This is a genomic window from Streptomyces arenae (genome assembly GCF_022343545.1).
GTDB classification, from domain to species: Bacteria; Actinomycetota; Actinomycetes; order Streptomycetales; family Streptomycetaceae; genus Streptomyces; species Streptomyces humi.
In genome coordinates this window covers 1-57,671 of sequence record NZ_JAKQYH010000047.1, presented here as the reverse complement: position 1 = coordinate 57,671, position 57,671 = coordinate 1, and the positions used below count along the sequence as shown (strand labels likewise).

Here is a 57,671-nt window from a genome sequence, read left to right as displayed (position 1 = left end):
GATCGAGCTGTTGGAGGAGGCGGAGGCGCCGGAGAACGCTGCTGCCCTGGCGGTCTGAGGCCGCGAGGAGCGCCGAGGCCCACGCGTGCGGTTGACGAGGAAGGCCGGGCAGGACGGCTGACGTGTCCTGCCCGGCCTTTCCTGCGCGCTCGCGTGTCCTCGGAGACTCAGGCGCTCAGGCGGCGACCGTGTCGGTGACGCCGTACCCCGCCTCGACGATCGCGGCGCGGAGCCGGCTGTCGTCGAGGTCCGTTCCGTGCACGGTGACGGACTTGGCGGCGACGTCGACCACGACCTCGCTCACGCCTGGCACCTCGGAAACCTTTTCCCTGATGCTCGCCGCGCAGTGCTCGCAGCTCATGCCGGTGACGTTGTACTGCTTCTGTGCCATGGCGCAACTCCTGGATGCCAACGGGGGTCGGTGGGCTTACGGGTGTACGGGGGCGGTTGTCGAGTCCGTTCCCGTCTCCACAACAGTCGGCTGGACGGGGCCGGAAGTTCCGGGGCGTGTGCTGGGTTCCATCGCAGGAGCGCCTGCCACTCCCATGACTCGCGAAGTGGCGCGCGTCACGTTTGGCTGCGGGAACTCGGTGCTCCGGCGAGCCGACTACTGGAGCGGTACGGCTTCGACGGCCGTTCCTCGAATGGCGGTTCGATGCGACCAGGAAGGTCGGGCATGGCCGAGTTCCGACAACCGTTCCTCCCCGCCGGTGCGCCGGCCCGGGGACCGTCGCCGCCCCTGGCGCTCTGCGGCTTCCTGTTGCTGCTCGTGCTCGTGTTCTCGGTGTCGTACGCCGTCGGGTCGGCCGCCGGACCGGTGGCCCCCGGCATGCACGGGACCGGAAGCGCCGGAAGCGGAGGGAACGGAGGAGTCGGCGCGGGCGACGGGGGCGATGGGCGCGATCCGGGAAGGCGGCTGTGCTGTGAAGTGGATGCCCAGGGCGCTGGGGGACCGGCGGCGGCGGAGCGGGCAGCCCGGCGCGCATGACCGTCACCGAAGGGCGCGTCCTGCTGCCGTCCGCCGGGGTCGCGGAGACGGCTGCGTTCTTTCACATGGCCAACCGGGGCGGCTCGGCCGACAGCCTGATACGGGTGACCTCGCGCGACGTCCCGGGCGGCATCACGCTCGCCCGGGACCGCATGAACGACGGGAACGGGGCCTACCGTGCCGACGTCGACGCCGTCGGGATACCGGCGGGCGGCAGCCTCGCGATGTCGCCGCGGGGAGTGGACCTGACGCTGTCCGCTCCTACCGGGAAGCGGAGTTGGAGTCCGGGCGATCTGGTGCCCTTCACCCTGGTTCCGGCGCAGTGGACGGGTGAGGGTGCTTGCCGTGGTGGCGCGTCCTGGGAGCTTCTCGTTCCAGTAGTCGTGCCGGCCGGCCCCCGAGTTCCCGGCCATGGTGTGTGATGTGCGTCACCGTGTGGCCGGTGAGTCGGAGGGCGGGTGCCCGCACGTACCCCCTGACGACGAGCGGACACCGGGTGCGAGGATGGGCGGGCCATGACTGTCCGAGGGTGGTGCCGTGCACTGCGGGCCGGTGTGTTCGCCGCCGTCTGCGTGCTGCTCGCCGCCCTCGGCCACGTGATCATGTCGGGTACCTCCGTGCCCTGGTGGGCCATGGCGGCCGGCGCGGCCGGAACCGGTACGGCCGGCTGGCTGCTGGCCGGACGTGAGCGCGGACGCACGCTGATCGTCACGGTCGTGACAGCGGCACAGGCGGTGCTCCACGAGGCGTTCTCCCTTGCGCAGACGCTCACCACCGCGGGCACTCCGGGACAGGGCCCCTCGGCCCGCGCCCAGGACTCCATGGACATGAGCGGCATGCACATGGGCTCCATGCACATGGGCTTCACGCACATGGGCTCCGCGCACATGGACCCGATGGACATGGGCTCCATGACGCATGCGATGACCGGTGTCCAGCACGCACACACGCACGGCATGGCCGGTATGGGCGGGAGCGCCTCGTACGGCATGTTCGCCGCGCACCTCCTGGCCGCCATCCTCTGCGGGCTCTGGCTCGCGTACGGCGAGCGTGCGTTCTTCAGCGTCCTGCGGGCCGCCGCCACCCGGCTGGTGGCCCCGCTGCGGATGCTGCTGGCCGGGCCCGCGCCGCTCCCTCGCCCGCTCGCGGGCAGGCGCCGCGCCACCGACGTGCCGGCTCCGGTACGGCTTCTGCTCTGCTGCTCCCTCACCTCTCGGGCCCCGCCCACGGGTGCCGCTGTCGCCTGAGACAGCCGGAACCACCGGGGCCCCACGTCTGGCCTTCCGTCCTGCCGCGTTCGCGCGCAGTTCCCTCCTGTTGCGGCGCTTCACCCCGGCACCTCCGCGTGCCGCCGTGCGCTTCACCTCCGACGGGCCCCGGACACGGCCGTACCCACCGCGTACGGCCGCACCCCAAGTCCCGGTGCGCCGCCGCTCTCAGCGGCCGGCCCCGGACGACCCGAGAGGGACATCACGTGACTGTTTCCGTCCTGCCCGCTCCCCGGACGACACGGCCGACGCGGACGACGCGGACGACGCGCGCCTCGGCTGACGCGGCGGCGACCGCCTGGGCGCTGGCCGCCCGTGGCGGCGACACCCGCGCGGCCGAGCACTTCGTCCGCGCGCTCCACCACGACGTGCTGTGCTACGTCGTCCACCTCAGCGGTGATCCCCAGACCGCCCACGACCTCACCCAGGACACCTTCGCGCGAGCTTTCGGCAGCCTGCACGGCTTCGAGGGCAGGGCCTCGGCCCGTACCTGGCTGCTGTCCATCGCCCGTCGCGCGGTGGCCGACAGTTTCCGGTACGCCGCCACCCGCCCGCGGCTCACCGACACCCCTGACTGGCAGACGACCGTCGAGCGCACCCAGCCGCGTGACGTGCCGGGCTTCGACGAAGGCGTGGCCCTGCTCGACCTGCTGGCCGCGCTGCCCGCCGAACGCCGTGAGGCGTTCGTCCTCACCCAGGTCGTCGGCCTGTCCTACGAGGAGGCGGCCGCCTTCACCGGCTGCCCCGTCGGAACCGTCCGCTCCCGGGTGTCGCGCGCCCGCGCGGCTCTGGAACGGCAGCTCCGGGACGCCGAGACACGGCCCGCCCTGGCTGCCTGACGCGAGCGGTTGGTGCTCCCCGACGGGGAGCACCAACTCCGCTGCCCCCGGGAGGGCGGCAACTCCTTTGGTGGGTTGGGCAATTGCCGGAGAACAGCGGGAACTCACGGTCGTCGCGCCCCGACTACTGCACCAGAACCACGCAGAAGACCGGCAGCACACCCCGCACGCAGAGGAGCCCGCATGTCGATCAACCTGGGCAGTGTCGCGGGCGCCCAGTGGGACCAGGTCCCCACGGTCGCCGCGGTGGTGCTCGTCACGACCGCGCTCCTCGCCCTCTTCGGCCGGCGCCTCAACGTGCTGCTGGCGGGCGACGAGTCCGCCACCGCCCTCGGCGTCGACGTCAACCGGCTGCGGGCCGTCCTGCTGGTCCTCAGCGCGCTGCTCACCGGCACTGTCATCGCCGTCGCCGGCCGCATCGGCTTCGTCGGCCTGATGATCCCGCACCTGGTGCGCCTCACCACCGGCGCCGACCACCGCCGCCTGCTGCCCCTGACCGCCCTGCTGGGCCGCGACGGAGCCGAGGACCACGCGGCCGTGTCGGACGCCGTCGACCGCTGCGGCGTACGGCCCTTCGCGGACCGCGACTACGCCTCCCTGTCCGGCGGCGAACGCCAACGCGTCCTGCTGGCCCGCGCGTTGGCCCAGGACCCGCAACTGCTCGTCCTGGACGAACTCACCAACCACCTCGACATCCGGGCGCGGTTCGAACTCCTCGACCTCATCCGTGCCACCGGCGTCACCACCCTCGCCGTCCTGCACGACCTCGACCTCGCCGCCCGCCTCTGCGACCACCTGGTCGTCCTGCACGAGGGAACCGTGGTGGCGGCGGGACCGGTTCTGGAGGTCCTCACCCCGGGGGCCCTCGCCGCCGTCTTCGGCGTCCGGGCCCGCACCGAACGGCACGCCGACGGCGTCGTCCGGATCACGTACGAGGCGCAGCCGCTCGCACGGTGTCACCAGCGGAATCGATCCGGCGCTGTGGCTGATCAACGTGCGTGTCGCGAGTGAACGCCGGGACGTTCCCCTCCGTATGAGGCAACAAGCCCAATCGTGACAGGAGTTGCCCGTGACCCCGACGTCGGTCGCAGCGCGGGGCGTTGGCCTGCGCCCGCTGCGGGCGGGCGTCTTCGCCGCCGTCTGCGTGGTGACGACGGCCCTCGGTCACGCCCTGATGTCAGGCGACCTGCTGCCCTGGTGGGCCCTGGGGGCGGCGTTCACCGGTACGGGAACGGCTGCCTGGTGGCTGACCGCCCGTGAACGCGGTGCCCTCACGGTGGTCGGGGCGACGACGGCCGTACAGGCTCTGCTGCACCTCTGGTTCGACCTGGCCCACATGGTCGTCCGGATGCCGTCCAACGCGTCCGGTGTGTCCGGTCGGGCGGCCGTCTCCGGCATGGACCATGCGATGGCGTTCTCCGGTTCCGGAATGGTCATGCGCATGGGCGGCCATGCGGACATGGCGATGGCGCCCATGGGTACGGCGGGTGCCGCGTCCGCCCTGTCGGCGCGGTCTGCGCTGACGCACCACGGTTCCACCGGGATGTTCCTGGCGCATCTGCTGGCCGCCGTGGTGTGCGGCCTGTGGCTGTGGCGCGGCGAGACGGCGGTCCACCGGCTGGCCCGGGCCCTCGCCGTCACGCTGCTGGCGCCCCTCCGACGCGTCCGCCGTATGCTCGCGGGCCGGGTGCCGGCTCGGCGCTCCGGCGTCGCCCGCCCGGTCGCGGCCACCACGCAGGCGCCTCCCGTCGCCTTCGCGGTACTGCGGCACGCCGTCATCCGCAGGGGCCCGCCACGGGCCGGTTCGGCAGTTCTCCGTCCGTCGACGACCGGCCCGCTCTCCGCCGTACGCCTCTGAAGTCCCGTGTGACCTGACGGGGTTGGGCGACGGGCCGGTGCGTTCCCGGGTCAGGTGCGTGCTTTCGCGCGCTCCGGCCCCTTCACCCGGCCCGGTATGCGCCCGCCCGCCTGTGTGGGCGACGGCGCATGCCCTCCTGCCCATCGATCGGGAGTTCCATGTACTACCGCACGTCTGTCAGTCCCTCCCCGTCCGGCACCCTGCCGGCGTCCGGACCTCTTCGCCGCACGCCCCGGCTCGCCCTCGGCACCGCTCTCGTGACCGCCGTGGCAGCCCTGCTCGCCGGCTGCGGAGATGGATCGTCCGACCACGCCGCCGGAAAGCCGAAAGCGACCGCCTCCGCGCACAACATGGACGACATGTCCGGCATGGCGATGGGGGACCCGTCGGCCACGCCCGCCTACAAGCTGCCCAACGCCGCAGTGGTGGAAGGCACGTTCAAGCTGCTGGACACCCGGCCACCCGGCCTCGACCACGTGAAGGGCACGGCCTGGCTCGCCCAGGGGGCGAAGGGCACGACCGTCACCGTGAAGTTGACCGGTCTGGAGCCGGGCGCCTCCTACATGGCGCATCTGCACGCCCAGCACTGCTCGGCCGGCAACGGTGGCGAGCACTTCCAGTTCGTCAAGGGTGGCCCCGCCGAGCCGCCCAACGAGGTGCACCTCATGTTCCGGGCCGACCCGAAGGGCATGGGGCTGACCACGGTGAACAACACCCGCAAGACCGGCAAGGGAGCGGTCGCCGTCGTGGTCCACCCGAGCGACGCCCTCGACAACCGCATCGCATGCGCGGACTTCGACTTCTGAGGGCACCGGCCGTGCTCTGCGCGGCCGCGTGCGCGCTGCTGTCGGCCGCCGGTACGCCGGCCCACGCCCACACCGCCCTCCAGGAGGCGTCACCGGCCCCCGGGGCCAAGGTCGGTACCGGTACCCGGGTCATCGCGCTGACGTTCGGCGGTCTGCTGAAGGGAACCGTGCCCAAGGTCTCCGTGGCCGGCCCGGACGGCAAACCGGTGCCCGTCGGTGAACCCGTCGTGGTCCCGGGCTCCACCGTGTGCGCGACCGTGCGCGGCTTGCCGGCCGGCGTCGACTCCGTCACCTACACGGTGCTGGCGGTGGACGGCGACGCTCAGACCAACCGCTTCCTGTTCCGGGTGGCGGAGGGCGCGAAGGCGGCGCCGGTGCCCGCGGCGTGCCGGGGCCGACGGCTGCCGAGCCCGCCGGTGGAGCAGGCGAGCGGCTTCCTGGGGCGACAGGGAACCGCTGTCGTCGGCGCCTCGGCCGCAACTGCCGTAATGGCAGTGGCCGTCGGAGTACTTGTCGTACGCAGGAAGCGACGAGGTGGTACGGCTGCGGGAGGCGGTGCAGGTTCCCCGCCGGTGCGCACTGGATGAGCCCCGGTCGGCCAGGCGTCGAGGGTGTCCAAGGGGTCGGTTCGGCCGGGCCTGGCAATTCCCTCCTCCCGCTGATGTAATAGACCCATGGCCACTTCATCACTTACATGCGCGTCTGTCGTGGAGGACTGGGTCTCCGGCTGGGTGGTGTCGCGCGGTGCGTCCGACCCCGTGGCGCGGCCATGGGGCTGGACCATCGACGTCGGACAGCCGGCCCAGGTGGCGCGACATGTGGTCGTCGACGCGGACGAGGCGCGTGTGCGCGAGGCCGCCGCGCAGGCACGGGGTGAGGGGTGGTGGCTCAAGGTCTTCCTGCCCGAGCCGTGCGAGGCGCCGGAAGCGCAGGTCCGCGCATGGCTCGGACCGGAGTGGGCGTCCGACGAGGCGGCGTTCCTCATGTCCGTCGAGCTGGCGCCGGTCACGCCTGGAACGCTCCCGCCCGGCTACGTGCTGCGCACCTGGACCCGGGGTGACGTCGTCCGCGTGCTGATCGCGGCTCCCGACGGATCGCTCGCCGCGCGCGGGCAGATGGGCGTGGCAGGGGAGGTGGCGGTGGCGGACCAGATCCTCACCACCCCGGCTCACCGGCGGCGCGGCCTCGGCTCCGTCGTCATGCGCGCGCTCCAGCAGCAGGCTCTGGCCTCGGGAGCCGCCCGTGCCGTCCTCGGTGCGACGACCCAGGGTCGCGCCCTGTACGAGTCGCTCGGCTGGCGCACCCACACGGCCTTCCTCAGCCTCTGCCGCACCACAGGGCCGACGGGGTCCCGCTAGAAGGTGCGCGGACCGGGGGCGTGGACGGCTCCGCCACCTCTGCCGGTGACCCACCGGACGCCTGCGTGCCGGTCGATGAGTCGGTCCACCTCGCGGTCGAACATGCTTCCGCCCTCAGCGTCTCCTCGTGTTGGGCGTCCTGATGCCCTGCTCGGTGAGCAGCCGTACTCCCGTGGAGTCCGGCCGCAGGCCGGTCAGCCCCGCGCCCGCCCCTTATTGAGGTACGCCGCTCGCGTCGCCGCTCCTCTCGCGACTCTGCCGTAACGGTGACGAACACTTCTTGCTGATAGCATGCAGTTGCACACTGATCGCAATTAGTCGGAGGACGCTGGACATGCCGGTGTACACGCTCCCGGAACTTCCGTACGACTACTCGGCGCTGGCCCCGGTCATCAGCCCCGAGATCATCGAGCTGCACCACGACAAGCACCACGCGGCCTACGTCAAGGGCGCCAACGACACGCTGGAGCAACTGGCCGAGGCGCGCGACAAGGAGACCTGGGGCTCCATCAACGGCCTGGAGAAGAATCTCGCCTTCCACCTCTCCGGCCACATCCTGCACAGCATCTACTGGCAGAACATGACCGGCCCGAAGGACGGCGGCGGCGAGCCGCTGGCGGCGGACGGGGTGGGCGACCTGGCCGACGCGATCACCGAGTCCTTCGGTTCCTTCGCGGGCTTCAAGGCCCAGCTCACCAAGGCCGCCGCCACCACCCAGGGCTCCGGCTGGGGCGTCCTCGCCCACGAGCCGGTCAGCGGCCGGCTGATCGTCGAGCAGGTCTACGACCACCAGGGCAACGTCGGCCAGGGCGCCACCCCGGTCCTGGTCTTCGACGCCTGGGAGCACGCCTTCTACCTCCAGTACAAGAACCAGAAGGTCGACTTCATCGACGCCATGTGGGCCGTCGTCAACTGGCAGGACGTGGCCAAGCGCTACGCCGCCGCCAAGGAGCGGGGCGACAGCCTCCTGCTCAGGCCGTGACGCCGTAGCGGCGCCACGCAGACGTCCTGCTCGTGATCGTCTTCTCACCCTTCACGTGGCAGGCGGTACAACGGAAGGCTCCCGCAGGCCCGATGCCCGCGGGAGCCTTCCCATGTCCGGACCGGCGACCTCGTCCCGGTACAGGACGCGGTCGCGCCAGCGGCGCAGCAGGGCGTGGTCGTGGCCCACGGCGAGGAGACCGGCACCCGTGGCGGCGCGGTAGTCCTCGACCGCCGCCACCAGTGCGGCCGTGGTGGACGAGTCCAGCGGAGTTGAAGCCGAGGGTCAGTGGTCGCCGGAGAAGATCTCGCGGACCTCCCGGACCGCGTAGTACACGAGGACGTATCCGGCGACGGGGTCGGCCCACCACCAGCCCAGGGCGGCGTTCAGCGCGAGGCCGAGGAGGACGGCGGCGGCCAGCAGTCCGTCGATCAGTGTCACCCGGCCCTCGGTGCGCAGCACCGGGTTGTCGAGCGCCGCGCCGGTGCGGGCCTTGCCCGCGGCGAGCGCGAACATCGTGGCGGCGGTGACCGCGGTCCACACGATGCCCAGAGGCGAGTGTCCCGCGCGATGTCCGGTGGCCAGGACCACGGTGGACTGCACGAACAGATAGCCGGCCAGGGCCGCGAAGGCGAAGCCGATCAGCCGCAGGCCCCGGCGCTGACGCTCCGCACCGCTGCCGGACAGCTCCCACACGACGACGGTCGACGCGCCGATCTCGATCAGGGAGTCCAGGCCGAACCCGGCCAGCGCGACCGACCGGGCCCGGAGGGCGGCGACGGCGAGGACGACGATGCCGACCACGTTCCAGCCGAGAGTGGCGTATTCCAGGGCGAGGCCCCGCCGGAGCAAGGTGGTGCGTGCACTGTCATCCGAAACGGTCACCGTCCCCGGCGGGAGTACGGGACGTCGTGAGTGGGAGGGCACGCCTCCATTGTGGCGGCCGCAGATACGGTGCGGGTCATCATGCGCGAGCCCACGCCCGGAGCGATCGGAGTGGGCTCGCCAGTGAGCCGGCTGTCGTAGCCCACTCTGCCCTGAGCAGGCCCCACAGGTTGTCGGTCGTGACACTCGTTTGACGCTCTGCCTCTTGTGCGCGAGAGCCGCGATCCGTCCCGCAGCATCCGCTCGACGGGCTGTCGACCCGATTCAACGCGACGGTACACGCACAGTGGACACCCCCGAAGCGTCGATCTGGGCCCGCGACCGCAGTACGTCGATCAGTGACTGCTCGGGTGAACGGCCCGCCGCGATGAGGGCGAAGAATGCCTTGACGTCCTCGAAGAACGGTGACGGACTACCGAGCTTCGTGCCCTCGCCGGCGGCGGTGATCGTTACCGGACCGATCGGCTGGTCGGTGATCTCCTTGCCCCACATGGCACGGTTGGCGTTGCGCTGAAGGGCGGACGCCAGATCGTGGTCGGCCTCGCTGAAGCCCGGCACGCCCTGCTCGATGGCCAGCGCGTCCCCGTGGTTGGGGTTGCCCGTGCGGGAGGTCTGCCCGGCCGGGGAGTTGGCGGCCGACTGGTGGATGTGGTGGCCGCCGAGCTGCTTGTACGGGGCGATCTGCGGGCCCGCCGTCGAGCCCCCGGACGTCGATCCGTTGGCGCCGTTGCCGCCGGTCGCGGCCCCCGCGGCTTCGGAGGCGGCGGCGGGACTCGGTTCGGGCTGCGCACCCGTACCCGTCGTCGATGAACTGTTCGGTTCGGGCGGCGGCTTGGCGGACTCGTTCGGCTCCTTCGACTGCCCGCCGGGCTCGCCCGATCCGCCCGACGTCCCGCCACCTCCACCGCCGCCCGTGATCGCGCTGACCACGGGAGCCGCGGTGGCCATGAGCGCGGGCGCGATGGCCTCGGTGTTGGCGACGATGTTCGGCAGGCTGAACCCGAAGTCGACGCTCGGCCGGGTCAGCGCCGCGGTCCCGTTGGCGCCGACCGAGACATCGGCCGCGATGCTCGGCGCCGCGCCTCCTCCGCCGCCCCCGAAGGAGATGCCCCGCATACCGAAGATGGTCGCCACCGCCTCGACGGGCAGTGCCCCGAGCTTGCGGGAACGCTCCTGGTCGCTGAGCACCCTGCCGGTCACCGTCCGGCCCGTCGCCACCTCGTTGGCCGTGTTCACGGTCCCCGCGACACCGAAAGCGGTGCCGGTCGCCACCACCCCGGTGACGACCGTGGCCTCGCTCACCCCGAGCGAAGTCGCCGTCGCCGCGAGCAGCGGAGCCGCCGCCGTGCCCGCGCTCGCCACGACCACCGCCACCACGGCGACCGTCCCCACGGCGACTGCCGCGCCGATGGCGACGTCCTTCCAACTGATGTCCCAGGCCCCGTTGTCGTCCAGCCGGTTCACCGGATCGCAGGCCGCGTACGCGTACCGGCTCGTCGGACCGCGCTGGCCTGCCGGATCGCACGACAGCCAACGCCCCAGCCAGGGAACGTAGTAACGGGCGCCGACGGCGCAGAAGCCCGTCTCGTCGTCACGCTGCTTGCCGAGGAACCCGCGCCGGGCTGGGGCGTCCGTCTGCCCGCGCGTGGCCCGCCAGACGGTGGAGCCGTACGGCGAGTAGCCTTCGGCAGCCAGCAGCCGCCCTTCGTCGTCGAACTCCAGCGTCACCGACCTGAGATGATCGGTGAGCTGGTGGCGCACACGGCGCCGCGGCGACCCGTCGTCCACGTCGTTGCGGGTCTCGACCCGCGCGAACACCCCGACCCCGTCGCCCACATCCAGGCCGGTGCGGATGAGACCCGCGTGGCGGCCGGTGAACGACCGGACGAACTCCAGCCCGGAGAGGAACAGTTCGTCGCGCACCGGCACGCCACTGGAACGCTGAGTCGCCTTCCGGGTGCGGACGCCGGTCGCGTCATGGACGTTGTACGTCCCGTCGACGACGACTGAACCCTCCTCACCGTCCTCGTCGACCACCTGCCGACAGGTCGACCTCAGCTGGTCCCGGTGGTCCCATTCCATCCTGGCCAGATGCGGCATCGCCACCGTGTTGCCGTGTGCGTCGTAGGCGTACGTCTCGCGCGGACCGTCGGCGAAGGACGTGGCCAGCAGCCGGTTGCCCGGTGCGTACTCGAACTCCCTCGTCCAGCCCGGGTGGTGCGGGTCGTTCCCCCGATGGGCGATCTCCAGCAGGTTTCCCACAAGGTCGTACGCATACCGCTCCACATACCGCCCGACAGCGATCCCGTCCTCCGCATGCGCCACCGGACGGTGACGCCCGCCCGCGTCGACGAGCCCGAGCTGCTCGCGCCCCGTCGCCTCGACGAGCCGGTACAGGGCGTCGTAGCGGTAGGCGGACTCGCCCGTGACGCGCTGGTTGCGGAAGAAGACCGGAGGTACGGCGTCGTCCCGCACCAGCACCAGATTGCCCGCGGCGTCATACGTGTAGTGCTGGTCCTGTACGCACCGGGACCCCAGGGCGGAGCGCACCCGGACCAGCCGGAACGTCAGCGGGTCGTAGGCGAAGTCGGTGACGAGCCCGTTCCCGCGCTCGATCCGGGTGCGCTGACCGCGGGCGTTGCAGCGGACGGCGGTGACGACGTCCGTCCACACCGGCTGCCCGTCGGAGTCCAGCTCGCCCTCGATCTGCACCTGGAGCGCACGCAGTTGGGTGGAGCGGCCGTACCGGTAGCGGGTGACGCTCGCCGGTGCGTCGAGCGCGGGCGACGTCAGCACGATCGGGCGGTTCATCGCGTCCAGGCGGGTGGACGCGTTGAGGCGTGCGGGCTCCAAGACGTCGGACGGCTGCTCCAGACTCCAGTCCAGTACGCGGTCGTAGGCCACCGCCACGCGCCGCGTCGACGAACTCGGGCTCCCCTTGAAGTCGTAGCCGTTGCACACCGACAACCCTGCCTGGTCGTACCGCACATGGATACGCCCGCGCAGATTGCGCTCCTCGGCGTCCGCGAGGGACTCCCCGTGGACGACCCGCTCCACCGTCACCTCGGCCTCGGGCCGGTCGGGATCGGCTCCCGTCACGAGGAGGGCCACGGGGCGGCGGCCGGCGTCGTAGCGGGTGCGGGAGACGTGCCCCCGGGAGTCCCAGGCGCGCAGTTCCTGGTCGAGGACGTCGGCGAGCCGCCACCGGGTCCCCGAGTCGAGCGCCCAGTGCCGTACGACCCGGCCGAGCAGGTCGTGGTCGGCGCGGCTGGCCGCACGCCCACGCGGATCACCGCCGGGCATCGCGTCGTGCACGGCGAGCACCTCCCCGGTGATCGCCAGCACCACCCGGTTCTCCACCGCGTGCCGCCCGTCCGTGCGCCGGACCAGCACGGCCCGGCCCAGGGCGTCGAACCACTCCAGGTCCGGGGTATTCGCGTGGGCTGCGCTGGCCCGGGCGGCCTGCTGCTCGGCGTCGCCGCGCTCGCCGTCGACGCGCTGCTCGTACCACGGCCGCCACCCGGCGGGGAGGAGGCCGGACAGGCCGCGGGTGGCCACGGCGATGTCGGGGTCGTGGCGCGGATCGGCGAGCACGGTGTCCGCCCGGTCCCAGGTGCCCGACCACCAGGCGCCGAACACCCGCTTGCTGTACGTCCCGTCGGGGAACACGGTCGCGACCAGCCGCTGTGTGGCGTCGTAGCAGCGCACCGTCGACACACCTTCGCGCCGGCCCGGTTCGTAGCCGGGGGTGGAGGTGAAGTACGGCTCGTGGAACAGGACGACGTTCGCCTTGGCGTTGTAGACCTTCCAGCCGCTGGAGATCCAGCCGCCCGGCTCGTCGCTCTGGCTCTTGACCTGGATCTCCCGCCCGGACCCGTCGACGTACACGAACCTCTGCCGAAGGGGGGAGGATTCGCCCGGCGCGAGGTCGCTCAGGTGCCGCTCGCGCAGGATGGTCCGCACCGACAGCGGCTGCACCACCGAGTCGGACGCCGTACGACGGACCGCCTCCAGGTCGTAGCAGATGCGGCGGGTCGCACCCAGGAGGAGCTGTCCGGCGTCATCGCCGGCAGCCGCGTCCATGAAGGTGTCGTCGAACCCCTCGAGCGAGTCGCCGAGTTGTTCCCCCCGCTTGCCCATGGCCGCCGTCGCCACGACGAGCCCGAGGGTGTCCAGCGCCACGGCGGAGCGGTTGCCGTTGGAGTCCGTCACCAGCACCGGCTTCATCAGCCGGTAGTCCACGCCGGACTCCTCGCGCACCCCGTCCGGCCCGCGCTCGCCGATCGTGCTCCGGTTGCCGAGGCTGTCCACCGTGTCGACCGGCAGCAGGTCGTACGGGTCGTAGCGCACCTCGCGGTCGGGACTGGTGATGCCGTCCTGGAAGGGATCGCGGTAGCGGCGTGCCCGGAAGAAGTGCGCCCGGGCGTAGGCGAATTCGTCCGTCGCCCCCTCGCCGGGGAAGGCACCTGCAGGCCCGAGGAACGTCCGCCCCGACGGCGCCCACCACTCGCCCGGGACGTCACCGGGCACATAGCCGCCCTCGCGCAGCACCGCGTCGAGGTCCTCGGCCGGGAACAGCGGCCGGGCCAGGATCTGCTGCGTGAACGCCAGGGTCAGCCCGACCCCCTGGATGCCCCGCCGCCCCACGCGGCCCAACGGCAGCAGGGCCAGCGGGTCGGCGCCGCCGAGGTCGTCGGGGCGGTACAGGGTGCGGGTGCGCCGCAGCAGCCGGTGCGGCCGCGCGAACGGCGCGCCGGGCCCCGTCCAGTCCTGGAAGCGCAGCCAGCCGCCCTCGGGTGGGACGACGTCCCGCACCTCGATCGTGCTCTGCTGCGCCGGGAGCGGCAGCCGGTAGTGGCCAGGATCGTCCAGCAGCGGCTCGCTGTGCTCGTACCGGACGGCCGTCACCAGCGTCCGCGCCTGCTCCTCCCGGTCCACCGCCGCCGTCAGCCGAGGGTCGGCGGGCAATCGCCCGTAGGCGACGGCCACTTCCTCCAGCGCCTGGCCGAACTCGTTGACCCGCAAAGTGATCGCGTGCGTGACCCGAGGATCGTCACGGTCGCGTTCGTAACGGACCGTCAACTGCTCCCGGGGATGCGCGAGGAACACCGCGTGCCGGTTGCGGCCCATCGGCTGGAGCAACCGTACGGTGAAGTTCCGCTCCAGCACCGTGTAGGGCACGGACTCGCGCTCCGACCCGTCGAGCCCGTACACCTCCTGCCGCAGCAGCATGCCCTTCAGCGCGCGGCACGCCTCGCGCTCCTCCTGCGCGGTGAGCCCCTCCGGGAGCACGCTGTCAGGCAGGCCGTCGCGGCCACACCCCTCGTCGTACTCGTGCGCCAGCAGCCGACTCACTCCGCCCAGTCGGACACCGGTGTGGAACCAGCTCCTGGTGTGGACGGGCGCCACCGGGAGGGAGTTCTCCCACTCCCGCTCCCCGTCTCCGTCCCCGTCCCCGTCCCCGGGAGCGTCGAAGTCCTCGGTGTCCCACTGGTCGACGACCGCGAACCCGCGCAACTCCCGTTCCACGGGGTCGAAATACTGGTCGTGGTAGGCGTAGCGCGTGGTCAGCCGGTGCCGGGCCACCAGGTCGATCGACTCGACCCGCTCCACCACCTGCACCGGGAACGGCGCCCGCGTACGCCACGGCCGGCCCGCCGCCTCGTCCTCCAGGTAGAAGGAGGTCGAGGAGCGGTAGTGGATCCGGGTCTCGGCGCCGAGGTTGTTGGTCGTCCGGGTCAGCAGATGCGGCTTGACGCCCATCAGATCCACGTAGCGCACGGACCGGCCCGCGTTCCCCGGCAAGGGAGAGGTCCATACGAGGCAGGCCGTGCCGTTGCCGAACAGGTCGACGACGTCGCAGTCGTCCACGGCCGTGGCCGGGGGCAGCCCGCGCAGCCGGACCTCGCGGCTCAGGCCGTTGCCGGACTGGTTGAAGTACAGGCGCGGCCCGTCCGGGTGGAGGTACACGAGGTCGCTGGTGCCGGTCCCGTCGATGTCGGCCAGCCGCACCCGGTCCGGGGAGAAGCGGTCGTCGCTGTCGAAGCGCGGGCAGTTCTCCAGCAGGTGACGCGCGCCGAAGCGGCCGTACCCGAGATTGGGCCAGTAGCACACCTGCGCGCAGCCGACCCGGACGAGGTCCCGCAGCCCGTCCCCGGTCATGTCCGCCAGCAGCAGTGCCCCCGAGGCGTCGTTGAACACCACGCGCGTGCCCCGCCACTGCGCCGGATCGACCAGCACCCGGTGCTCGCGGCCGAAGCCCGACGTGCCGAGCCCCTCGTGCCAGCCCAGCTCGTCCGGCGCCAGGCTCAGCACGTCGACGAGCCCGTCCCCGGTGACGTCGACCAGCCGCAGCTCCGCGCGCGGGTCATTGACGAGCGGCCCGGTGAAGGGGCGGAAGGGCCGCCAGCCGGCGTGCTCGTCCTGCTCGTACACCCCGGCCTGCGGCCCCGTCAGGTCTACGACGTCCAGGCGGCCGTCCCCGCTGAGATCGAGCAGCTCCGCACCCGAGGCGAGGGTCCGGTTCGGCACCCGGGGTACCGGCTCCAGCTCGCCGAAGTGCGGTGCGTCCGTGAGCGCGCTGAGGTTGCGCAGGTAGTACCAGGCGCCGGGATGCTCGGTCAGCACGCCCGGGATTCCCTCGCCGTGCAGGTCGACCCAGCGCAGCCGGCCCGGGCTGTGGGGGAGCCGGGCCAGCTCACGCGGCTCCACGACCCGCACCTCGTGCTGCACGGCGACCTGGCTGTAGGCCAGCTCCACCGGCGGAAACGCCTTGCGCCGGTACCCGACGTCGGGCCTGCGCCGGAAACGGGCGTGGGTGACGGCTGTCAGCTCCGCGTAGACCGGGCGGGTGGCCTCCTCCGGCGCGGGAGTCGGGGCGTACGACAACTCGGTCGCGGCGACGAGACAGTCCTCACCGACACCGGGTTCCTCGGGGAACGAGTGGAACATCAGCAGCCGGCGGCACAGCCGCTCGGTGCGCAGCTCGAACCCGCCGCGGCGCGAGGAGAACGGATCCGGGCGGGGCGTCCAGCGCCGGTCCGGGTCCGGGCCCGGCCGCTCCTCGTCGTGGCCGCCGTAGTCGAGGACGAGCGTGAAGTGCCAGTGCAGGGCGCGCAGTTCGGCCGTGGACACGGAGGCCGGGCGCTCCCCGGCGTCGTTCAGGAGGGGGACCGCGTTGCCGTAGCGGACGCACCGCAGATAGCGCTGCGCCTGGTCGCTCACGCCGTCGCCGCGGTCGTACTCGTAGGCGATCACATTGCCGCGGTCGTCCCGAGTCTGGCTGATCAGCCAGGAGAAGACGCGCTCGGGCGCCTCGGGGTCGCTGATCCGGGCGTCGGCGTCGGCGCCGTAGACCGTCAGGACGTTGTCCGCGGACCAGGAGCGCCAGTGCACATCGGCGGGGTCGTCGACGCTCGTCCAGCGTTCGATCCGCGCGAAGCTCGCCTCCACCCGGGGGCGATAGCCGCGCACCAGGTGCCTGCCCCGGCGCCGGTCCTGCGTGGTGGGGACGAGGTCCTCGGCGCTGGACAGTACGAACACGTCGGACTCGTGCGCGTCGTCGTAGCGGGGCAGGCCCTTGTCGGTGCGGCGGGTGACGGACGGCAGCCGCAGCGAACAGCCGAACCCGAACGGCCCGTTGCCCTGCCCGCTGTCGTAGCCCAGTGACATCTGCGGCCCGAAGCCGTCCCGGCCGGTGGTCAGCAGAACGGGAACGGCGAACGAGCCCGTGCCGGTCACCGCGTCCGTGCCGAACTTCTCCCCGATCCCGCGCACCGCCCCGCCGGCCGAGGGCAGTTCCGCCCCCGGCAGCGGATCCGGACGGGGCCGGACGGGGCCGGGCTCGGTGTCGTCGCGCTCGGCGCCCGGGAAGGCGGGCGCACCCTGGTCCAGTTCGGTCATCGCCGGTCCCGGTCACCGTCGTCGGCCTCGTAACTGCACAGCAACCATAGCCGCGACACCTCACCGAACTGCGGCGGCACCGTCACACTGCCCAGGTCGGCCTCCCGGCCGCCGTGCACGAGCGTCGGACCGCCCTCCGCACCGAGGTCGGGCAGCACACCGTGGAACAGCTCCGGCCAGTCACGTGAGGCCACGCACTCGACGACCTCGTACTCCTCGGCCCCCCGGCGTCCCGGCGGCCGGAACCGCACGGGGTGGTGCACCGACGGGCGGGCGCACCCGGCCTCGAAGAAGAATTCGACCCGGCCGATGCGCAGTCCCCGGTTGCCCGGCAGGAACGGGAACATCGCACGGGACAGCCGCAGCGGCAGCCGCCGCTCCTCGTCCTCGGCGCCACGGGCGAAGGCGGACCACATCTGCGGCAGGTCCTGCTCGACGTCGAACACGCGGAGTCCGTCGCCGGGCAGCCGCTTGCGCGTCTCCCGCCGGGCCGCGTCCGCCAGGGCTGTGCCGCCCTCCCGCGCGGTGTAGTTCAGATGCAGTACGACGTCGGTCACGCTCGAGAGGTCGAACTGGTTGTCCTCCTGCGGGAGTTCGAGCAGCCATCGGCTGGCCGCGCCCTGGTACTCGAAGTGCAGGTAGCGCTCGTCCTGGAACCGGACCTCGAACATGCCGCTGTCGTTCTGCCCGGTGGAGGTGGCGACCGCCTCCCGGGCCGTGTAGCGGCGTACGGCACGCGGGTCCTCGGGGAGCAGGGCGTAACCTCCGTGGCCGCAACTGTCGTCACAGAAACCGCAGGTGGCCATCCCCGAACAGCAGGGCGCCACCGGAGGCGTCAGCACCGGACTCACCCGTGTCGTACTCGCCAGCAGCGTCAGCCGCGCATGAACGCCCGTGTAGGGCCCGGCCACACACGGCACCGTCAGCGCGACGCTCTTGATCCGGCGCAGGTAGTGTCCCGGATAGTCCCGGTCGAACAGCCACTCCGGCAGCTCGATCTCACACCGCCCCGTGGCCTGTAGCCGCAGGAACTCCACCGGCGCGTGCAGCCGCAGCGAGATGTGCTTGGTCAACTCGTACTCACGCGCGTTGAGATCGAGGTACGCCTGCTCCATCCGCCGCATTCCCAGCCCGAGCCGCTCACCGGCGAGCAGCCCCTCGTGCAATCGGTCCCAGCGTGTCTCGGCGAGAAAGTCCCCTGCGGGAAGGGCGCGTTCCAGCTCGAACGCGTGCCGCGCCTGCACCGCCGCACGCGCGGCCAGCTCGTACGTCTGCCGGTACAGCGCGGCCGTCTCCTGCTGTAGCCACAGGAACAGGGCGTGACCGGTGAGCTTGTCCCGGACGATCTCCTCGGTGATCCGGGCCTGCTCCCAGCGCAGTTGCTGCTCGTCCAGCTCGTGCAGCGCGGCGTCCCGGCGGCGCTCGGCCGCGAGGATCTGCCGCTCGATCTGCTCGATCTCGATGTCGTGGATCTCCACCTGATGCCGCCACTCGGCCGCACGCCGGTCCCAACCGGCCTCGGTCAGCCGCTCCGAGGCGGTGATTCCCGCGATCGACCCGAAGATCCCCGCGATGCGCGAGGCCGCTGAGAAGACCCCGGCGAGCTTGGTGCCGAGCGGGAGCTGGTTGGCGTTCAGCGGGCCCATGCCGGCCACACCGAGCCAGATGTCGGGGATGAAGCCGAGCGCCTGCCCCGTCGCCTCCAGCGGGATCGCCGTACCGTGACTGCCCACGGACTGCTCGGTCAGTGACAGATAGTCGTTCTCGCCCTGGATCAGCCCCTTCTCCACGAGGTCGGCGTAGTAACGGCGATGGGTGAGGGCGATCTGCTTGGTCTTGTGCAGTGCCTGCACCTGCCAGTCCGCGTCCCGCCACTGCAATCGGCGGGTCTGCACCGACAGCGCGTGCAATTGGCGCTCCTGGTCCGCCCGCACCGCCGCGAGGAACTCCGCGTCCCCGCGTTCGAACGCGCCCTGCAGCGCGGTGCCGAGGCCATGCACCTCAGTGGCGAGATCGCGGGCCCGGCTGACCAGGAAGGCGAAACGGTACGGACTCTCCGGCACGCACACGTCGTCGCAGGCGAGTCGCCCGGTGTTCCCGGGGAACGGCCCGTCCGGCGGCCAGAGGGCGGGCAGCCGCTGCGCGTCCAGGCAGGCGCGGATCAGAGACAGTCGGTCCTCGACGCTGTCGTACAGTCCGATCAGCCGCGGGTTGGGCGGCGCCGGATGCGGGACGAGCGCGTCGATCGTCGGCGCCTCGCCGGGTGGCGTCGTGTCCGCGTCGAGCAGCAGCCGCGGCCTGCGGCCCAGGAGCGTCTTCAGCCCGTCGAAGACCACGCGCGCCTGGTTGAGATCCTCCGGACTCCCTCCGGCCCGCAGCAGCGCGTCGCCCCACTCCAGCAGCGTCTCGGCATGGTGCAGCACGATGCTGCGCCGCCGCACGTCCTCCGTCGACGCACGCGTGCTGTCCGTACAGCACCCGCGATGCCCCTGGCTCTCCTCCCGCCCCCGGCAGTGCGTCCAGGAGGCGTCGCCATGCGCCACATCCGCGGCGAGCCGGTACCAGCCGAGCGCCGCACCGGGCTGACAGTGCGCACGCAGCGCCGCCGCCACGGCCGTCGCCGCGGCATACGGCGAGGACGGCACCAGCGGTGCCCCGGGGCTGTGGAACACGAAGTAGGGGTAGGCGGCCAACTGGCCCGGATGCGCGGGACCGGACGGCGGCTTCGGCGCCGGCGGGGGTGCCACGACCTGCGGCAGTACGACGACGTCGTCCGCGGCGATGTCATAGCGGAACCCGGGTGACTGAGCCGAGTGCCCGGGCGGTGCGACGCCGCCGGTGACGACGAGGCGGACCGAGTCTTCCGTCCGCCCGGCGAACCGGAGCGTCGGGCCGGCCGTGCAGCGCAGCGCCTCGCTGCTGTAGCGGACGGGACTGAACTCCCCGTGCCGCACCCGGCACCACGCCAGCCGCAACGCCCGCTTCTCCGGCCACGCCAGCAGGCCGGGCAGCTGGTCGGACTCGTGCCAGAGCCAGCCGGGGTCCTGGTCGACGCGGTCGTGGAGCCGGACGTCGACCAGCCAGAAGTAGTACTCGTCGACGAGCGAGCCGTGCTCGCAGCCGCAGGTCGCACAGCACGACGACGCGGCCGGGGCAGGCAGCAGGCCGATCGTCCCGGGCCCGGCGGTGACCGCGGGGTCCCCGGCGGCGGCGACCCGCAGGAAGCGGGTGCCCAGCCGCACGGGCGCCTCGATCCACCAGGGCAGTTCCACGGCTTCCGCGGGGGGCGCACCGGTCTCGTCGCCGGGCTCACCGCGCTCGTCGCGCGGGACCGCCCCCAGCTCGATCGGACCGTCGTGCGGCGGCTCCCGGTCATCGTCGTCTCCACCCTCAGGCGGTACGTCGCCCCCGTCCCCGGACTGCGCGTGCACCGCCGCCAGCCACGACGGCCGCGCATGCCGCTGAGGCGTGCCCAGCAGATCGAACCCGTGCCGGGCGGGGTCCACCTCGTGCAGCGTGGCAGGGTCGCGCACCTGGAGCAGCGCCAGCCCGGGGTGCTCCGGCGCGGGCGGCTGCGCCCACACATCCAGCCCGCCCGGCTCCGGCCTGGTCAGCGTGGCCCGCCGCAACTGGGCCTCGAAGAACGTGAACGCCTCACTGCGCCGGGCGAGCGCCAACTCGTCGACGTCCACCCAGTTCTCGCGGTAGAACCGCCGCCGCGCGCAGGCCTCCCACACCTGGTAGCGAGCGAACTGCGCATCCCACAGCGCGAGGAACCCGGTAGACGGCGCCCAGCCGGGCTCCCGCCCCAGCCGCGCCCGGCTGACCAGCGTCTGTACAGCGCTGATGGCGTCGTCGACCCGGCTGACCCGTTCGCCCGGTCCGGCCTGGACATCCTGGAGCAGCAGGTCGCCGACATGGCGGACCTCGCGCACCGGGGCGCCGCCGACACCGGTGACCCGGTCGAAGCGGGTGAGGTAGGCGAGCAGGGCGGCGCGGCCGCGCTCGCGCAGACCGTCGTCGAGGGCGCGCAGATCGCCGTGCCGGCGGGGCGGCCCGGCGGACAGGTAGCCGTCGGCGACGAAGGCGGTGAGGTTGGCGTTCCCGCCGGCCGCCGGGTCGTCGGCGGCCCACAGGTCCGGCCGCGCGGTCCGTACGTCCGCGACCAGGAAGCGGCGCAGCACCTTGCGCAGCAGCAGGTCGGCGTGCCAGACACGGATCGGCCAGCGCTCGTCCACGAGATCGTCGCTGACCAGCGCGGGCCCGCCGTCGAACCGGGTGACGAGCGGGGTGCGCAGCAGGTCTACGCCGACATGGCGCAGCAGATCCGCGGGCAGGTCGGGATGGGCCTCGGCGGACTCGTGGAACAACAGCCACAGGGGCCGCTCCGGGGAGCCCGTTGTCTCGGCCCGCGTGGCCGTGTAGTCGAACAGGCGCTCCCAGATGTCGGTCAGTGCCTGCTGGCGGGGGACCGACGGCGCCACCCGCTGGTCCACGGCCGGATCCGGGGGCAGGTAGGGGTCGGCGACCGGGAACAGGTTGGGGTCGAAACCGGCCAGGTGCACCGCGTAGGCGGCACCCTCGTCGCGGTGGGCGGCCCCGGAGAACCGGTCCGGGTGCGTGAGCAGATACCCGATCTCGGACTGTCCGTCGTCCGCCACGGGGGCGGCGGCGATGCCGAGCCGGTGAGCGAGCAGCAGTGCCTTGAACGCCCGCTGGTAGGTGCGCCGCACGTCCCGCAGCGAGCCGGTGTACCGCTCCCGCAGGGCGCGCCGCTCGGCGTCGGTGAGGTCCTTCAGGTCCCGGTCCAGGGGGCCCTGGTCCTGGGTGCGGCGGTAGAGCCGGTGCTGGGGGAGGGCGATCGGGCGGTCATCGGAGTCCGGGCCGCTGTAGGCGAGTTCGAATCCGGTCGTGGCCGGGCGTACGTCGTCGGCCTCGGCGAACTCCGGTGCGGGCTGGAGGAACTCGATCTCCACGTCGTAGGCACCGCGGCGCAGTTCCAGCTCGGACGCGCACTCGGGTGCGCCCGTCTCACCCGGCCAGTGCCGGGCCAGCACCACCCAGACACGCTGTCCCCGGCGCAGCACCACACGCCAGCGCCGGGCCCGCGCGGCCTCAGGGTCGGGGATCTCGCCGTCCTGCCCGGGGACGCCGGCGTAGAAGGTGTACGCGCCACCCGTCTCGACGAGCAGGCTGCCGGTCCACCGGACGGCGAAGCCCTCCGCGGCGCCGAGCGGCTCACCGGTGAGGTCGCTCAGCGCGAACCCGTTGCGGACGCCGGCGAACCGGGCCTGCCCCGCCGTCAGCGTGGCGTCCAGCCCAGGCACCAGGCCGGGCACGGCGACGGCGACCTCGTCGCGGCCGGGACCGAACAGCCGCAGCGCGGAGCTGGGCTGCCGCCACACCAGCGGGCCCCGGCCGGAGGTGGTGACCCGGCGGTACTCGCCCAGCAGGCCGGTGCCGGTGACCGACAGCAGGGCCGCCAGTGCCGCCCCGTTCACACCGTCCCAGGTCACGGCGGGCGCCGTGCCCGCGTCGTTCTCCCACGGGGCGCGCCCCTCGTTCTCGTCGCCGCGCAGCGCCAGCAGCAGCGCCTTGGCGAGCGCTTCGGTCCCGTCGCGGTGCTGCCCCGTCGCGGCCTCGACATGCGCGGCGAGGTGGCCCGCGACGACCCCCGCGCGAGCCACGGCCCCGCGCACCGAGTGGGCGAAGAACGCGAACCGCTCCCGCTCGTCCTCCTCGTGCGTGAGCAGACGCAGCGCGGCCTCGGGGTCCTCGAAGAGGAACGCGAACGGCGACAGGTCGGCCCGTGGTCCGGCCAGCAACTCCCGTACCGCGTGCCGCTCCTCGGGCCGCAGCTGACGGATGCGGGCCAGCTTCGCGGCCACCGCCTCGTCACGCAGCGGCAGCCTCGCGGCCAGCAGGTCGCCGGCGTAGCGGAACGGGCCGTCGGGCGGGGTGTTCCACATCGCCGGCGGCGACCCGGCCAGCGGCGCGCTCCAGCACCGGTCCTCGACCGGTACGACGACGCCGTCGTCCTCCAGCAGAGAGGGGAAGAAGCGCGCCCCGAGCCGGTACAGCGGGTCCGAGCCGGGAGCGCTCGTATAGCCGAACTCGGTGCGCAGAGCAGCGTCGACCCGCGTCCACGACCAGACCTCGTCGGGCTCCTCCGCGGCGAGGAGCCGCTCCCGCAGCCGCCACAGCGAGTCAGCCGTGTCGTCGTCCGGCAGCGACAGCGGATCGTCCCGCGTTTCGTTGGGCGACGGCAGACTGAACGGGTCGTCGCCCTGGGCGTGTTCCTGGACGGTGAACAGGAAAAGCAGCTCGCCCACACCGAGATCACTGGCGTACAGCTTGGCCAGCACCTCGGCGAAGCGCAGCGTGTTGCCCGGCCGCGAGTGCCAACTCGCCTGCGAACCATCACCGGGGTCGAACCCGGCGAGCACCGACAGCGGGTCGAGGTTCTCGGCGAGAATCTCCAGGAACCTCGCCGGACGGGTCCGACAGCGGAAGCGGCGCACCGCGTGCTCGCCGGAGTGCTTGAGCAGCGCGTCGACCGCCCAGTCCCAGTGCGGGTCGCCCGGCCCGGCCCACAGCGCGAGCAGCGGGCTGCGCCCGGTTCCCGGCGGCGTCTCGGGCGAGGGCACGTGGTCGTGCGGCGCGAGGCGCAGGCCGAAGTGGCAGCGCAGGAGCTGCAGCGCGGCCAGCTGCCTGACGAAGTCGGGGTTCGGGGAGCCGTCCGCGGCGAACAGCGTCAACACGGCAGCCACATCGGCCAGTTGGGCGAAGCTGAAAGCAGGCGAGCAGGTGCGGCGCAGGATCCGCCACAGCCGTACGACAACCGCCAGCCGGCGCAGGTCCTTCACGGAGAGGTCGAGCACGTACTCGTCGAGTCGACACGGCTCGCAGTCGGGGAAAGCGGGCTCCTCCTGGGCGCCCTCCCCACCCTGGCGTCCGAACGGCACGACCCCACTGCGCCACAGGTCGAGGAACTCGCACCAGTCCAGCCCGGTCGCGTCGAGGAATCGCGGCAACCGGACCACGAGGTCCGTCCAGGAGCCGCCGTTCTCCACTTTGTCGGCGAACCCGTAGTACTCCCAGACGGGAGTGCCCTTCCTCGCGTTGGTGGTCGGACCAGGCGAGAACAGCAGGGCGTTTTCCTCAGGGCTCAGCCCCAGGAACTCCAGGGCGATGGGCAGCCGCAGCGGATAGCGCCACTGGGCGCGGCGGAACTCGGCGGGCTCGGCGCCGGGGTCGATGACGAACTCGGTGATGTCGCGCTGGAAGGCCCGCATGACCTCGTACCGGCAGGTGCCGAGCGCGTCGAGGTGGCTGCGCCCGATGTCCAGCGGCTGGTGGTAGGGGAGGAGCGGGTGGCTGACGTCGGTGGCGAGGGGCGTGTACGTGGCGCCGGCCGGCAGCGGCACCGCAGGGGTGGAATGCTCGGGCCGGGCCGCGAGGTCCTCGTCGGTGAGGTCGGCCGAGGTGTCGTGGACGGCGCCCTTGCCCGACGCCGGGTCGCCCGCGAGGGCCTCCAGGGACTCGTCGACCAGGTCGACGACCGGGATCGCGGTGCCGAGGTTCGCCGCGGTGGCGCGCAGTTGACCGACGGGCCCTCGGCGGGCCGCGACCAGGTCGCCGAGGGTGGGCGGCGTCGCGTCGCCGTGCGGGGTGCCGTCCGGGTGGTGGCAGTCGGCGTCCAGCGGGAGGGCGAGCAGGGCCTTGAGGTAGGCGACGGGGCCGAGGGCGGACAGATGGTCCGGGGGCCGGCAGTCGACCAGGCATCCGTCGGGGTTGACCGGAACCGGCGTCCGGCCGTCGCCGCCCGGCTCCGGGTCGGGGGCGGGACCACCGGCCTTGTCGCCGAGGGCGTCGGCGAAGTCGACGGCGACGGTGCCGAGCAGGGCGTCCCGCAGGCCCTGCCGGGTCTGGGCGGCCACCTGGCCGGAGCTGGTGAAGCCGCGGGCGTACAGGGCCTCGACGATCGAGAAGCGCACCGGCGCGGGGACGGCGGAGTTGGCCAGCCGCATCAGATCGTCGATCGTCGTGACGGCGGCCGCCAGCCACTCCCGCCCGCGCGGGTCCGCCGCGAACAGGGTGTTCCCGACGTCGTTCAGCGCATCCCGGACGTGCCCGGGATCATTGTTGCTGCCGCCGAAGACGAATTCGGCCCCCGCGCGGGCCTGGTAGGCGGTGACGAAGCGGTTGACCGGATCGCCGTCGGGCACGCGCAACAGCGGCGGCGCGTCCGGGGCGTTGTCGGGGACGTCCTGCACCGCCGAGGCGAGGACGAAGAACTTGCGCACCTCCTGGATGAACGCCTGCAGCCGTTCGTCCAGGGAGCCGGGCCGGGTGAAGTCGGGCAGAGTGGCGGGCCAGGACGCGTCACCGTGGAAGAACTCCTGCCAAGTGGCCGCCGTGATCCGGGAGAGCGCGGGCGCGTCCGCGGGGGCGAGCGTGGCGCGGATCTTCGCCCGCAGCGGGGTGCTGCCGGGCTGGACGACGTACCCACGCGTCAGCGCGGTGAGCACGAGGTCGAGGTGACCGCTCGCGTGCGTCGTGACGATGGCGTCCCAGAAGGCGGTGTCGATGTCCGCCTGCGTCACCGCGAGCCAGCCGGTCACCAGCGCCAGCACATCCCCGGTCGCGGCGATCTCCGGCGGCTTGCCGGAGGTGTCCCCGAGGGCGCGAAGCCGTCGTACGGCCTGGGCGATGGTGACGGCGGGGGCGTCGGCGACGGGCGGCTGTCCGGCGGGGAGCGGCGGCGGGGAGGTCGGCGGCTGCTCCTCGATCACCCCGCTGTCCTTGGCGGCCCTCAGCATCACACGCAGCCGCTCGGTGTCCGCGAGAAGAGCGGACCGGTAGCGCTGCTCGGCGTCGTAGCTGACGGGCAGGCCCGCGCCGAGCGCGTAGAAGTAGCGGGCGGGCACGGCGAACCGGGCGTTCGCGGGCAGGTTCGTCACCAGCGCCCGCGCGGTCGTGTACCGCTCGCCGGTGCCGGTCTGCCCCGGCAGCACGGGGAATGTGAGGGCCGCCCGGGTGGCCTTCGTCGTCCGGTCCTCCGCGTCGACCGCGGTGGTGAGCGCGTAGACGTACGTCGTCAGCCGCTCGGCGTCTGCGTCGCCCTGCGCGTAGTACGACGTCAACTTGGCCTCGAACCGGCCGCGTTCGGCGTCGTCAGCGGTGCTGACCGGGGTGGTGTAGAGCCTGCCCAGGTCGGTCGTGGCGGGTGTCGGCATCGGCCGGAACTTCTGGTTCCAGATGATCTCGCGGGCCACGTGCCGGGCCTGCGGCACGCTGAGACCCGTCAGGGAGACCGGTGCCCCGGGGTCGTGTCCCAGCACCCGGGCCACGGCGTTGAGCAGCCCGTCGTACGCCGGCGGGCTGCCGTCGGCGGGCAGCTCGACGTACGCGTCGGCCGGGTCGATCTGGGTACCGGCCGGGGGCAGGGCGAGGTACAGCGACGTCGGTCCGATGCCGGGGAACACCCCGCGGTCGGCCGGGATCGCACCGGATGCCTCCGGCACGTTCATGAAGATCCGGCGGACGAGGATGACCCCGCCGCCCCGCGACACCTCGACCCGCAGATCCCGCGTGCCGTGCTCCGGCCGGCCCGCGGGCGGATGCGGCGGGGCGATCTCGAAGAGCGCGGTCGCCGCGGCCAGTCGCTCGAACGTGCCCGACACCGGGCTGGTGAGCCGGACGTGCTGGACGATGCCCGTGGCCGGATGCGGTACTTCCGGATGCAGTGGGTCCGGTGGCGCCAGATAACCCGCCGGACTGCCGATCTGCGCCTCGCCCGACGCCGTGGACAGATCGAACACACGGATCGTCAGCCCGTTCAGCGCCGCGGAGAAATCCGAGCCTGAGACCGGGTCCCCCTGGGGGTGCAGTCGAATCACGACGAGCGCCATGTGCACCTCCGACGTCCCGGTGCCGCCGGGAAAATGCAGCTTTGTGAACCCTATTGGCGGTAGGTGGATTCTGGTAGTGCTTTTTCTGACTGATCATCATTTACGCGGCTATTGACTGTTATTGATCTGATTTCACATGTACGCCGAAACGATTTGCTTTCGCTTGCGATGGCGGAGGCGACGAATTCCTCAACGGGTCACCCGCCTGTCGGCCCGGTGCGGGCGGCCGGGGTCAGCGCAGTGCTGACTCGATCGCGGTCAGGTGTTCGGTCACCGGGCCCAGGGTGATCAGCCCGCTGCCCGCGCCCGCCACCTCGGCGGCGGCGGGCGCGAGCTGCGCGTGGGCCTTCGTCAGCAGGCCGGTGTCGCCGGTGGCGATCGCGGCCCGGGCCAGGAGGCACCACATCGCCTCGAACATGAGGTCGCGCGGCGGCGCGGGAACGGTGCGCAGTGCCTCGGCGGCCTCGTCCAGCAGGCCGGACTCCGTCAGCAGTACCGGCCGGACCCAGGGCTCGTAGGGGCCCCAGTCGGAGTCCGCCGTCGCCCGCGGCGGCCCACCGCCGTGCCGGAGCGCGACACACAGCCGGGCCAGCGGCAGCAGCCCGGCCTCCAGCCCCGGCATACCGGACCCGACCAGGGACGCGGCGGCCTCCTCGTAGGCGGCCTCGGCGGCTTCCCGCGTTCCGGTGGAAGCGGTTCTGAGCGCCCGGTACCAGGTGGTGAACACCGACACCAGCGGCAGGTCGTGCCGGGCCGCGAGACCGTCCACCGCGATCGCGTGGCGGTCCGCCGCCGCCAGGTCCCCGAAGGCGCACCGGGCCTGGACGCGGATCAGGTGGCCGAGCACCTCATAGCGGACCAGGCCGTGGGCGGCGGCCAGCGCCACGATCTCCGCGCCGATCGCGTCCCGCCGGCCGGCCAGTCCGGCGCGGCGGAACGACTGCATGAACGTCCCGTTCAGAGCGAAGGCCAGCAGCGAGGGATCACCGAGCCGCCGCGCGATCTCCTCCGCCTGCCCGGCCGCCTGCGACGGGCGGGCCAGGGCACCCGACGGCGGCAGGTCGCGGGGGAGTGTGCCGCGCGACTCCACGGCGATCGTCGCCAGCAGCCGGCAGCGGGCCGCGTCCTGGCCCGCGGGCCCCAGCGAGCGCAGCGTGCGCTCCGCCGCCGCCACCAGCCGGCGCGCCTGCTCGGGGTCGTCGGACCGGGTCCAGATCGCCGGGACGTCGTAGACACCGATCACCCGGGCGGTCAGTTCGGGGTCGCCGAGCTGCTCCGCCGCCGCCACCGCGGCCACCCGGTGCCTGCGGGCCGCTTCGAGCCCGCCGCCGCCCGTCACCGCGAGGTCCCGCATCAGGCCGACGGTGGACTCCAGCCGGGTGCGAGCGCGGCTGCCCAGCGCGCCCTCGTAGGCTGCCGTCGCCCGGGCCCACACCTGGTCGACGGCGGCCGTACCCGCGTCGGGATCCAGCCGGTCGGCCTGGCGCAGGATGTCCTCCTCCAGCCGCCGCAGCCGTGGACCCGGGTCCACCCCCAGGTGCTCGCGGAGCATGGCCCGGGCCCGGCGCAGCACCGACAGCGCGTCCGCCTGCCTGCTCGACCGGTACAGGGCCAGTGCCAGCAGCCGCCAGGCGTCCTCCCGCCAGGGATGGTCGGTCACATGGGCGTCCAGTTCGGGTACGGCCTCCACCGGGCGCCCCAGCGCGACCAGCGCCCCGGCCCGCAGTTCGACCGCGTGCAGCCTCAGCTCCGTCAGCCGGGCGCGCGGCGACCGCAGCCAGCGCTCGTCGCCGAAATCCGCGAACGCGGGTCCCCGCCACCACGCCAACGCCTCGGTCGTCCGCTCCAGGACGCGGGCGGGACCTGCGTCGCCCAGCGCGTTCACCGTCTCCTCGAACCGCCAGGCGTCCACGTCCTCGCGCGCGGCGCGCAGTGCGTACCCGGCGCCCTCGGTGACCAGCAGACGGGAGGGGGTCCTCGGCGGCCGGTCCGGTTCGAGGCCGCGCCGCAGATCGCCCACGAAGGTCCGCAGCGCGCCCACCGCGTTGGCGGGGGGCTCGTCCCACAGGTCGGCCACGAGCCGGGCGACGGGCACGACCTGCCGCCGGGCCACGATCAGCCGGGTCAGCACCGCGCGGTGCCGTGGCCCCTTCAGCGGCAGCGGTGTCCTCTCCTCGTCCCAGGCGCCCACCGCGCCCAGCACGCCGAATTCCACTCGCACCCAGCCGTCCGTCCTCTCACCTGTGCCTTCCGTCAACGTACCGTCCGTCAGAGAGGAGGGCGGGCGGCGGTCGTACCGCGCCCGGACCTCGTGAACACCGCCTCTTCCCCGGAGCAGGTCGCACGGCTCACCGCCGAGCTGCGCGCTCTGACGTTCATCGGCTGCCGACTCTGACGGTCATCAGCTGCCGGCTCTGACGTTCATCGGCTGCTGATTCGCCGCCCGCACGCTTGCGTCATCGGCCGGAGCGCACCAGCGCCGGCGGTCCGGTCCGTCGCAGGGCGGGCCCGGACGATGACGTGAAAGGGCGCGACAGCCATGACTCAGAGCATCCCCGGATTCGACTACCGGCGCGTGGCGGTCGCCGACGGCGTGGAGCTGAACGTCGCCGTCGGCGGCTCCGGCAGCCCCGTCATGCTGCTCCACGGGTTCCCCGAGACCCACCTCATGTGGCGGCACGTGGCCGAGGACCTGGCCGCAGACCACACCGTGATCTGTCCCGACCTGCGCGGCTACGGCGACAGCGACAAGCCCGCGGAGACCGGCCCGGACGTCTACTCAAAGCGGACCATGGCCGCGGACGCCGTCGCCGTCGCCCGGGAGCTGGGGCACGGGCGGTTCGCGCTCGCCGGGCACGACCGCGGCGCCCTGGTGGCCTTCCGGGCGGGCCTGGACCACCCGGCCGCCCTCACCCATCTCGCCTGCCTGGACGTCCTGCCGACGCTCGACATGTGGGAGGCGCTGCACGGGGTGCAGGCGGCGGTGGGCTTCCACCTCTATCTGATGGCGCAGCCGCCCGGTCTGGCCGAGCAGCTGATCCGGAACAGTTCGGACGCGTTCTTCTCCTACTTCCTCGACATCTGGGCCAAGGACCCCGAGGCCGTGCCCCCGGCGGTCCGCCGGGTGTACCTCGACGCGTGCCGGGACGCCGTGCCGTCCATCGTCGCCGACTACCGCGCGTCCGCGGGCATCGACATCGAGCACGACCGCGCCGACCGTGCCGCGGGCCGTAAGCTCACCATGCCGCTCGCCGTCCTCCAGCAGGACTGGGGCGCCGCCCTCGGCTACGAGGCGGCCGCCCTGTGGGGTGCCTGGGCCGATGACCTCGACCACTCGACCGTCTCCTGTGGTCACTTCATGGCGGAGGAGGCGCCCGACACCGTCGCCAAGGCCCTCCGCACCCTGATGGCCCGCTGACCCGCACGAACCGGAGACGTCGCAGGACACGGGGACCGACGCGCCGATGCCGGTCACGCCACGTGCGGCGCGGCTACCCGGACTGCCCCGGCGGCCCCGGCTGCCCGGGCGCTGGGGCGAGCGGCCGGTGGAGGTCGCGGGGGGCCGCGTTACATTTCTGTCCTGTGTCCGGTGAGCGGACGACGGCTCGACGGCGCGTGACCGCGCCGAGCGGGTCCTCGCCGCTCGGTCCCGGAGCCCGAGCCCGGAGGGGGAGCGGTGACCGATCGGCCCGAGTCGGTGCGGCGGATGTGGCCGCTGTACGCCGCCGGGTTCACCACCGCCTTCGGGGCGCACGGCATCGCCGCGAGCCTCGGCGCCGAAGCGGGGGTCTCGCTGCTGGTACTGGGCGGGCTGCTCGCCCTGTACGACGGCGCCGAGGTGCTGCTGAAGCCGGTGTTCGGCACCCTCGCCGACCGGGTCGGCGCCCGTCCGGTCCTGCTCGGCGGGCTGGTGGCCTTCGCCGTCGCGTCCGCGCTGTACGTCGTCGCCGACAGCCCCGGCTGGCTGTGGGCCGCGCGCCTCGGACAGGGAGCCGCCGCCTCCGCGTTCTCGCCGTCGGCCTCCGCCCTGGTCGCCCGGCTCAGCCCGGCCGCCGCCCGCGGTCGCGCGTTCGGCGGTTACGGCTTCTACAAGTCCGTCGGCTACACCCTCGGCCCGTTGCTCGGAGGGGTCCTGGTCCGGGTCGGCGGCCTCCGGCTGCTGTTCGCCGTCCTCGCGGTCCTGGGCGTGGCGGTCGCCGTATGGGCCGCGCTCGCCGTGCCCGTCGTACCGCCGCTGCCCAAGGCCCGGCAGACGCTGCTCGACCTGGCCCGCCGTCTCGCCGACCCGGTGTTCCTGGCCCCCACCGCCGCGCTGGCCGCCGCCACCGCCGCGCTGTCGGTGGGCGTCGGCTTCCTGCCCGTCTCCGGCCGCGCCGCCGGACTGGGCACGGTCGCCACCGGTGCCGCCGTGTCGCTGCTGGCCGCGACCGCCGCACTGGTCCAGCCACGCGCCGGACGGGCCCTGGACGACGGGCGCCTGACCACGCGCACCGGCCTGGCCGCGGGGCTGTCGGCGACCGCCGCCGGCCTGGCCTGCGCGATGCTGCCGGGACTCACCGGCATCCTCGTCGGGGCCGTCCTGATCGGCGCCGGAACGGGGCTGATCACGCCGCTCGGCTTCGCGGCGCTGGCCGGCGGTACGCCCGCGGAACGACTGGGGCAGACCATGGGCGCCGCGGAACTCGGCCGTGAACTCGGCGACGCGGGCGGCCCGCTGCTCGTCGCCGTTGTCGCCTCGCTCGCCACGCTCACCTACGGCTACGGGGTTCTCGCGGCCCTGGTCGGGGCGGGCGCGGTGGTCGCGCTCGGGTGCCGTCGGGCGGCGCCCGCCGCACCGGGAGCCGGGCCGGAGGAGTGAATTCGGGTCAGGCCCGGCGCCGGCGGCGCAGCAGGTGCCGAAGGACGAGGGCGGCGACGAGCACGCCGAGGGCGACGAGCGCGTAGAGCTGGTAGCGGCTGATCTCGTCGTACACGGCGGTGATGTGGGTGCCCGTCACATAGGAGAGGCTCGCCCACAGGCCGACCCACAGCGCCGCGCCGAGGGCGTTGAAGACGAGGAAGCGCCGCCACGGCATCCCGCTGGTGCCCGCGACGATGCCGTTGACCTGGCGCAGCCCTTCCACGAAACGGGCGATCACGACGATCTTGCCGCCGTGGCGGGTGAAGAACTCCTCGGCCTTCCGGAAGCGCTCCGGGGTCAGGAACACGTAGCGTCCCCAGCGGTGCACGAAGGCCCGGCCGCCGGTGTGGCCGATCAGGTAGCCGATGTTGTCGCCGACGACGGCGGCGGCGAACGCGATGACCGCCACGGCCACGATGTTCAGTTGCCCGGCGCCCGCGTAGACGCCCGCGGCGATCAGGATGGTCTCCCCGGGGGCGGGGACTCCGAAGTCCTCCACGAGGACCACGGCACCCACGGCCCAGTAGCCGTAGTGGGTGAGCAGCGGGGCCAGATGAGCCAGCGGGCCCGGAAGCGGCGGCGCCATGCCCCCACCGTACGCGGCCGCCGAGTCCTGCTGCCGGTCGGCGGGGCGGGTCCCGTCGGGCCGTCGGCGGCCCGGCCTCAGCGCGGCAGGTCGGCGGTCTCGGCCGGCTCGGCGGTGGCCGGGGTGTCGCGGATGCCGAGGCGCAGGTGCTCGACGTGGTGGAGGGCCTGCTCCAGGAGTTCGGCGACGTGGTTGTCGTAGAGCCCGTAGATGACCGAGCGGCCCCGCCGCTCGCCGGTGACCAGGCCGAGGTTGCGCAGCAGACGAAGCTGGTGGGAGCAGGCGGACTGTTCCATGCCGACGGCGTCGGCGAGTTCGGTCGCCGCGCACGGCCCCTCCTGGAGGCGGGCCAGGATGCGCAGCCGGGACGGTGTGGCCAGGGCCTGGAGGGTGGCGGCCACGTCGGCGGCGCCCACGGTCTCCAGGCGCTCGCGCGCTGTGGCGGCGGTGGTGTTCTCGGCGTCAGCTCCATGGCCCATGACAGTCATCCTACGGAGACGAACCCATGAACACATGAATGAGTCTTCATGTGGTCATGTACGGTGGGAGGGAGCGGCCCCGGATGCCCGGTGGGCCCTGTTCCGTCCTGCCTCCGTCCGTGAAGGACTTCCGTTCCGATGACCGTCCCCGTGACCTCCACCGTCCCCGGGCCGTCCGCCCCGCAGCCGTCCGAGCCCCGGCCGGCGCCGCCGCGTGACGGCGGTGCGCCCCGTCGCCGTACCCGTGTCCTCGCCCTGTCCGAGGCGCGCTGGGCGCTGGCCGCCACCGTCCTCTTCCTGCTCGCCCTGCCGCTGCAACTGGCGGGCGCTCCGGCGTGGACCTGGGGACCGCTGTACGCGTCGGCGTACGTCACCGGCGGCTGGGAGCCCGGCTGGGAGGGACTGCGGGCGCTGCGGCGGCGGACCCTCGACGTCGACCTGCTGATGGTCGTCGCCGCGCTCGGCGCGGCGGCGATCGGGCAGGTGATGGACGGCGCCCTGCTGATCGTCATCTTCGCCACGTCCGGCGCGCTGGAGGCGCTGGCGACGGCGCGGACGGCCGACTCCGTGCGCGGTCTGCTGGATCTCGCGCCCGCCACCGCCACCCGGGTCGACGCGGACGGAGCCGAGGAGACCGTCGCCGTCGGGGACCTGGCCGTCGGCGACACCCTGCTCGTACGACCCGGGGAACGGGTCGGCGCCGACGGCCGGGTGCTGGACGGGGCGAGCGACGTCGACCAGGCGACCCTCACCGGCGAGCCGATGCCCGTGGTCAAGGAGAAGGGCGACGAGGTCTTCGCCGGCACCCTCAACGGCACCGGAGCACTGCGCGTGCGCGTCGAGCGGGACGCCTCCGACTCGGTGATCGCGCGGATCGTGCGGATGGTGCAGGAGGCGTCGGAGACGAAGGCGCCGACCCAGTTGTTCATCGAGAAGGTCGAACAGCGTTACTCCCTGGGCATGGTCGCGGCGACCCTGGCCGTCTTCCTCGTCCCGCTCGCCTTCGGGGCCGCGCTCACCGGCTCGCTGCTGCGGGCGATGACCTTCATGATCGTGGCCTCGCCCTGTGCGGTCGTGCTGGCGACCATGCCGCCGCTGCTGTCCGCCATCGCCAACTCCGGACGGCACGGGGTGCTGGTCAAGTCGGCCGTCGTGATGGAGCGGCTGGGACAGGTCGACGCGGTGGCCCTCGACAAGACGGGCACCCTGACCGAGGGGGCGCCGACGGTCGGCGAGGTCCGGCCGGTCGGTGGAACCGGCCCGGACGAGGTGCTGGTGCTGGCCGCCGCGGCGGAGCACCCGAGCGAACACCCGCTCGCCCGCGCCGTCGTCGACGCGGCGCGTGAACGCGGACTCGGCCTGCCGGTGGCGGAGAACTTCGGCTCGACGCCCGGCGTCGGCGTGACCGCCACCGTCGACGGGCGCGTCGTCGCGGTCGGCGCACCGGCCAGGCTGCTGAACGGCGCGACGGACGCGGACTCCGCCCGGGCGGCGGTGCTCGCCGCCGGCCTGGAGGACAGCGGGCGGACCGCCGTCCTGGTCAGTGTGGACGGCAGGCCGGTGGGCGTGCTCGGCATCGCCGACCGGCTGCGCCCCGACGCCATTGCCACCGTCGCCGCGCTGACCTCCCTGACCGGCACCGCACCCCTGCTGCTGACCGGCGACAACCCGCGCGCCGCCGCCCGCCTCGCCGACGAGGTCGGCGTCACGGACGTACGGGCCGGCCTGCTGCCCCACCAAAAGGTGCACGCCGTACGTGAGTTGGCGGACGCGGGCCACAAGGTGCTGGTCGTCGGCGACGGTGTCAACGACGCCCCGGCGCTGGCCGCCGCCCACACCGGGATCGCCATGGGCCGGGCGGGTTCCGACCTGGCCCTGGAGACCGCCGACGCGGTGATCGTCCGCGACGAACTCACCACCGTTCCGACGGTGATCGCCCTCTCCCGGCGCGCCCGCGCGCTCGTCGTGCAGAACCTCGTCGTCGCCGGTGTCTTCATCACCGGTCTGGTGATCTGGGACCTCGCCGGCCACCTCCCCCTCCCGCTCGGCGTCGCCGGCCACGAGGGTTCCACCGTCCTCGTCGGCCTCAACGGCCTGCGCCTGCTCCGCGAGACCGCCTGGCGCCGGGCCGCCCGGCCCTGACCGCCGCCGCGGCCGTCACGGCCGGGCGCCGGTCCCGTGCACGCCGTACCGGACGTCGGCCGGGCGCGGCGGTGGCCCGGGGTGGCTCGGGGTGGCCCGGCGGCGGCCGATCGGGCACATTGACATTCCGATCGATCACTCGGAGACTCGATCACATGCCCGAGGTCCTGATGCTCACCAGCGAGCGATGCGTCGACCTCGCCCGGGTTTCCAGCGCCCAGTGTTGATCCTCTGGTCCTCTTCGCCAGTCCACTGTCGCGTGCTGCCGCGTCCGCTCTGACCGCAGGGCCGTGCGTCCGGCTGCCCCGGGTGCCCGACACCGATCTCCGCGCACAGTGCCTGGGACGGCGTCCGCCACCCGCCTTCTGACAGCCGCCACTCCGCCCGCGATCGGAAGCATGATGAATCCGGAATTCCTCTGGTACATCCCCAACACCGTCGAGCCGGGACACCGCGGCGACGACACGACGACCGGCTGGGGCTCCGTCGAGTACTCCACCGACCTCGCCCGCGCGGCCGAGGAACACGGCTGGGGCGGCGCACTCCTGGGCACGGGGTGGGGACGCCCGGACACCTTCACCGTCGCCACCGCGCTGGCCGCCCGGACCACCACCTTCAAGCCCCTGATCGCGATCCGCCCCGGCTACTGGCAGCCGGCCCACTTCGCCAGCGCGGCGGCGACACTCGACCAGCTCAGCCGCGGCCGGGTCCTGGTCAACATCGTCAGCGGACTGGACAACCTCGCCGCGTACGGGGACACCCGCAGCGACCCCGCGCAACGCTACGCCCGCACACGGGAGTTCCTGCATCTCGTACGGCGTCTGTGGACCGAGGAGGACGTCACGTTCGACGGGGAGCACTTCCAGGTCGGCCACTCCACGGTGGCCCCCCGCCCGTACGTGACCGGCACGAGAACGCATCCGACGCTGTACTTCGGCGGCGCGTCCGAGGCCGCCGAGCGGGTGTCGGCGGCGGAGGCGGACGTCCAGCTCTTCTGGGGCGAACCCCTCGACGGGCTCGCCGAACGGATCGACCGGCTCCGGGCGTTGAGCGAGCAGGTGGGACGCAGGCACCGACCGCTCGAGTTCGGGCTGCGGATCACCACGCTGGTGCGCGACACCACCGAGGATGCGTGGCGCGCGGCCGAGGAACGGGTCGCGCGGATGGCGGCGGACGGCGGCCAGGAGCTGACCTGGGCGGGGGACCGCAGGACCGCCGTCGGACAGCGGCGGCTCTTCGACCTCGCCGCGCGGGGCGAGGTGCTCGACACCTGCCTGTACACCGCGCCCGGCAAGGTCGGCGGCGGCGGAGCGGGCACCACCTGGCTGGTCGGCTCCGCCGCCGAGGTGGCCACGGCGCTGGACGACTACCGCAAGCTCGGCATCACCCACTTCGTCCTCTCCGACACCCCCTACAAGCAGGAGATCGGCCGGGTCGGCGACCAACTGCTGCCCCTGCTGCGGTGACCGCCCGGCGGAGCCGCCGGCACCCCGGACGTCATTCACCACGAAGAGAACGGACGAGCAGTGAGCGCGAAGCAGCCCAGAACTCTGAAGACCGTGACCGGAGCCGGTGGCACGTCGGAGACGTACGACCTGGCGATCGACCCGACCCGATCCACCCTGGACACCGCCGTACGGGTGGCGAAGCTCGCGGAGGCCGCGAAGTTCGACGCGCTGTTCACCGCCGACCTGCTCCGGTTCGACGCCCAGGGCGCGATCGGCTCCCAGGAACCGCTGGTGTTCGTCTCGGCGCTGAGCCAGGTGACCTCGCGGATCGGCCTGATCGCGACCGTGTCCAGCACCTTCCACCACCCGTTCAACCTGGCCCGGCTGTTCGGCACCCTCGACCACGTCAGCAACGGGCGGGCCGCCTGGAACCTGGTGACCTCCTCGGTCGGTGAGGAGAACTTCGGCGCCGGGGAACTGCCCAGCCCCGAGGAGCGGTACGCGCGCGCCGCGGAGACGCTGGAGGTGGTCAACGCGCTGTGGGACAGCTGGGAACCCGGCGCGCTGACGGCCGGTGCGGACGGGAGGGCGGTGCTGCACCGCGACCGGGTGCGCCCCGTCCACCACTCCGGCCGGTTCTTCACCGTGACCGGTCCGCTGAACATCCCGCCGCTGCCGCAGCGGCGCCCGGTGCAGATCCAGGCCGGGCAGTCGGAGGCGGGGAGGGCGCTGGGCGCCCGCTTCGCGGAGATCGTGTTCACGTCGCTGCCCACCCTCGACCACGCCCTCGACTTCACCCGCGGGATCCGCGGCCAGGCGCGGAGCCTGGGACGGGCCGACGGACTGCCGCTGATCTTCAGCTCGTTCCACGCCACGTACGGCGCCACCGAAGAAGAGGCGAAGCGGCTCGTGCGGGAGCGGCGGGAGGCGATCGACTTCGAACGCGGCCGCGCCCAGCTGGCAGACATGCTCGGCGGTGGCGTCGACCTGTCCGGACTGCCGCTGGACGCACCGCTGCCGGAGAGCCTGCTGCCCGACGTGGCGTCGGTGAACCGCCGGCGCGGCCGGGTCGACATCTTCGCCGGCTACGCACGGCAGGGCCACACGCTGCGGGAGCTCATCGTCGCGGCGCAGGACACCGGGCACTGGGCCGCCGCGGGAACACCCGAACAGCTCGCCGACGCCGTCGAGGAACGCTTCCGCGCGGGCGTCCTGGACGTGATCTCGCTGAGCGGTCTCGCGGACCCCCGCCAGCACGACTTCGTCGTCAACGGCCTCCTGCACGAGCTGCGCAAACGGAAGATCGTCGCCGCCGACTACACCGGCACCACGCTCCGCGAGAACCTCGGACTCGAACTGCCGCCCCGCGGTGGCCGCCACGCTGAGCCCGGTCACGACGAGGGCCGCCTGAGCGTCGATGTCAGTGGCGGCCACTAGTTTGAGATCACTGGAGATCGGCCGCACCGGCCGGCCAGGCCTTGGGGAGGGGTGTGCGGTGTCCGCTGCGCAGGCACGACAGTCGGGGAACACGACGTATCTGGAGCTGTCCCAGGAGAGCGGCGGTGCCCACAAGTTCTACGAGGTGACCGTCGACGGGACCACGGTCTCCGTGCGGTACGGACGGATCGGTGTGGACGGGCAGCGCCAGACCTCCTCCTTCGCGTCCGTCGACAAGGCGCAGGCAGCGGCGGCGAAGAAGATAGCCGAGAAGGTGCGGAAGGGGTACGCGCCGGCGGTCCGGGGGCAGCGCGCGGCCCGGCCGGTGACCCGCCGTCAGGTGGCGTCCGCCCCGTCCACGGCGCGGGCCACCGCCCCCGTGCTGTGGCGGTTCCGTACGGGCGCCTCCGCATTCGGCATCCATGTGGACGAGGACCGCTGCTGGGTCGGCAACCAGCAGGGCAGCGTCTACACCCTGGGCCACGACGGCGAGGTGCTGGCCCACTACTCCCTGCCCGACGGTGTGAAGTGCCTGGTGGCGGACGACTTCTGGATCTACGCGGGCTGCGACGACGGCCGGGTCTACGACCTCTCGGCGAAGGTGCCGTTCGCCGCCTACGAGATCGCGGCCGAGGTGGACATCTTCTGGCTGGACATCCACGCGGGCGTGCTGAACGTCTCCGACCGCAACGGCGGCCTGACGGTCATCGACCACGAGGACGAGCTCCAGTGGTCACGCAACTCGTCGGGAGAACAGGGATGGATGGTGCGGGCCGACGAGAGCACCGTGTACCACGGCCACAGCGACGGTGTGACGGCTTACGCGGCCGACGGCACCAGCCAGCTCTGGCACACCACGACCAACGGCAACGTCCTCTTCGGATGGCAGGAGGAGAACGCGGTCTACGCCGGGACGGGGCGGCGGGTCGTCCAGCGGCTCGCCAAGTCCTCCGGGGCCGTCGAGGCCTCCTACCGGTGCGACGCCGCGGTGTACTCCTGCGCCACGTCCCCCGGCGGCCGTTACGTCTTCGCGGGTGACTCCGCCTCCTCCGTCTACTGCTTCACCGCGGACGGCACCCGGCTGTGGAAGCTCGGCACCGGCGGCGGCTCGGCACTGTCCATGCAGTACCACGACGAACGGCTCTACCTCGTCTCCACCGACGGCTCGCTCGCCTGCGTCGACGCGAGCGAGGCCGCGATCACCGCCGCCCAGTCGGGCACCGTCCCGGTCGCCGCGGACATCAAGCTGGCGGCCGCCCTGCCGACGTACGCACCACTGACCACGGCCGCCTCCGTCGCCACGGTCAGCGCCGTGCCCGCGGCGGGCGGCGGAGTCGTCGTGGAGTGCTTCGAACAGGGCGGCCGCGTGCGGGTGCGGGTGGTCTCCGAGGGCTACGAGCCGGGCTGGAACGTCCAGTTCCCGCGCGCGATACGCCAGCCCGGCGCACGCTACGTGGTGGACGCGCTGCACTCCTCGTCGGGCGGTTTCTACCGGGTGCGCGGGGAAATAAAGCGCCTGGTGTGACCGGGGTTCGTCTAGGGTGGCGCGGTGATGCCTCAGGTGATCGTCCTCAACGGTGGTTCCAGCTCCGGGAAGTCCGGGATCGTCCGGTGCCTTCAGGCGGTCCTGCCGGACCCCTGGCTGGCCCTCGGGACGGACACGCTGGTCGAGGCGATGCCGGCCGCCATGCAGGCGTCGGACGACGGCATCGAGTTCGCTCCGGACGGACAGGTGGTCGTCGGCCCGGAGTTCCGGACCCTGGAGGCGGCCTGGATCGAGGGGGTCGCCGCGATGGCCCGCGCGGGCGCCCGTGTCCTCGTCGACGAGGTCTTCCTCGGCGGGGCGTACTCGCAGCAGCGCTGGCTGAAGGCCCTGGACGGGCTGCCGGTGCTGTGGGTCGGTGTCAGGTGCGAGGCCGCGGTGGCCGCGGGCCGTGAGGTCGCGCGGGGTGACCGGACCATCGGGATGGCCGCGTCCCAGGCGGAGTCGGTCCACCAGGGCGTGACGTACGACCTGGAGATCGACACCACGCACACCGAGTCGATGGAGTGCGCGCGGGCCGTCGCCGCACACGTCGGCTGATCAACGGCCCGTCGGCACCCCGCCGTTCGGGCCAGTTACTTCCGTTCCAGCGCGGCCAGGCGCAGTTCGAGCTGGTCGACCCGGTGCCGTAGCAGGGTCACCTGGGCCTCCAGGCTGACGTCCCGTTCCGCTCGGCGCTGGATGCGCGGTGACGCGGCGGCGCGCTCGATCACCGCCTCCAACTGAACCAGACGTTGCGGCCCGTTGGGGCCGTCCACCAGCCGGGACCTGATCTCGCCGTTGCGGTACCAGGACCGCAGGGCCGAGCGCGAGACACCGGTCTCGGCCTCCGCCCTGGCCAGGGTGACCCAGGGAGTCTCGTCCAGCTGCTCGAACAGCTCCAGCTCGTTCTGCCAGCGCGAGAGCCGGTCCTCCCAGTCCGACGGTGTCTCCATCACACCCTCCCTTCATCACGGTGACCCTATCAATACCACTGTATTGACAGGGTTGAGACCATGGAGACATGACTTTCGAGAAGTTCACGGTGAAAGCGCGTCAGGTGGTCGTCACGGCCCAGGAGCAGGCGAGGCTGCTCAAGCACACGCACATCGGCACCGAGCACATCCTGCTGGGACTGCTCGAGGTGCCGGACGGCACGGCGGCGAAGGTCCTGCACCAGCTCGGGTACGACAAGGACACGGCCCGGGCCGACATCGCCGCGCTGGTGGAGCCCGGCACACAGGAGCTGAGCGGTCACATCCCGTTCGCGCCGCGGGCGAAGAAGACGCTCGAACTCGCCCTGCGCGAGGCGCAGCAGCTGCACCATCGCGACATCGGCACGGAACACATCCTGCTCGCCCTGGTCAGAGAGGGCGAGGGGGCCGGCGCGCAGGTGCTCGCCGAACGGATCAAGCCGGTCGGCAGGATCCGTGCCGCGGTCCTGGCCTCGCTGGAGGGCACGCAGGACGCGGGGGGCGGCCCGTGGCCGGCCGGCACCCCCGCCACCGAGGACACCGTCTCCACGGCGAGCGCGCTGGCCGGGGGCGCGCCGGTCGGCAGCCACCACCTGCTGGAGGCGATGCTGCGGGCGGAGAACAGCATGGCGGCCAGGGTGCTGCGGGAACTCGGGGTCGACGCGGACACGGTCGCCGCCAAGATCGACGAACTGGACCCGGAGACGACCACGGACGCGAACCCGGAGGAGGCCGCCGCGCGCCGGATGGAGATCCGGCTGGTCGGCGAGGAGGTGCACCTGGTCCTGCGGGACCCGGCGACGGTCGCGGCCGCCAGGAAGGTCACCGAACTGTCCGACGGCCCGATCCGGGGGACCGGACCGGTCGCCGGCCTGTTCGTGCCGCTCTGGCGATCCGTCAACCAGCTGCTGGCGGAGCTCCAGCGGGTCCTGGAACCGGAGCCGGAGGGTGCGGACGGTCCCGCCGAGAGCAAGGTGGTCAGGGCCGTGCGCTCGGTGCTCGCACCCCGGCTCCGCCGGTGAACCGGCGCCCACCGCCTGCCGTCTGACACCCTCACCGGTGACCGGTCACCGATGACCGGTCACCGGTCACCGCAGCCCCGGAACCGTCGTACCGGTGCTGCCGCCGCGTCACCGGAGTTGGTGGCCGCCCCGGTGACGGCCCGCGCGAAGACCCGCCGCACGTTCGTGTCCAGCACGGCGTGCCGCTGCCCGTACGCGAACGACGCCACCGCCGCGGCCGTGTACTCGCCGATCCCGGGCGTCCACGCGATCACGCGCACGCCGGCGGCTGAGGCGTCCGTCCGCGCCGGCGGTGGCCCTGGGTACACCCCGCGTGCGGCGGGGCGCCTCATTCTCACGTGGCGCCGGGTCGGGTTGGATGTCGTGGGTCGGCAACAACCCACACGGGGGGATACGAACATGAGCATGCAGTTACCGAAGAAGGCCGGAGCCGTCGTACTGACCGCCGCGTTGCTCGCGCTCGCCTCGCCCATGGCCGCGTCCGCCGCGTCCGCAGCGGCCGGCGGGCACCCGGCGGCGCGGCACTCCCACCGCTACGGCGAGGACACGCTGCGGCGGGACTTGGCGAACGTACGGCAGGCCGGGGGAGGTGACGTGAACGTGCTGGCCAGGGTCGACGGGACGGGCGGCGGGCCGCTCATGGCACGCATCGGCACCCGGACGGCCGGCTCCGCCGCCCCGATCCCGTGGCACGCCCGCTTCCGGGCGGCCAGCACCACGAAGACGTTCACGGCGACCGTCGTCCTGCAACTCGTGGCGGAGAGAGGGCTGTCGCTGGATGACACCGTCGAGCACTGGCTTCCGGGGGTCGTCGCGGGCAACGGCAACGACGGCAGCCGGATCACCGTGCGCGACCTGCTCCGCCAGACCAGCGGGCTGTACGACTACGTCGACGACCCGGAGATCCAGGACCGGCTGATCAACCACTTCGACGAGAACCGTCACGACACCACGCCCGCGGCCGACCTGGTCGCGGTGGCGATGAGGCACCGGCCGCTGTTCGTGCCCGAGCGGGGCGGGGCCACGCGCTGGGCGTACTCCAACACCAACTACCTGCTGGCCGGGATGATCGCCGAGAAGGCCGGCGGCGCGAGCTGGGCGGACCTGGTGGAGCGGCGGGTGATCGACAGGCTGGGCCTGCGGGACACCTCCGTCCCCGGGCTCGACCCGCACCTGCCCGACCCGCACGTGGACGCGTACCTGACCCTCGCCGACGGCAGCCGTCTCGACGTCACCGACCACAGCTTCCAGCACACCGCGGACTCCGGCGTGGTGAGCACCACCGGCGACCTGAACACCTTCTTCCGCGCCCTGGCCGGCGGCCGGCTGCTGCCCGCCGCGCAGTGGCGCGAGATGCGGCGGACCGTCGAGCGGACCGACGACCCGGAGGACGTGGCCGAGATGCCGGAGGGCACGTACGGTCTCGGGCTGCGCGAGATCCCGCTCTCCTGCGGCGGTCACTACTACACCCACGAGGGCGACGGGGTGGGTGTCAACACCCGTCCCGCGGTGAGCGCGGACGGCAGGCGCGCGGTGACCGTCTCCATCACGACGACCACCGCGCCGCCGGACCTGGCCACCCTCAACCGCGCCACGGGCACCCTCATCGACCACGCCCTGTGCGCCGCGGACGCCGGGGACCTCCCGAAGGGGTAGCCGGCCCGCACCGGCGTCCGGTCACCCGGGCGCACAGCGCGCGGGCGCCGCGTACGAGGACGGTGGCGGCGCCGCTCACCCAGGCCGTGCCGCCGGCGCCGGCGGCGGCCCCGAAGGCCGCGGCCGGGCTGCCGGTGTGGCCACGGTGACCGGCTGCGTCACGGTGAAGACGCTCCCCGCCGACACCCGGGACGACCGCGGGCCCGGGCAGGAGGTCAGCCCGGGCCCGCAGTCGTCCCGTCCGCCGCCGGCTCTAGTGCGCCGGTTCGACCGAGGTGTCCGGTGTGGTGGGCTCCGGTGCGGTCACCGTGTCGGCCGCGGCCCTGGGCGCGCCGATGCGGGCCGGCAGCCAGAGCAGCGCCACCACCGCGGCCACGACGAGGGCTGCCGCGCCCACGCCGAAGCTGACGTGCATCGCCGACAGGTACGCGTCCTGTGCCTTGGCCAGCAGACCGGGCAGCTGCTGCCGGGTCGCCGCCGGCAGCGTGCCGGCGCTCTCGAGGCCGCGTACCGCCGCCGCGGTGCCGCCCAGGGACTCCGAGGCCGCGTCCCGTACGTTCGCCGGGAGCACGTCGACCGCCGGACCCAGGGCGTCGCGGTACCGCACGGACAGCACCGAACCGAGGACGGCCACGCCGAGCGCGGCTCCGACCTGGCGCAGCGTGTTGTTGACGCCCGCGCCGATGGCGGCCTGGTCGGGGCGGACCACGGCCATCGTGGTGGTGGTCGTGGTCCCCATCACCAGGCCGAGGCCGAGGCCGGAGACGCCCAGCAGGATCTCGTACCACCACATCGCCGTGTCGGCGCCGATGTCCGCCTGGCCGGCGAAGGAGAGGGCGAGCAGGACGAGGCCCGCGGTCACCACCGCCTTCGGGCCGAACCGTTGGGCCATCGGGTTGCTCAGGACGCCCGAGATCACCGCTCCCACGGCCACCGGGAGCAGGATGACGCCCAGTCCGAGGGGGGTGTGGCCGCGGATGGCCTGGACGTAGAAGACCATCAGGAAGGTGCCGCCGGTCAGGGCGAAGAAGGACAGGGCGAGACTCGCGGTGCCCGCGGCGAACGACTTGTTCCGGAACAGCTTGACGTCCAGCGCCGGTGCGCGGGTCCGGCTCTCGAACACGACGAGCACGGCCAGCAGGAGCACTCCGCCGGCCAGCGTGCCGAGGACGTCGGCGCGGGTCCAGTCGTTGGTCTCGCCGCCGCGGATCACGCCGTAGACGAGTGCGCCGATGCCCGCCACGGACAGCAGGACGCCGACGAGGTCGATGCGCGGCCGGTTCGCGGCCCGGGACTCGGCGAGGACCAGCAGCAGGAGGACCGCGCAGACGGCGGCGATGGGCACGTTGATGAGGAAGACGGAGCCCCACCAGAAGTGTTCGAGCAGGAAGCCGCCGGCGATCGGGCCGAACGCGATGGACGTGCCGCCCAGCGCCGACCAGATGCCGATCGCCTTGCCGCGCTCCTCGGGGGCGTAGATGTCGTTGATCACCGCGAGCGTGGCGGGCGGTACGACCGAGCCCGCGACCCCCATCACCCCGCGCCAGAGGATGAGTTCCTGCGCGGAGTCGGCGAAGCCGGCCAGCGCGGAGGCCACGGCGAAGGCGACCAGCCCGATCACCAGGACGCGGCGGCGGCCGAAGGCGTCCGCGAGGATGCCCGAGGAGAACATGAGGGCCGCGTAGAACAGGATGTAGGAGTCCAGGGCCCACTGGAGTTCGGCGTTGGTCGCGCCGATGTCCTCCTGGATCGTCTGGAGGGCGACGTTCAGGATGGTGTTGTCCATCATCACCATCAGGAAACAGCAGCCTAAGACCGTCATGATCAGCCCACGGCGGGGTACCGGCCCGCCTGCGGTCAGTGCCGCGTTCATGCACACCTCCTGTCGGAGGGGCGTGGTGCACCCGGTCGGCGCCGCCCCTGAATCTACTACGGGAGCATAGTAGATAGCGGTCGCAGTACGGCCTGACGCGGGTGAAGGCGAGGTGAAAGAAAGGCCGTTGGTGCCCTCGTGGCGGGCAGGCGGGCAGGCGGGCAGGCGGGCAGGCGGGCAGGCGGGCTGGCGGGCAGGCGGGCAGGCGGGCTGGCCGGCGTGCGGTCGGGCGGGCGACCGGCTCGTTCAGCGGCCGGGGCCCTCCTGCATGAGTTTGTCGAAACGCTCGCGCAGGTCGGGGGCGCTGAGGATCTCGTCGAGGAAGTGACCCACCGCGCTCACCCCGAAGTCGCGGATGACCTCACGGACGGCCATCGCCGCCTCGTCCGTGACGACCGGTGAGTACGCGTACCCCCGGCCCGCCTTGGCGCGGTCGGCGGCCCCCTTCTCGGCGAGACGGCTCAGCACGGTCATGACGGTGGTGTACGCCAGCGGGGTCGCGCGGCCGGAGTTGAGCGCACCGAGCACCTCCCGGACGGTCATCGGTCCGGGAGCCTGCCACAGCACCTCCATGATCTCGTTCTCCAGCGGGCCGAAGACGAGGCAGTCCTGGGAGGGGCGGGAACGGTCGGCTGCCATTCCCCCAATCTACGACACCGCCCGCCCGGGGCACCCGAAGGTCCCGGGACAACTGCCGTGGCCTGCGGTGTCGTCGGAGCTGGCATGGGGTGCCACGGCGGCCGGCCGCCCCCATGACAGGACATGATTCTTTCGGGCCCCCTTCCTTTCCCTTTTGCCGCCCTGTCGGTATGCCCTTCGCGGCCTTCCGTGATTCCTACGATGCATTCGACGCCGACGCGGTGAACCACCGTCGGGCATTGCCTCCGGGAGAGAGATCCATGGCTGTTTTCGAGTCGACCGAAGTCGCCGAGCGGGTATTCGGCACCCTCTTCGAAATCCTGCTCAAGGACGAGCAGTTCACGTCGCAGCTCCGTGCCGGGGACATGTCCGTCCTGCTGACCCAGACCAACCCCGACTGCGTCCTGCACGTGTCCGCGGACGCACTGACGATCGGTGCGGACGCCCCCGAACAGGCCACGATCCGGATCAAGATGTCCAGCGACACCGCCCACCAGCTCTGGCTCGGCAAGCTCATGATGCCGACCGCCATAGCCACCGGACGTGTGCGGATCCGCGGCAAGGTGGCCCGGGTGCTGGAGCTGGTCCCCATCCTGCGCCCGGCCTTCGACCGCTACCCGGAACTGGCCGAGAAAGAGGGACTTCCCCTCTGAGCACCCCCGGCATGGGCGACCACCCGCCGCCGGCCCGCACGACCGTCCCCTCGCCGGCCCGCGCGACCGCGCCCCCGCGCCCCCCTGATGACGTGCCGGCGCAGGACCGCGGTGCCGGTCCTCCCGAACCGCCGTCGGGCCGGCGGGCCGTGAAAGCCGGCGTTTCGGTATTTCCCTGGTACGTACCCCCGGGTATTTCCTTTCGGGTCCCGGATTCTCGGAGTTTCGGAGAGACATGACGAACCACGACGCGATCGACCTCAATTTCGACGCCCTTCCCGGGGAGGTGGAGAAACTCCGCCTCCAGGTAAGGGAATTCGCCCGCGAGGTCGTCGCGCCCCGCGTGACCGGCCTCGACGCGGCCCCCGCCGACGACTTCGACTGGGAGATGGTGGCCCAGGGCCACGCCCTCGGCCTCACCCGCGTCGCCGTGCCCAAGGACTACGGCGGCCTCGGTCTCGGCATGATCGGCTGCGCCGTCGCCCTGGAGGAGGTGGCGTCCGTCTGCGCCGGCACCGCCCTGGTCTTCGGCGCCGCCATGCTCGGCCAGTGCCCCGTGCTGCTCTCCGGCGACCCGCGGCTCCAGGCCCGCTTCCTGCCCATGTTCTCGGGGGACTCGCCGGTCCTCGCCTGCAACGCGGTCACCGAGGAGGAGGCCGGCTGCGACCTGATCATCCCGGCCAACGCCGTCCACGCCCGGGACGTGATGACCGCCCGCCGTGACGGTGACCACTACGTCCTCAACGGCAGGAAGCGCTTCATCACCAACGCCCAGGTCGCCGCGTTCGCCTCGGTGTTCGCCAACATGGAGGGTGCGCCCGGCGCCACCGGCCTGACCTCGTTCATGGTGCCGCTCGACCTGCCCGGCGTGGTCCGCGGACCGGTCGCCGACAAGATGGGCTACCGGCTCTGCCTGGGCAGCGAACTGGAGTTCCACGACGTCCGGATCCCCGCCGAGAACATGATCGGCGAGGAGGGCGACGGCATGGCCATCAACATGGCGCAGAGCAACATGGCGCGTGCCTCCGTCGCCGGCATCTCCGTCGGTGTCGCCCGGGGCGCCTTCGAACAGGCCCTGGAGTGGTGCGACACCCGGGTCCAGGGCGGACGGCCGCTGCGTGAGCACCAGTTCACCGCCGCCAAGCTCGCCGAGATGGCCGCGAAGATCGACGCGGCCCGGCTGCTGTACCTGAAGGCCGCGCACAAGGTGGACAACGAGCTGCCCGCCCCGCAGTACGAGCCCGCCACCGCCAAGCTCTTCGCCGACCGGGTCGCCATCGACGTCGCCGACCTGGCCATGTCGCTCACCGGCGCCCGCGGTTACGTGAAGTCCTTCGGCATGGAGAAGCGGCTGCGCGACGCCTACGGGGCACGCATCTACGAGGGCACCCCCGAAGTGCTCGCCCTCGCCGTCACCGAGAGCCTCTACGACCGGGACCGGACATGACGGACCTGGTGCCGGAACTGGAGCGGGTACGCACGCTGGACCAGGCGCAGGCGCAGGCGCAGGCACGGGAACGGTACGTCGCGGACATCTGCCGGCTGCACTCCTCCCTGGACTTCCGGGCGCTGCCCGACCACATCGTGGGCGAACCGCTGCACTACGCCCACGACCCGGCCGACGAACTGGTGACCCTCAGCGTCCAGGACGACCAGCTCCCGCTGCGCTACCTCAACGGGATCATGGGCTTCCGGCTCGTCCAGTACCTGCGGCTGGGCTGGATGTCCCCCCGTCTCATGTACGAGCGCGCGGTGTTCCGGGAGACCGTCCGGCACCCGGAGGGCGTGCAGAACATCCACACCGTCAGCCTCTGCACCCGTACCGGCCGGATCGACGGCTACATCAGCCTGGGCTGCTCCCAGGACCCGGTCTCCCTGCCGCTGGACGACCCGGACCGCCGCCGGTTCGCCACCGAGGAGGCGCACGGCATCGACCTGCTCGGCCAGTTCGCCGCCGACGGGGTGGGCACCCACCAGGCGTTCGAGATCAAGCGGTTCCTGCGCAACCTCGACCTGCCGGCCGAGCCCCGCACCGAACGGGTCTCCTGGCGGCTGCTGGCGAGCCTCGGCAGGGTCGTCGCCGCCGCGGAGGCCTCGAACCGGATGCGGGTCCTGCTCGGGGACGCCAAGGAGAAGGTGGCCGTCCGGCACTTCCGGCTGATGGGCTTCCCCCTCCAGATCGCCCGGGGCACCTCGCCCCGGCTCCCCGAGACGGACCTCATGTCCCCCATCTACCAACAGGACGTCAACGCGGTCCCGTTCGTGGCACAAGTCCACGACGACCTGGACGACTACGTGGACCTCGTCGAGGAGTACCTGGCCGGCGGCCCGGACGCGCCGACCCTCGCGAAGCTGGTGGCCACGATGTCCCGCCGGGCCGGAGCACGCCGAGTGAAGGAGGCGTCGTAGATGAGCGGTCCGCGGACCGGGGAACCGGGCCTGCCCGGAGGGCTCCCCGAGGCGAAGGACTTCTACGCCGAACTGACCACCCGCAACCGGGGGGTGGTCGGCCCGGCCGAGCAGGCGGCGCTGCGCGGGTCGACCGTGCTCGTGGCCGGCTGCGGGTCCATCGGCGGCGCCGCCGTCGAGCCGCTCGCCCGGCTGGGGGTGCTCTCCTTCGTCCTGGCCGACCCGGGCACGTACGAGGTGAACAACCTCAACCGGCAGAGCGCGGCGGTCACCGACGTCGACCGCAACAAGGCCGCGGTCGCAGGTGAACGGGTGGCCGCCATCAACCCGTACGCCACGGTCAGGGTCTTCCCGGAGGGCGTCACCGAGGACACCGCGAAGGCGCTGGTCGAGGAGTGCGACGTCATCGTGGACGGCGTCGACGTCACGACCATGGACGGCTGGCGGGCCAAGCACCTGCTCCACCGGCTCGCCGTGCGACGGCGGCTGCCGCTGGTCACCGGCTGGGACATCGCCGGCGCACAGTACGTGCGCTGCTACGACTACCGGCACGTCACCGAGCCGTTCGACGGCGCCATCGCCGAGGCCGACCTGGACCGGCTGACCTCCTGGCAGCTGCTGCTGCGGGCGGTGCCGCTGCGCTACGTGCCGGTGGAGATGCTCACCGAGGTCAGGGCCAACCTGGGGCGGCCGGACTACAGCTTCCCGCAGGTCACCTACGTCGCCATGATGTTCGGCGCGCTCACCTCCCACATGGTGGTGAAGCTGCTCTCCGGGGCGAGCGTGCGCCCGGAGGTCTACGTCGACGTGCACCAGCAGGTCCGCCCGCCCCGGCAGCAGCTGCTCACCCGGGCGCGCCGGATCGCCGCGCTGGCCGCCCTGACACCGGGGCTGCTCAGACTGGCGCGCGGCGGCAAGGGGGCCTGACGGGATGTCCGACCTCCACGAGATGACGGCGCTCGCCCAGGCGGGCGCCGTCGCCCGGGGCGAGCTGTCGCCCGTCGAACTGACCGACCACTACCTGCACCGGATCGCCGAACTGGACGGTGAGCTCGGCGCCTTCCTCACCGTCACCCCGGAACTCGCCAGGGCGGCGGCGCGGCAGGCCGAGCAGGAGGCCGTGACCGCCCGCCGGGACGGCACCCGGCTGGGTGTGCTGCACGGGGTGCCGGTGCCGGTCAAGGACCTCGTCCAGGTCGAGGGGGTGCGCTGCACCTGGGGCTCGGCGGCGTTCGCGGACCACGTCAGCGACGCCGACGACCATGTGGTCACCCGGCTGCGGCAGGCCGGCACGGTCCTGCTGGGCAAGACCAACACCGCCGAGTTCGGGCTGCCCTGCTACACGGAGAACCGGCTCGGACCGCCCACCCGCAACCCGCTGGCGCCCGAGCGGTCGCCCGGCGGGTCCAGCGGCGGCGCGGCGGCGGCCGTGGCGGCGGGCCTCGCCCCGCTCGCGCACGGCACCGACGCCGGCGGTTCGGTCCGCATCCCCGCCTCCGCCTGCGGCCTGGTGGGCCTGAAGCCCAGCAGGGGCCGGATCAGCAACGGCCCGCTGCGCCCCGACGTCACCGGACTGTCCACCCACGGTGCCCTGGCCCGTACGGTGGCCGACGCGGCGGCGCTGGTCGACGTGATGGCCGGGTGGATGCCCGGCGACGTCTACACCGCACCCCCGCACCCCGGCGGTCTGACGCTCCTCGAACACGCCCGCCGGGACCCCCGGCCGGTGCGGGTGGTGGTCCTGCGGGATCCGATGGTGCCCGGCGCGGTGCTGCACCCCGACTGTGCGGCCGCCCTCGACAGCGCCGCGGCGGCCCTGGAAGCGCTGGGCCACGAGGTGACGGCCGTGGAGATGCCCCCGGACGGCGATCTCGTGGCCGCGTTCACCCGGGTCTGGTCGGTGGAGGCCGCGTCGTACGAGGTGGAACCCGGACGGGAGGGCGAGCTGATGCCCTTCACGGCCTGGCTCAGACGGGTCGCGGACGGGGTGACGGCGCGGGAGTACGCCGCGGCGCTGGCCACCTTCCGGGGGCTCGGGCAGCTGCTCACCGACCTGCTCTTCGCCTCGTACGACGTGATCCTCTCCCCGGCGCTCGCCGAACCGCCCGTCCTCATAGGGGAGTTGCGCGACGACGCCGATCCGGCGGCCGAGTTCGCCCGGATGACCGCCTTCATGCCGTACACCACGGTTCACAACCTCACCGGCCTGCCCTCGATCACGGTTCCGCTGGCCCGCGACGCGGCCGGCCTGCCGATCGGCGTGCTGCTGGGCGCCCGGTACGCGGACGAGGCGCTCCTGGTCTCGCTGGCCGCCCAGCTCCACCGCCCCCGCGCGACGTCCACGAGCACCTGACGTCGCCCTCGGACCGGCCGGCGCCGCCCACCGGCGGCCGTGGGCCGGCACGGCCGACCGGGCGTCCCACGAGAACGCCCACGGCCCCGGCCGCCCGGCCCGCCCATCAGGCGAGCCGGGCGGCCGCCCCCGGTACGGCGGTTCGGACGCGGTTCAGATGATGCCCGTCCTGATCGCGTAGGCCACGGCGTGCGTCCGGTTCCGGACCTTCCAGCGCCGCATGACGTCCTGTATCACCCCTTTGACGGTACGCTCCGAGTAGCTCATGGCCCGGGCGATCTCGACGCTGTTCATCCCCTCGGCCAGCATGCGGAGCACCTCCATCTCCCGGGCGGACATCCCCGTCTCGGCAGAAAACGTTGTCACGCTCCGTCGCCGTTTCAGCTGCCCCAGTTCGAGGATCAGGTGGCTCACGAGGTCTTCCGGGACATGACCGTTCCCGGCGCTCGCCTCCACGATCGCCTCGACCAGCTCCGCCAGGCCCGAGGTGCTCCGGTGCACGAACCGGGTCAGCCCGTACTGGACGGCCAGGGTGAGCTGCCGCTCGGTGATCCGGTCGGCCATCATCACGAGCGGCACGGGTGCCTCGGCGGTCCGCAGCGCGTCGTGCCTGAGCACCTTCAGCCATTCGTCGTCCATCACGTCCACGAGCAGGACGGACACGTCCGCGCCGGGCAGCAGTTCCCTGGGCACGAGCTTGAAATGCGGACAGGACTGGAGATACGCCGTGACGGCGTGTTCGAGCAGTGGTTCACTCGCCCGCAATGCGACATAGATCGGGGCGGTCATTGCGTCGCGCATCCCGGCCGCCTCTCCGTACCGCCTGCCATCGCAGGGGCGTTCTCCTTTCGCTGTATTTGAAATTCGATGCGCCGGCCCCATGAACGGCAGGCGCACTTCCTTTTCCGGTACGTCGCCACCGGCCCGCCCGGGCTTCGGGGCCGGGTATTCAGGACTGGGCCTTCAGGAGAAAGCCGCGCCCCCGTACGGTCTCTATGGCCAGTCCTATGGAATCGACCTTCCGTCTGAGCCGCATGATGTGCAGGTCGAGGGCGTTCGGGCTGGCGGACCGGTTGGCGTCCAGGAGCCGTTCGGCCAGCTCGGTGCGGCTGGCCAGGCCCGGCCGCCGGTGCAGGAGCCCGCGCAGCACCTCGGCCTCGGACACCGTGAGCGGCAGGACCTCGCCGCCGTAGCGCAGCAGTCCGTCCTCGTCGACGACCGGCGCGGTGCCGTGCGAGGTGGCCTTCAGGCGTAAAGAAGCCACCCTGGCCTGCAGTTCCCAGGTTTCCACCGGGTGCCGTACCCAGTCCTCGCGGGTACTCGTGAGCTCCGGCACCCGTGCGCCCCGGGCCACCACGATCAGGCAGGGCAGCCCCTGCGTACGAAAGCGCGCCAGTTTGCCCGACTCGGCCGGCCAGCGGACGATTTTCACGTCCGACCTCTTCATGTTTTCCACGTCTGCCATTCCTCTCGTGCCGTGCGGCACGAACTGCCGCTGCGAAACTCGATGTCAACGAACGTCAGATGGCGATGAAGTTAAATGTCGTGCATAACCTTCGGCACCGCTGGCACCTTTGTTGCCCCCCTGGGTCGGTTATTCGGAGGGCGCACGGGAGTTTTCTTTCGAAGGCTATCAACCCCCTGTGGTTGCCCCGCTCCAGTGTCGATCATGCGGCGGCGAAAGTGAAAAGGTCTTGCACGATCGTGCGTGTCGGCGCGTCATGATGTTGCCCAAGGGATGTCGGCAGCATACCTGTGAACGGAAAGTCAAACCGGCGCCGCGAGAAGCATTTCCGGTGGGGAAAAAAAGCCTGTCCCGATGTCCCTGGGCTCGCAGAACGGCAGTTCGCGGACATTGCCACGGCGAATACATCCGGCCACACCGGCACCGCCGGCGGTGCCGGGCGCCCCCGGCGCCCCGGACGGAACGGCCCATCGGCCCCACGCGGGACCGCCGCGGTGGGGACCCCTCGGCCCACCCGCGCTGCCCGGACGGGCAGCCGCGCACCGGCCGCCGGGCGCGTCACCGCGGGTTGTCGGCGGAGAGCGCGTCCCGGAGCTGGGCTCTGGCCGTGATGCCGAGCTTGGGGAAGATCTTGTGCAGGTGGTAACCGACCGTACGCGGGGACAGGTAGAGGCGGGCCGCGATGTCACGATTGGTCAGACCCTGAGCGGCGAGTTCGGCGATCTGCCGCTCCTGCGGGGTGAGTTCACCGGCGGCCGGGGCGCCCGGCGCCGCTCCCGGCGCCCCCGCGGCCCGCAGCTCCGCCGTCGTCCGCTCGGTCCAGGGACGGGCGTCCAGCCGCTGGAAGCACTCCAGGGCCGCACCCAGGTGCGCACGCGCCTCGACGCTGCGGCGGCGCCGGCGCAGCCACTCGCCGAAGTCGAGCCGGACGAGGGCTCTCTCGAAGGGCCACGCGTCGCAGGCCGGATCGTCGAGCGCGGCGCGGAAGTGCCGCTCCGCCTCGTCGGTGTCGGTCAGCAGCGCGGCGGCCCGGTGGAGCACGGCGGCCAGCCGGGGGGAGGGGTCGGGCTTCGGGTCGTGCGACACGGCGTCGAGCACCGCGCGCGCGTCGTCCGCCCGTCCGGCACGGACCGCCGCGGCGGCCAGGTCGCCCAGGTGGTAGAGCGAGGCGTGGTAATGGACCGGAGCGGGGCGGAAGTCACGGGTGAACGTCGCCCGCAGCCGCTCGTAGGCGTCCGCGTGCTCGCCGGCGACGAACGCGGCCATGCCCAGGGCGTACCGGTGCCGGACCTGGAGGCTCAGCGAGTTGCGCAGGTCCACGCCGTGCACGGCCTCCGCCGCCTGCTTCCGCGCCGCGGCGTGGTCACCGCGCAGGGCGCTCAGGGTGGCCCGCAGGACCCGGGCGCCCACCGTCACGTTGTCGGCTCCCGCCTCCGTCGCCATCCAGAACGCCTCGCCCGCCGCGTCCCCGGCCGCGGTCCAGGAGCCGTTCTCGAACAGCGCGAGGGCGAGGGCCTGCGTCACCGTCGCGTTGGTGCCCGCGCTGCCCGCGCGCCGCAGCATGTCCATGGTCCGGCCGAGGACGCGCACCGCCTGCTCGGTCTCGTCCAGGATCCAGGTCGTGCCGCCCAGCGCGGTGAGGTTCCCGAGGGACTCCTCCCGCGCCAGGGCGGCCCGCCCCTCCTCCAGCAGCGGGAGCAGCAGCGCCCGTTCGTGGTGCGGATCGACGGCCGCCCGGGCCCAGGCGCGGCCCGCGGGGTCGCCGTCCTCCACGATCAGGCCGCCGATCCGGCGGAGCTCCTCCCGGTAGTACGGCGTACCGGTGTTGTAGACGGACGTCGCCGCGGTGCTCAGGGCGGCCAGAGCGAGGCCCGGAGCCGGCCGGGAGCAGGCTTCCGCGACACCCAGCAGCAGTGCCAGCGCGTCCTCGTGGCGAAGGGTCACGCCGAGGGCCCAACCGCCCAGCAGCGAGGCCTCGGCACGCAGCCGGGGTTCCTCGGTGATCTCGCCGACCCGGCCGCTCAGCTCGCCGACCCACTGCGGGTGGCCGGCGAACATGGCCGCCTGCGCGGCCGCCAGCAGCCGCCGCGCGCGCAGGTCCGGTGCCGGGGTCAGCTCGGCGGCGCGTTCCAGAGCGGTCGCGACCGCCGCGTGACCGCCCCGGCCACGGGCCCGTTCGGCGCTCTCGGCCAGCGCGTCGGCGACCTCCGCGTCCTGGCCGGTCGCCGCAGCCGCCAGCTGCCAGGCCCGGCGGTCCGGTTCCTCGGCCAGCGCGGCGGCCAGCGCGAGATGCGCCTGCCGGCGCTCCTGGAAGGGGGCCGCCTGGTAGACGGCCGACCGCACCAGCGGGTGGCGCGGCAGCACCCTGCCCTGCTCCACCCGCACCAGACCGGCCCGCTCGGCGGGGTCCAGCGCCGACACGACGTCCAGCTCCGGTGCGGCCCGCGTCAGGTCGGCCAGCCGGGCGGTGCCGGCCGCGGCCACCAGCAGCAGCGCCCGCCGGGTGGGCGCGGGCAGCCCGGGCAGGTCGGCCGCGAACAGGCTCTCCAGCCGCGCGGTCAGCGGAAGCGCGGTGCCGGTGCCGCCGTCGCCGCCCGCGCTCCGGCCCCGGGCCAGCGCGCGGGGCAGTTCGATCAGGGCCAGCGGATTGCCGGCCGCCTGCCGGAGGATCTCGGCCCGCGCCCTGCCCCGGGGCGGATCCGGCTGCGCGTCCAGCAGCAGGCCCGCCGCGGTGCGGCTCAGCGGGCCCACGGTGACCTGGGGAAAGTCCCGGTCGAAGCGGGCCGGTACGCCCTCCTCGCGGGCGGCCAGCAACAGCACCACCGGCCTGCCCTCGAGCCGGCGGGCGAGAAAGCCGAGCACGTCCACCGAACCGAGGTCCAGCCACTGCGCGTCGTCCACCAGCAGGAGCAGCGGCCGGCCGGCGGCGGCCGCGGTGACCAGGCCGAGCACGGCGACGCACAGGGACAGCTGGTCGAGTCCCGGTTCGTCCTCCGTCCCGTACGGACCGAAGGCGCGGTCCAGGGCCTCGCGTTGCGCCGCGGGCAGCCCGTCGCCCGGCAGCAGCGGATGCAGCAGCTGGTGCACGCCGGACAGGCCCAGGCCCGCCTCGCCCTCACTGCCGCGCACCCGCAGGATCCCCAGGCCCAGGGCCCGGCCCCGCTCGGCCGCCCGGTCGACCAGGGTGCTCTTGCCCGCGCCCGGCTCCCCGGTCAGCACCAGCACCTGCGGGCCGCTGCCGTCCACCGCCGTGAGCAGCCGGTCCAGGCGGGCCAGTTCGGCGGCCCGGCCCAGGATGCGCGGTTCGGAGAGGTGGTCGGTGCCGCCGTGCATGAACGTCCTTCTCGTCTGGGCGTGGACCCGCCTGCGCGCGGACATGCCAGTGTGTTGCTATTTCGGCACTTTCATATGCCTACGGTTACCTATGTCCGTTGGTTGATATGTATGTGGGCTGGTACGTCCATCCTGCCAGTCGGTGACTGGTCATGTGACAGAAGCGTCCTGGCCCCGACTTCGCGAAAATAGCCCTGACCAGGGAATACGCGCACTGCCAGGGGAGTACGTGAATGACGGGCCACCCACCCCGGCAGCCCGTGACGGGCGGACCGGCCGCCGTGCTGGGCCGGGACGGCGAGACCGAGCGGATCCTGCGGTGCGTGCGGCGTGAACCCGGCACCGCCCAGACCCTGCTGCTCGTCGGCGACGAGGGGACCGGGCGTACGACACTGCTCCGGCACGTCCGGGAGCGGGCCGCCGCCGAGGGTGTGCTGGTGCCGGCCGCGCAGGGCTGGGCCGGGGACCCGCGCCCCGCGGACGCCTGCCTGCGCCAGCTCATGGCGTCGTCAGCGCCTCACGAACGGCCACCGGGAGCCGTACCACCGCAGGCGGAGCGACCGGACGAGGCCGGTCTGCCCGCGGCGGTGACCTCGTTGCTGGACCGGCTCGCCGCGGACGGGCCGGTACTGGTGTGCGTGGACGACGCCGACCTGTGCGACCGCGCCTTCCTGGACGCGCTGTTCGCCGCGGCCCGGCAGCTGACCGGCCGGGCGCTGACGGTACTGCTCACCGCCCGTCACGAGGCGGCCCTGCCCGCACCGCCGCCCGGCACCGAGACCCTGCGGCTCGGCCCACTGGACGACGCCTCGGCCGCCGCACTCCTCGACCGGCAGCCGGTACCGCCCACCGGCAGACACCGGCTGGAGATCCTCGCCGAGGCCGGGGGCAACCCGCTGGCCCTCGTCGAACTCGGCCGTGCCGCGCCGGGACCCGCCCAGGCGGTGCGGCACACGCCCGCGGAACACGTCTTCGGCGTACAGCTCGACGCGCTCCCCGCCGAGACCGGCCGGGCCCTGCTGTACGCGGCGGCGGCGGAACCCGGCGAGAGCGTCGCCGCCGTCATGGCCGCCCTCGGCACCGGCGACCTGGCGGTGTGGGCGCCCGCCGAGGCGGCCGGACTGCTCGCGCTGGCCGAGGACCGGTTCGGCTTCCGGCATCCGCTGGCGCGGTCGGCCGCCTATCTACGGCGCCCGGCCGCCGAGCGCCAGCGGGCCCACCGCGACCTCGCCGGGGTCGCCGCGCTGCCCGAGGCCAGGGCCCGGCACCTGGCGGCCGCCACCGTGGGCACGGACGCGTCCGTCGCCGCCGCGCTGGAGGCCTCCGCCTGGCGGCGCGGGGACGCGGTGCGGGCCGCGCGCGCCCTGGAGCAGGCGGCCCGGCTCAGCCTGGGTCGCCCCGACCGCGCCCGGCGGCTCGCCGCGGCCCTCGCGGCGGTGCAGGCGGTGGGGGACCCCGGCTGGACCCGGGAGCTGTACGGGCGGCTCGTCCAGGAGGACGCCGACCCGGAACTCCTGTGCGTGGCGGCCGGCGCGCTGGCCTCCGTCCTCTCCCACGAGTCCGCCCAGCGCGAGGCGTTCGAGCTGCTGGCCGACGCCTCGGAACACTTCCCGGCCCTCGACCCGGCCCTCGCCCTCACGCTCACGACCCTGGCCGCCGGCATCACCTCCCGCTCCGGCCTGCCCGAACACACGGCAACCCTCCCAACCCTGCTCACGCGCGCACACCAGCCCCGGAACCCCACCCAAACCGACACCCCCGACAGCCTTCGGCGGACCGACGGGGCGGGGGGAGCCGACGGGACTTCGCAGGGCGGTGGCATCGCCGGGACCGAAGGGGTTCGGCGGGCCGGTGGGGTTTCGCGGGGGGCCGACGGGGCTTGGCGGGACGGTGGGGTGGGGGGAGCCGACGGGGCTTCGCAGGGTGGGGAAGGTGGCCGGGCCTTGCGGGTTGGTGGGGGTGTGCCGGGGGTGTCTGGCG

General features: G+C 73.0%; 38 protein-coding genes and 2 pseudogenes (1 of these 40 running past the window's edge). 25 read left to right on the top strand and 15 right to left on the bottom strand.

Annotated features, from left to right (window positions below):
* Positions 1–58, top strand: partial view of a sigma-70 family RNA polymerase sigma factor gene (locus MB828_RS20770; RefSeq protein ID WP_301649509.1) — the 3' end only. 566 nt of this gene lie to the left of the window's left edge; only the last 58 of its 624 coding nucleotides appear in the window; its start codon lies off the left edge, out of view; its stop codon occupies positions 56–58.
* A gap of 117 nt (positions 59–175) precedes the next feature.
* On the opposite strand, the gene MB828_RS20765 is transcribed toward MB828_RS20770, so the two are convergent.
* Positions 176–391: a heavy-metal-associated domain-containing protein gene (locus tag MB828_RS20765; protein WP_133028063.1), complete on the bottom strand. Its 216-nt coding sequence runs from the start codon at positions 389–391 to the stop codon at positions 176–178.
* Between the two features lie 593 nt (positions 392–984).
* Here MB828_RS20765 and MB828_RS20755 point away from each other — a divergent pair.
* From MB828_RS20755 to MB828_RS20715, 9 genes are all read left to right on the top strand, one after another.
* Positions 985–1,410: a copper chaperone PCu(A)C gene (locus MB828_RS20755; protein ID WP_301649507.1), complete on the top strand. Its 426-nt coding sequence runs from the start codon at positions 985–987 to the stop codon at positions 1,408–1,410.
* A gap of 93 nt (positions 1,411–1,503) precedes the next feature.
* Positions 1,504–2,235, top strand: a complete 732-nt coding sequence (locus MB828_RS20750) for a hypothetical protein (protein WP_301649506.1) — start codon at positions 1,504–1,506, stop codon at positions 2,233–2,235.
* A gap of 227 nt (positions 2,236–2,462) precedes the next feature.
* Complete coding sequence (locus MB828_RS20745) at positions 2,463–3,095, top strand: sigma-70 family RNA polymerase sigma factor (RefSeq protein ID WP_430381406.1); 633 nt, start codon at positions 2,463–2,465, stop codon at positions 3,093–3,095.
* Between the two features lie 183 nt (positions 3,096–3,278).
* On the top strand, positions 3,279–4,106 hold the full coding sequence (locus tag MB828_RS20740; protein WP_301649505.1) for an iron chelate uptake ABC transporter family permease subunit: 828 nt from the start codon (positions 3,279–3,281) through the stop codon (positions 4,104–4,106).
* Between the two features lie 58 nt (positions 4,107–4,164).
* The gene (locus MB828_RS20735; RefSeq protein WP_301649504.1) at positions 4,165–4,953 is read left to right on the top strand and encodes a hypothetical protein; all 789 of its coding nucleotides are present in this window, start codon (positions 4,165–4,167) and stop codon (positions 4,951–4,953) included.
* Positions 4,954–5,111: 158 nt separating this feature from the next.
* Complete coding sequence (locus MB828_RS20730) at positions 5,112–5,759, top strand: superoxide dismutase family protein (RefSeq protein ID WP_301649503.1); 648 nt, start codon at positions 5,112–5,114, stop codon at positions 5,757–5,759.
* Entirely contained in the window at positions 5,738–6,346 is a 609-nt protein-coding gene (locus MB828_RS20725) for a copper resistance CopC family protein (protein ID WP_301649502.1), read from the top strand. Before MB828_RS20730 ends, MB828_RS20725 begins: the two co-directional genes overlap by 22 nt.
* A gap of 120 nt (positions 6,347–6,466) precedes the next feature.
* Entirely contained in the window at positions 6,467–7,117 is a 651-nt protein-coding gene (locus MB828_RS20720; protein ID WP_301649501.1) for a GNAT family N-acetyltransferase, read from the top strand.
* Between the two features lie 334 nt (positions 7,118–7,451).
* Positions 7,452–8,099 carry a superoxide dismutase gene (locus MB828_RS20715; protein ID WP_301649500.1) on the top strand — a complete coding sequence of 216 codons (648 nt, stop codon included), beginning with the start codon at positions 7,452–7,454 and terminating at the stop codon, positions 8,097–8,099.
* 51 nt (positions 8,100–8,150) lie between these two features.
* Here MB828_RS20715 and MB828_RS20710 read toward each other — a convergent pair.
* The 5 genes and pseudogenes from MB828_RS20710 to MB828_RS20690 all read right to left on the bottom strand — a co-directional run.
* A pseudogene (locus MB828_RS20710) lies at positions 8,151–8,366 on the bottom strand (hypothetical protein); the annotation flags it as partial.
* Positions 8,367–8,384: 18 nt separating this feature from the next.
* Positions 8,385–8,951 carry a cation transporter gene (locus tag MB828_RS20705; RefSeq protein WP_301649499.1) on the bottom strand — a complete coding sequence of 189 codons (567 nt, stop codon included), beginning with the start codon at positions 8,949–8,951 and terminating at the stop codon, positions 8,385–8,387.
* A gap of 297 nt (positions 8,952–9,248) precedes the next feature.
* The gene (locus MB828_RS20700) at positions 9,249–16,886 is read right to left on the bottom strand and encodes a SpvB/TcaC N-terminal domain-containing protein (protein ID WP_301649498.1); all 7,638 of its coding nucleotides are present in this window, start codon (positions 16,884–16,886) and stop codon (positions 9,249–9,251) included.
* Positions 16,883–26,800: a neuraminidase-like domain-containing protein gene (locus MB828_RS20695; protein ID WP_301649497.1), complete on the bottom strand. Its 9,918-nt coding sequence runs from the start codon at positions 26,798–26,800 to the stop codon at positions 16,883–16,885. Before MB828_RS20695 ends, MB828_RS20700 begins: the two co-directional genes overlap by 4 nt.
* Positions 26,801–27,032: 232 nt before the next feature.
* A complete protein-coding gene (locus MB828_RS20690) occupies positions 27,033–29,021 on the bottom strand; it encodes a BTAD domain-containing putative transcriptional regulator (RefSeq protein ID WP_301649496.1) in 1,989 nt (662 codons plus the stop codon).
* A gap of 318 nt (positions 29,022–29,339) precedes the next feature.
* Between MB828_RS20690 and MB828_RS20685 the strand changes: the two genes are divergently transcribed.
* Together MB828_RS20685 and MB828_RS20680 are read left to right on the top strand one after the other, a co-directional pair.
* Positions 29,340–30,218: an alpha/beta fold hydrolase gene (locus MB828_RS20685; RefSeq protein ID WP_301649495.1), complete on the top strand. Its 879-nt coding sequence runs from the start codon at positions 29,340–29,342 to the stop codon at positions 30,216–30,218.
* 288 nt (positions 30,219–30,506) lie between these two features.
* Positions 30,507–31,658, top strand: coding sequence for an MFS transporter (locus MB828_RS20680; protein ID WP_301649571.1), 1,152 nt, complete (start codon positions 30,507–30,509; stop codon positions 31,656–31,658).
* 7 nt (positions 31,659–31,665) lie between these two features.
* Here MB828_RS20680 and MB828_RS20675 read toward each other — a convergent pair whose 3' ends face one another.
* Positions 31,666–32,286 carry a DedA family protein gene (locus tag MB828_RS20675; protein ID WP_301649494.1) on the bottom strand — a complete coding sequence of 207 codons (621 nt, stop codon included), beginning with the start codon at positions 32,284–32,286 and terminating at the stop codon, positions 31,666–31,668.
* Between the two features lie 77 nt (positions 32,287–32,363).
* Entirely contained in the window at positions 32,364–32,765 is a 402-nt protein-coding gene (locus MB828_RS20670) for an ArsR/SmtB family transcription factor (protein WP_301649493.1), read from the bottom strand.
* A 138-nt stretch (positions 32,766–32,903) separates the two neighbouring features.
* On the opposite strand from MB828_RS20670, the gene MB828_RS20665 reads away from it, so the two are divergent.
* The 5 genes from MB828_RS20665 (at position 32,904) to cpt (ending at position 39,875) form a co-directional block, all read left to right on the top strand.
* Positions 32,904–34,907: a heavy metal translocating P-type ATPase gene (locus MB828_RS20665; RefSeq protein WP_301649492.1), complete on the top strand. Its 2,004-nt coding sequence runs from the start codon at positions 32,904–32,906 to the stop codon at positions 34,905–34,907.
* 398 nt (positions 34,908–35,305) lie between these two features.
* Positions 35,306–36,373, top strand: a complete 1,068-nt coding sequence (locus MB828_RS20660) for an LLM class flavin-dependent oxidoreductase (protein WP_301649491.1) — start codon at positions 35,306–35,308, stop codon at positions 36,371–36,373.
* 93 nt (positions 36,374–36,466) lie between these two features.
* Positions 36,467–37,792 carry an NtaA/DmoA family FMN-dependent monooxygenase gene (locus MB828_RS20655; protein WP_301649490.1) on the top strand — a complete coding sequence of 442 codons (1,326 nt, stop codon included), beginning with the start codon at positions 36,467–36,469 and terminating at the stop codon, positions 37,790–37,792.
* 58 nt (positions 37,793–37,850) lie between these two features.
* On the top strand, positions 37,851–39,317 hold the full coding sequence (locus tag MB828_RS20650; protein ID WP_301649489.1) for a WGR domain-containing protein: 1,467 nt from the start codon (positions 37,851–37,853) through the stop codon (positions 39,315–39,317).
* A gap of 27 nt (positions 39,318–39,344) precedes the next feature.
* Positions 39,345–39,875: a chloramphenicol phosphotransferase CPT gene (gene cpt, locus MB828_RS20645; protein WP_301649488.1), complete on the top strand. Its 531-nt coding sequence runs from the start codon at positions 39,345–39,347 to the stop codon at positions 39,873–39,875.
* A gap of 35 nt (positions 39,876–39,910) precedes the next feature.
* Here cpt and MB828_RS20640 read toward each other — a convergent pair whose 3' ends face one another.
* The gene (locus MB828_RS20640) at positions 39,911–40,270 is read right to left on the bottom strand and encodes an excisionase (protein WP_301649487.1); all 360 of its coding nucleotides are present in this window, start codon (positions 40,268–40,270) and stop codon (positions 39,911–39,913) included.
* A gap of 68 nt (positions 40,271–40,338) precedes the next feature.
* On the opposite strand from MB828_RS20640, the gene MB828_RS46910 reads away from it, so the two are divergent.
* Positions 40,339–41,310 carry a Clp protease N-terminal domain-containing protein gene (locus tag MB828_RS46910; RefSeq protein ID WP_430381405.1) on the top strand — a complete coding sequence of 324 codons (972 nt, stop codon included), beginning with the start codon at positions 40,339–40,341 and terminating at the stop codon, positions 41,308–41,310.
* Between the two features lie 128 nt (positions 41,311–41,438).
* On the opposite strand, the pseudogene MB828_RS20625 reads toward MB828_RS46910, so the two are convergent.
* A pseudogene (locus MB828_RS20625) lies at positions 41,439–41,549 on the bottom strand (A/G-specific adenine glycosylase); the annotation flags it as partial.
* Between the two features lie 160 nt (positions 41,550–41,709).
* On the opposite strand from MB828_RS20625, the gene MB828_RS20620 reads away from it, so the two are divergent.
* Positions 41,710–42,966: a serine hydrolase domain-containing protein gene (locus tag MB828_RS20620; RefSeq protein WP_301649486.1), complete on the top strand. Its 1,257-nt coding sequence runs from the start codon at positions 41,710–41,712 to the stop codon at positions 42,964–42,966.
* A gap of 253 nt (positions 42,967–43,219) precedes the next feature.
* Here MB828_RS20620 and MB828_RS20615 read toward each other — a convergent pair whose 3' ends face one another.
* Together MB828_RS20615 and MB828_RS20610 are read right to left on the bottom strand one after the other, a co-directional pair.
* The gene (locus MB828_RS20615; RefSeq protein ID WP_301649485.1) at positions 43,220–44,839 is read right to left on the bottom strand and encodes an MFS transporter; all 1,620 of its coding nucleotides are present in this window, start codon (positions 44,837–44,839) and stop codon (positions 43,220–43,222) included.
* Between the two features lie 246 nt (positions 44,840–45,085).
* Positions 45,086–45,478, bottom strand: a complete 393-nt coding sequence (locus tag MB828_RS20610) for a BlaI/MecI/CopY family transcriptional regulator (protein WP_301649484.1) — start codon at positions 45,476–45,478, stop codon at positions 45,086–45,088.
* A 260-nt stretch (positions 45,479–45,738) separates the two neighbouring features.
* On the opposite strand from MB828_RS20610, the gene MB828_RS20605 reads away from it, so the two are divergent.
* The 5 genes from MB828_RS20605 (at position 45,739) to MB828_RS20585 (ending at position 50,893) form a co-directional block, all read left to right on the top strand.
* On the top strand, positions 45,739–46,131 hold the full coding sequence (locus MB828_RS20605) for an SCP2 sterol-binding domain-containing protein (RefSeq protein WP_165941750.1): 393 nt from the start codon (positions 45,739–45,741) through the stop codon (positions 46,129–46,131).
* A 235-nt stretch (positions 46,132–46,366) separates the two neighbouring features.
* Positions 46,367–47,578, top strand: a complete 1,212-nt coding sequence (locus MB828_RS20600) for an acyl-CoA dehydrogenase family protein (protein ID WP_301649483.1) — start codon at positions 46,367–46,369, stop codon at positions 47,576–47,578.
* Positions 47,575–48,540 (top strand): hypothetical protein, encoded by a 966-nt coding sequence (locus MB828_RS20595; RefSeq protein WP_301649482.1) that lies wholly within the window; start codon positions 47,575–47,577, stop codon positions 48,538–48,540. The genes MB828_RS20600 and MB828_RS20595 overlap by 4 nt, the downstream gene beginning before the upstream one ends.
* On the top strand, positions 48,541–49,467 hold the full coding sequence (locus MB828_RS20590; protein ID WP_301649481.1) for a HesA/MoeB/ThiF family protein: 927 nt from the start codon (positions 48,541–48,543) through the stop codon (positions 49,465–49,467). It abuts the gene before it with no gap.
* 4 nt (positions 49,468–49,471) lie between these two features.
* The gene (locus tag MB828_RS20585) at positions 49,472–50,893 is read left to right on the top strand and encodes an amidase (protein ID WP_301649480.1); all 1,422 of its coding nucleotides are present in this window, start codon (positions 49,472–49,474) and stop codon (positions 50,891–50,893) included.
* Positions 50,894–51,046: 153 nt separating this feature from the next.
* On the opposite strand, the gene MB828_RS20580 is transcribed toward MB828_RS20585, so the two are convergent.
* The 3 genes from MB828_RS20580 to MB828_RS20570 all read right to left on the bottom strand — a co-directional run bounded on the left by MB828_RS20580 (position 51,047) and on the right by MB828_RS20570 (position 55,736).
* Positions 51,047–51,694, bottom strand: a complete 648-nt coding sequence (locus MB828_RS20580) for a helix-turn-helix transcriptional regulator (protein ID WP_301649479.1) — start codon at positions 51,692–51,694, stop codon at positions 51,047–51,049.
* 148 nt (positions 51,695–51,842) lie between these two features.
* Positions 51,843–52,340: a winged helix-turn-helix domain-containing protein gene (locus MB828_RS20575; RefSeq protein ID WP_301649569.1), complete on the bottom strand. Its 498-nt coding sequence runs from the start codon at positions 52,338–52,340 to the stop codon at positions 51,843–51,845.
* Between the two features lie 576 nt (positions 52,341–52,916).
* Complete coding sequence (locus tag MB828_RS20570) at positions 52,917–55,736, bottom strand: helix-turn-helix transcriptional regulator (protein ID WP_301649478.1); 2,820 nt, start codon at positions 55,734–55,736, stop codon at positions 52,917–52,919.
* A gap of 188 nt (positions 55,737–55,924) precedes the next feature.
* Between MB828_RS20570 and MB828_RS20565 the strand changes: the two genes are divergently transcribed.
* On the top strand, positions 55,925–57,671 hold a 1,747-nt coding region (locus MB828_RS20565; RefSeq protein WP_301649477.1), incomplete at its 3' end, for an AAA family ATPase.

Coding starts and splice junctions, on each gene's coding strand:
- MB828_RS20765 (WP_133028063.1), bottom strand. CDS start 391: ATGGCACAGAAGCAGTACAACGTCACCGGCATGAGCTGCGAGCACTGC.
- MB828_RS20755 (WP_301649507.1), top strand. CDS start 985: ATGACCGTCACCGAAGGGCGCGTCCTGCTGCCGTCCGCCGGGGTCGCG.
- MB828_RS20750 (WP_301649506.1), top strand. CDS start 1,504: ATGACTGTCCGAGGGTGGTGCCGTGCACTGCGGGCCGGTGTGTTCGCC.
- MB828_RS20740 (WP_301649505.1), top strand. CDS start 3,279: ATGTCGATCAACCTGGGCAGTGTCGCGGGCGCCCAGTGGGACCAGGTC.
- MB828_RS20730 (WP_301649503.1), top strand. CDS start 5,112: ATGTACTACCGCACGTCTGTCAGTCCCTCCCCGTCCGGCACCCTGCCG.
- MB828_RS20725 (WP_301649502.1), top strand. CDS start 5,738: ATGCGCGGACTTCGACTTCTGAGGGCACCGGCCGTGCTCTGCGCGGCC.
- MB828_RS20715 (WP_301649500.1), top strand. CDS start 7,452: ATGCCGGTGTACACGCTCCCGGAACTTCCGTACGACTACTCGGCGCTG.
- MB828_RS20700 (WP_301649498.1), bottom strand. CDS start 16,886: ATGACCGAACTGGACCAGGGTGCGCCCGCCTTCCCGGGCGCCGAGCGC.
- MB828_RS20695 (WP_301649497.1), bottom strand. CDS start 26,800: ATGGCGCTCGTCGTGATTCGACTGCACCCCCAGGGGGACCCGGTCTCA.
- MB828_RS20685 (WP_301649495.1), top strand. CDS start 29,340: ATGACTCAGAGCATCCCCGGATTCGACTACCGGCGCGTGGCGGTCGCC.
- MB828_RS20680 (WP_301649571.1), top strand. CDS start 30,507: ATGTGGCCGCTGTACGCCGCCGGGTTCACCACCGCCTTCGGGGCGCAC.
- MB828_RS20675 (WP_301649494.1), bottom strand. CDS start 32,286: ATGGCGCCGCCGCTTCCGGGCCCGCTGGCTCATCTGGCCCCGCTGCTC.
- MB828_RS20670 (WP_301649493.1), bottom strand. CDS start 32,765: ATGGGCCATGGAGCTGACGCCGAGAACACCACCGCCGCCACAGCGCGC.
- MB828_RS20665 (WP_301649492.1), top strand. CDS start 32,904: ATGACCGTCCCCGTGACCTCCACCGTCCCCGGGCCGTCCGCCCCGCAG.
- MB828_RS20660 (WP_301649491.1), top strand. CDS start 35,306: ATGATGAATCCGGAATTCCTCTGGTACATCCCCAACACCGTCGAGCCG.
- cpt (WP_301649488.1), top strand. CDS start 39,345: ATGCCTCAGGTGATCGTCCTCAACGGTGGTTCCAGCTCCGGGAAGTCC.
- MB828_RS20640 (WP_301649487.1), bottom strand. CDS start 40,270: ATGGAGACACCGTCGGACTGGGAGGACCGGCTCTCGCGCTGGCAGAAC.
- MB828_RS46910 (WP_430381405.1), top strand. CDS start 40,339: ATGACTTTCGAGAAGTTCACGGTGAAAGCGCGTCAGGTGGTCGTCACG.
- MB828_RS20620 (WP_301649486.1), top strand. CDS start 41,710: ATGAGCATGCAGTTACCGAAGAAGGCCGGAGCCGTCGTACTGACCGCC.
- MB828_RS20615 (WP_301649485.1), bottom strand. CDS start 44,839: ATGAACGCGGCACTGACCGCAGGCGGGCCGGTACCCCGCCGTGGGCTG.
- MB828_RS20610 (WP_301649484.1), bottom strand. CDS start 45,478: ATGGCAGCCGACCGTTCCCGCCCCTCCCAGGACTGCCTCGTCTTCGGC.
- MB828_RS20605 (WP_165941750.1), top strand. CDS start 45,739: ATGGCTGTTTTCGAGTCGACCGAAGTCGCCGAGCGGGTATTCGGCACC.
- MB828_RS20600 (WP_301649483.1), top strand. CDS start 46,367: ATGACGAACCACGACGCGATCGACCTCAATTTCGACGCCCTTCCCGGG.
- MB828_RS20595 (WP_301649482.1), top strand. CDS start 47,575: ATGACGGACCTGGTGCCGGAACTGGAGCGGGTACGCACGCTGGACCAG.
- MB828_RS20590 (WP_301649481.1), top strand. CDS start 48,541: ATGAGCGGTCCGCGGACCGGGGAACCGGGCCTGCCCGGAGGGCTCCCC.
- MB828_RS20585 (WP_301649480.1), top strand. CDS start 49,472: ATGTCCGACCTCCACGAGATGACGGCGCTCGCCCAGGCGGGCGCCGTC.
- MB828_RS20580 (WP_301649479.1), bottom strand. CDS start 51,694: ATGCGCGACGCAATGACCGCCCCGATCTATGTCGCATTGCGGGCGAGT.
- MB828_RS20575 (WP_301649569.1), bottom strand. CDS start 52,340: ATGAAGAGGTCGGACGTGAAAATCGTCCGCTGGCCGGCCGAGTCGGGC.
- MB828_RS20570 (WP_301649478.1), bottom strand. CDS start 55,736: ATGTCCGCGCGCAGGCGGGTCCACGCCCAGACGAGAAGGACGTTCATG.